We start from the raw sequence: 57,671 nt of genomic DNA, 5'->3' as shown, positions 1-57,671 counted from the left end.
GGGCATGAAGGAGTTGGTGTTATTGATAAAGTTGGAAGCAACATTAAGCACTTAGAAGCTGGCGATAGAGTGGGTATTCCTTGGCTCTATAGTGCATGTGGGCACTGTGAGTTTTGCCTAGATGGCAAAGAAACACTGTGTTTATCGCAGCATAATACTGGCTATTCTATTGATGGTAGCTATGCAGAATATTGTTTGGCTCACGGTGATTATGTTGTAAAAATACCTGAGGGATTAGGCTTTTCTGAAGCTGCTCCATTATTTTGTGCAGGTGTTACAACCTATAAAGCATTGAAAGTATCCGGTGCTAAACCTGGGCAGTGGGTTGCTATTGTTGGTGTAGGCGGGCTTGGTCATTTAGCAGTACAGTACGCTAAAGCAATGGGTTTTAATGTAATAGCTGTTGATACAGGTAAAGAAAAACTCGCGCTTGCTAAAGAGCTTGGCGCAGATATAACACTCGACTTTAAAGAAGTTGTTCCTAGCGAAGCTATTTTTGAACAAGTAGGTGGCGCGCATGGCGTTGTGTGTACTGCGGTATCTAAAGCTGGGTTTGAACAAGCTTATAAGAGTGTACGCCGTGGCGGTAAATGTGTATTAGTGGGATTACCTCCAGAGGATATGCCGCTTCCTATTTTTGATACTGTGCTTAATGGCGTGTCAGTAGTGGGCTCTATTGTTGGTACACGTAAAGATTTGCAAGAATGCTTGGAATTTGCAGCGCAAGGTAAAGTAAAAGCGATTATTGAAGAAAAACGCTTAGAGGACATTAACGAAATTTTTGATGATATGCTCAAAGGTGAAATTAACGGTCGCATAGTGGTTACTATTTAATTTAGATTAAGCATTTATAAAACACAAAAAAGCACGGCTTCTAAATTAGAATACCGTGCTTTTTAAGTATTTAACTAACCTGAGCTCTGGTTAAGAGATTTACCAACGTATTGAATTATAGTGATGTTTAAATTTATTTTCTCTAGCCAGAGATTTTCAGTGAAAACAAGGCGAATTTACGCGTCAATAGCTGGCCTATTGCAAGTAAATTCAACGTAGTGAGCGCTGAAAATAGCTGCTTGAGATAGATTTATTATCCAGAGTTCAGGTTAACTAGTTAAAGTGTATAACTAAAACTTAGTTTTGCATTACGCTCTTCCCCTGGCATACCACCTAAAAACATTGCTTTTGAGTAATATTTTTTGTTAAACAAATTATTTAAGTTTAACTGCATATGCCATTTATCCGTTGTATACGATACCGCTGTATCGTAAGTCGTGTAACTTGGTACGTAACCATCAGGAATCGAGAACGAACTTGAATTAGTACTTCTGTTATCTACAAATGTAATACCACCACTTATATTTACAGCTTCAGGTAAGTTAAACATATCCGCGTAGTAGGTTACCCATGTACTTGCTGTTACGTAAGGCACACCTTTTTGGCGTGTGTCGTAACTGCTGCTGTTAGGATTACTTTTGTCACGTGCATCTTGATAAATACCGTTTACGTTTACTTTCCATTTATCATTTAAGTAAGCGTTTAAATCAAGTTCAATACCTGTTGTTTCTTCTTTACCATCATAATAGCTTTCAGGTACATTTGAGCCTGATGTTAAAGCGTCATAAAGCGGATTTGCGTATTCTAAATTAGTACGAGAGCTTTCGAATATAACAACAGAAGCTAGTAGTTGATCATCAAACGCTTTAAATCTAAAACCTAAATCGTTACTCATTGATTCAGAATCTTCTCTGTCTGCTTCATTACCCGCAACTGAGCCTAATACACTATACGCTGTACGGCCTTTTGAATGATTTACAAATACAGATAAATCTTCAGATGGCTGGTACGTTGCACCCAGGTTATACGTTAAGCCTGAATCTGATGTACTCGCTTCAGGTGTAGGCTCTGCACGGCTTGAGCTATAGCGCTCATCTACACCAAAGTGCTCGTAAGTTTGCTCAATTCGGTTATATGCTACACCAATACGCGTTGTAAGCTCTTCAGTAAGATAACCAACATGTTGAATGCCTAAGCCCCATGCTTGTACTTTTTTATTGTAGTCGCTGGTTTTAAGTGGATCGAAGTCATCAAAGCTGCCAGATGGCCAATTTGGTTCTCTTATATCGTAAATATACGGCAATGAACCTTGGTACGTTACATCACCAGCATCGTTTGTGAGTACGTAATCTTGATCCCATATTGAGAATTGTTTAAAACGAATATCTCTATCTTCGTAGTTTGCGTTAACAAGCAATTCGTTATCTACGTCGCCTAACATAAAGTCATAACGTAAATCTAAAAAGTACTGCCATGATTTTTCATCTGCTTCTACTTGGCGGTATTCTTGGCGGCGTGCTGCATACGGGTAAAGTACACCGTCTTCAACTAACGGAGCACGTGGGTCATTATTTATAATTCCATCACGAGTAGAGTAAACGTAGTTATAAGCACCTGTTTGGCGTGCAAAACTTGATGTGTAGTTACGGTACTGTAGCTGCTGGTTTAAAAACAAATCGTCAGTAATGTAATAGTTATGCGTTAATTTAAAACGCAGTTCTTCACCTTCGTTAGCATCAGCCATTGGTGAAATAATACCATTTGTGCCAAAGCTATAAGGTGTTAATCCATCAGATGAAGATAGCGAATTAGCAAGTTGGTCGCGTTGTGCATCACTTAACTGTACGCCGCTTCCTGTCGGATCGTTTACTAAATCGGCACCGGTTACTTCACCCGCGCTTAAACCATTTGCAGTTTCTGCATTGTAAATACGAATAGGGTGACCAATAGAATCAACCGCTATTTCATCTTTTATATATGCTGCAGAAAGCATGATGTTTTGTCTGTCGTTTAGCACGTATTTAAGCGAGGTATAAATTTCGTCGCGATCTTCTTTTAAATCGCGAAAGCCGTCACTTGACGCTGTTTTAGCCATTACACGATAGGCCAAGTCATCTGTTATAGCGTTAGTGCTATCAAACGATAATGAATAGCTATCCCACTGGCCAAGCTCAGCCGATACTTTGTGTTTCTCTTCAAATTCTGGCTTTTTCTCTATTAGGTTAATTACGCCACCCGCACTACCAATGCCATATAAACCTGTTGCTGGGCCTTTTAAAACCTCAACAGATTCAACATTTGTAAGTGAACGAGTTGGGTTAAATGTATTACCCAGGCCTGCACCACCATACATACCATCGTAGGTGTAGTTTGCATCTAAACCACGAATTACTAAGTTATCACCAATACCGTAGTTATTACCTGCTTGTGTTAAACCACTTACGTTTCTAACTAAATCTTGTAGGCTATCTACACCTTGAGATTCAATAAGTTCACGGTCAATAATCACAACCGGTGCAGGTGTTTCCATTAAAGACATGTCTGATTTAGTAGCAAGACCTGAGCTCATCACCACGCGGTTTTGTTTTTCGTATACGCTGATGCGTTCAATATCAGCATCAACTTGTGTATTTTGGGCAAATGCCATATTTGCATTTAAACAAGCAAGAGTAATAAGAGAGTACTTAAACGTTTTCATAGAGTGATAACTATTCGCGTTATTGAATTTGCGCGAATGATAATGGTTATTGTTTTTAAAGTGAATAGAAAGTTCATTTTATTTGATTAAATAAAACTGTTCGAATAATTAATAAACAAAACCAAGCCTAATAAAGGTACGGTGTACATTTTATAGGATATTTGAGATGGGTGAGGGGTTTATTAAGGCTAAGTAAGCTCAGCCTTAATAGCGTGTATTTACAATTGGTTTTTATAAACAACACCTGCTTTCATTACGAAGGGTACTGACTCTAAGGTTTTAATGTTTTTAAGAGGGTTTGCTTTTACAGCAATTATATCAGCTGCAAATCCGGTTTTAATTTGTCCTAACTGAGTATCCATTTTTAATAACTTAGCGCTATTAATCGTGGATGCTTGAATTGCTTGTAGTTCTGTCATGCCAAATTCAACCATTCGGCTAAACTGTTTTGCATTATCTCCGTGCGGGTAAATTGCTGCATCGGTACCGAACACCATTTTAACGCCCGCTTTTACAGCACGGTTAAAGCTATCACGTTGCCTTTTTGATACTTGGCGTTCTTTATTTAGGTTTTCTTCGTCAACACCATTTTGCTCGCCATAAGTTAGCGTGTATTCGGTGTTATAAATATCCATAGAAAGCCAAGTTCCATGCTCTTTGGCAAGGGCTATGGCCTCGTCATCTAAAAAGCTGGCGTGCTCTACGCTATCAACACCTGCTTTAATGGCCGTTTTAATCCCACTTGTACCGTGTGCATGAGCTGCAACAGGTAAATCTCGCATATGGGCTTCATCAACGATGGCTTTCATTTCTTCAAAAGAATACTGCTGTGCACCTACTTTAGTCCCTTTTGAAAATACTCCACCTGTGGCGCAAAACTTAATAGCGTTTGCCCCGTATTTAATGTTTTCGCGTACTTTTATACGCGCAGCCCATGGACCGTCTGCGACGCCACTTGAAGTATATTTAAGCTCAGGAGGTAGGCGGTTGTTATCACAGTGCCCGCCGGTAATTCCGAGTGATGGCCCCGAAGCCCAAATACGAGGGCCAACTATGTCACCCGCATTTATGCCGTCACGCACCGCTATAACGCTGTAACCTTCTGCGCCAACATTACGAACTGTTGTAAATCCGGCTTCTAAGGTTCTTTTAGCAAAATGAGCCGCTTTAATTGCCATTCTAGGAACTGACTGGCCTAAACGTTCACTGCGTGGAACGGTCGGATCGCTTGTTAAATGCACATGCATATCCATTAAACCTGGCATAAGGGTTAAATCAAGTAGTTGAATATGTTCATCATCTTTAGTCAGCGTTGGTTTTTTATTTTGTTCAATGTTTGTAATTACGCCATCATCAATAGTAATCAAGGGCGATTTAATGAGTTTGCCATCTTCCACATTAACCATGGCTTTAGCCGATAGGTATGTAACGGCATGGGCATTAAAAGTAGTTAAACACAGTAAGGCAATAGAGGTGCTGAGTAGTTGTTTTTTCATTTTATTTTTCTTTTAAATCATATTTGAATTAATAGAAATGTAACAAGCTCAGATAAAAGTGCAAATTTAATACGATGAACGCAATCTATCGTAATTACTTTATTAAGTAAGGCTTAATGCGCATAATCAAAAAACGATATTAAAAAGGATTATCATGAAATCAATTAAATTAGCATTAGTTGCCAGTGGCGTTATGTTTGCTTTAAGTGGCTGTATGAATACTGAGCTTAGTACACACACTAATACCAGTGCGCAGTTAAACACCGTTAACGCATCGGCAGGTATTGTTTCAGAGCTTTCGGCAGAGCAACAGCTCGATGTACTTGTTGCACAGTATTACGATGAATCGCTTACATATAGCCCCATCAGCGCAACGTATAATGGTCGTAACGAGTTTAACGATCAATTTACGCCTGAGATTTCAAAAGAAAATAGAGCTAAAAAAGCGGCTTTTTATAAAAAATATCAACAGCGCTTAAACTTTATAGATAAAGCACAGTTAACAGGGCAGTCGCTTTTAAGTTTTGAAATATTAGAGCGTGACCTTGCACTTAAATTAGAAGGCATGCAGTTTCCTGATTATTTACTACCAATTAACCAAATGGCAGGTGCGCATAACACCTTTGCAGGTTTTGGTTCAGGTCAAAGTGCCCAGCCGTTTAATACCGTTGAAGATTACACGGCTTTTATCTCGCGTAGCGAAGGTTTTGTAAAGTGGCTAGCCAGTGTAGAGCGTTCAATGGCACAAGGCATTAAACTAGGTATTACGTTACCAAAACCACTAGCTGAAAAACTGCAGCCACAATTTGCAGCTCATGTAGTTAAAAATGCTGAAGACTCACTATTTTGGGGACCAATTAAAAAATTACCAGACTCGATTAGCGCACAGCAAAAGCAAAAAATTACAGCGCAGTATCGTCAATTGATTATGCAGCACTTAGTACCGGCTTATAAAAGCATGAGTGACTTTCTAGCTAATCAGTATATTGCAAATAGCCGAAAAAGCGTTGGTTACAGTGACCTACCAAACGGTAAAGCATGGTACGAATACCAAATTAAGAAAAACACGACGCTTAGCTTATCTGCAGATGAAATTCATGACATTGGTTTAAGTGAAGTGTCGCGTATTCTAAGCGAAATGAAAAAAGTAAAAGAAACCGTAGGCTTTAAAGGTGAGTTATCTGAATTTTTTGACCATTTACGTGATTCAGATGAATTTTACTACGACACGCCTGAGGAGTTAATTGCGGCATATGAAAACGTTAAGAAAAAAATAGACGCGCGTTTGCCTCTGCTTTTTAACATCGCACCCAAAGCACCTTACGTTGTAAAAGCGGTTGAAGCATACCGAGCGCAGTCGGCAGCAGGTGCATCATACGCATCTCCGGCGCCTGATGGCTCTCGCCCTGGTATTTTTTATATCAATGCTTATAACTTAAAAGCGCAGCCTAAATTTTTACTCGAAACTTTATCGATTCACGAAGCAGCCCCGGGCCATCACTTTCAAATAGCACTTCAGCAAGAAATAGAGGGCTTACCTGATTTTCGCAAATTTGGTGGTTACACTGTGTTTGCAGAAGGTTGGGCGCTTTACGCAGAAAGCTTAGGCAAAGAGCTAGGCTTATTTACCGACCCTTATATGTGGTACGGACGTTTATCAGACGAGCAATTACGCGCAATGCGTTTAGTGCTTGATACTGGTTTTCATGCAAAAGGGTGGACGCGTCAACAAGGTATAGACTACATGCTTGCAAATTCGTCTATGGCTAAAAGTGATGTAATTGCTGAAGTAGAGCGCTATATAGCATGGCCAGGCCAAGCGCTTTCTTACAAGTTAGGGCAATTTAAAATTCAAGAATTACGTGATTTTTCTAAAAAAGAACTCGGCAATAAATTTGATATTAAAGCGTTCCACACGCAAATATTAATTGATGGCGCATTGCCAATGCCAATCCTTGAGGAAAAAATTAAGCGTTGGGTTAAATCTCAAAGCTAATTTGTAGCGCAAAGCCTGTACTTTGAAAGGGTATTGGCTTTGCGCCATTTACAGCAATACGGTAGAATGCGCGCTCTTTAGGGGGCACGAGTAAACTATGTTTGATCAACAATTAGCAAATACACAATTTTGGCTTAAAAAAAGCTTAAGCGACATGAGTCAAAACGAATGGGAAGCCATTTGTGATGGATGCGGAAAATGTTGTTTAAATACGTTTATTGATAGCGAAGATGAAGACGAATTTACCGCCACCGATCAGTTACGCGAAGGTGAGCAATTAATATTTACTAATATTGTATGTCAGTATCTTGATAACAACACCTGTGGTTGTAGCGAGTACGAAAACCGCCAAACGCTAGTTCCTTCTTGTGTAAAACTCACAAAAGAAAACCTTAAAGACATCTTTTTTATGCCACAAAGCTGCAGCTACCGTCGTTTACATGAAGGTCGTGGTTTGGCTTCTTGGCACCCATTATTAAACAGTGGTGATAAAACAAAGATGCATGAGCTAGGTATTTCTGTAAAAGACAAAACAGTCAAAGATTGCGATGTAAAGCTAGACGACTTTGATTTGTACATTGCAGAGTGGCCAACAAAGGACGCTGAGTAATGAGTAAACAACAAGCGGTAATTGGGTTAATCAATCCTAAAAGCCCGACTAATGTTGGCGGTGTATTACGTGCAGCAGGTTGTTACGATGCCAAACAGGTGTTTTTTACAGGTAATCGTTACTTAAACGCTAAAAAGTTTCATACCGATACTAAGAACGCACTTGAGCGTATCCCTTTAACTGAAACCAATAGTTTAGAAGCGGTAAAACCAGAGGGCGCAACCGTTGTTGTTATTGAGCTTATTGAAGGTGCAACACCTTTACCTGAGTTTAAGCATCCTGAAAATGCGTTTTATGTTTTTGGCCCAGAAGATGGCTCTGTATCAAAAGACGTTTTAAAGTGGTGTGATGAAGTGGTATATATTCCAACTATTGGCTGCATGAACTTAGCGGCTACCTGTAATGTTGTTTTGTATGATCGCTTAGCTAAATTAGGCGGCGTTGAGAGTAGTGACGATACTATTATTAGCTCTCGTGATACAAACAATAAAATGAGGTGGCAAAAAAGCTGATTAGTTAAGGTTTATTTGTGCAAAAATGTTAGTTTTGGCTAAACTTAAAAACATTATAAATCATAAATAGATACTAAAATGCGCTGGTTTTATTTTATATTATTACTGACAAGTAGTAATTGTTTTGCTGAAACATCAGTTGAGTATTATCAAAATGGTACTCAACATGTTTTAACTGGACATTACCACAAATCAGGAGTGCTCTATGAAGCGAAAAACCCCAAACAAACACTCCATTTAGCCACACTCGATTGGCCTCCTTATATTGGTAATAATTTATGTAATAAAGGCTGGGTTTATCAATTTTCAATTGCTCTATTAAATAGTAAGGGCTACAGCGTATATATTGAATTTTTGCCTTGGGCAAGAGCTGTACGAAATGTAGAACTAGGCAAAGCTGATATATTAATGCCTGAATATTTTATAGAAGATACAGCCCCCTCCGATTATGTTAATGGTAAAAAACGTCGAGAATTACTCGGTTTATCTAATTCGTTTAAAGGTGGCGAAATTGCATTTTTAAAAAGGAAAGGTGATACAGACCGTTTCACTGGAAACTTAAAATCGCTTAAAGGGCAAAAGATTGGTGTTGTTCGTGGGTATCAAAATACGCCTGAGTTTGATGCTATGATGGACAATGCTGAGTTTGAAGTTATTACCTCTGTTGATGATTTACAGCTTGTTCAGCTTCTGGTTGCTAAACGTGTTGATTTGATTATAGGCGACCCTCAAGTTCTTAAATTCTCTGTAACTTATTCTTCTTTAACTAAACCTGAAAAACAATCTTTGCTTTCTTCCATTGAACAAGAAAGTATTCCTCTGCAATACAACCCTTTATATTTTGCTATTAGTAAACTTACACCTAAATGGCTTTTAGTCTTAGAGGACATAAATGAAGGGCTTTATCAGTTTCATAATAGTGGCGAGATAGACCGTATTATCAATACGACAAATACTCAATGCAAGCCATAAAATTGGAACGTTCCTTTGTTGCGCTGACTAATTTATATATAAACATGTAGAATCGTTTTCAACTTGTTAATGGAGTGAAAACGACGTGAGTGAAATAAATACAAATCAATCATTCGCGGTCAACGAACAGCCAAATAAAAATTATCTGTTTCCACTGACTGCAATGACGACCCTATTTTTTTTATGGGGTTTTATTACTGTTTTAAATGATGTACTAATACCACGATTAAAAGGCGTATTTGATTTAAGCTTTTTTGAAGCGATGCTAGTACAGTTCTGCTTTTTTGGTGCTTATTTTATTGTTTCTATCCCTGCGGGGATTTTAGTTAAGCAGTTTGGTTACAAAAAAGGGATTTTAACTGGTTTAATTGTGGCTTCAATTGGCTGTATGTTGTTTTATCCTGCTGTTGTAGTACATGAGTACTGGCTATTTTTGAGCGCTTTATTTGTACTTGCCGCTGGTGTAACGGTGCTTCAGGTTTCTGCCAATCCTTATGTTGCTGCTCTTGGGAGCGAAAAAACAGCTTCTTCTCGTTTAAATTTGGCACAAGCACTTAATGCGCTTGGTACTACCGTTGGGCCTTATGTAGGTGGTTTATTATTTTTTGGTACAGCAGGTAGTCTTGCTGCTTCTGCAGCAACTGCTGAGTCTGTAAAAGTGCCTTATTTAATGCTTGCTGGTGCCTTATTACTTATCGCTATTATATTTGCCTTTATAAAGCTTCCAGAAATTGAAGCCCATAAAGAGGAAAATAATGCTGCAGTAGAATCTCGTTCATTAACTCAAGCACCGCACTTAACTATGGGTGTACTTGCTATATTTTGTTATGTAGGTGGGGAGGTTGCCATTGGCAGCTTTTTAGTTAACTACTTTGGTGAGGCGCACATAGCAGGACTTGAAGAGCATACTGCGGCTGCACTTATTAGTTATTACTGGGGCGGGGCAATGGTAGGGCGTTTTATTGGCTCTGTATTATTACAAAAAATAGCGCCTTCTAAGGCGATCGCATTTAATGCATTTAGTATTATTGCGCTATTACTGATCACCATTTTTACTCAAGGTGACGTCGCTTTATATTCAGTATTGGCAATTGGTTTATTTAACTCAATTATGTTCCCGACTATATTTTCAGTTGCAATCGAGCGATTAGGATCATTGACCAGTAAGGGTTCTGGTTGGTTGTGCTTAGCTATTGTAGGTGGTGCACTTGTACCATTACTGCAAGGGTTTATAGCTGACACAGTAAATATACAGCAAAGCTTTTTTGTTCCAATGCTATGTTATGTATTTATTGCATGGTACGGATTAAATGTTGTTCGCTTAGCAAACAAGTGGAAATAACAGACTATACAAGAGTGACTGAATACGTATTCAGTCACTTATAAAGCTACATTTAATAGGAACGTTCCATAAGCAATTAATACGAGTCACAATTTATTTCAATATTAGTCAGTTACCCCCTACAGCCTTTTGTTTTTTAATCCTTTATCCTTATTTTTATCTAATAACCTAGTCGCAAGCCTTATTTATTAGGACATTTAGCTAAATTTTTGCTAAAACTGTATGGATAATAAAGATAAATAATAAAAAGGATGTATATGCTTAACTCGTTGAAATTTACTTCCAAAGTGACTATTGCAGCCTCTTTAATTTTGGTTTTGGTGCTAGGGTTATTTACTTTTAATAACTACATTGCGATGCGCAAGCAAACAGAGCAGCAGTTAAGCCTGGTATTACAACAAAATTCCGAATCTGTTTCACAAAATATAGCGAGTTGGTTAAATGCAAAGTTGGCGATTGTTATATCAATTGCTAAAACCCATAAAGCTAATGATTCTAAAGCACTCACCCTTTCACAATTAAATACTGCAGAGCTTGCCGGAAGCTTTAAAAATACGTATATCGGTAAATCCAGCGGCACGTTTATATTAAACGATCAATCAGTCGTTTTACCTGCTGATTTTGATGCGACCTCTCGCCCTTGGTACAAATTAGTCGAAAACAAATCAAATACCGCTTTTACAACTCCCTATATTGATGTAACAACTAACGAGCTTACAATTTCAGCGGTAGTACCCATGCTACAAAATGGCCAGTTTAGCGGCGTTGCAGGTGCCGATATTGATATGCAAACCGTGACTAAAATTATTAACGATATTGATTTTTTAGGTCTCGGTTATGGTTTTTTACTCGATAACAAAGGTCAAGTGTTAAGCCATCCTAATGCTAAGTTAAACTTAAAAAATACATCAGACATTTTTGGTACTAATACGCCCTTGCAAAGTGAGTTTACCCAATACGAGATAAACGGAGAGTCTAAGCTTATCTCGTTTACAAAAATCAGTGGTATTGAAAACGTAGATTGGTACCTAGGTGTTGTCATAGATAAAGATAAAGCGTATGTCAGCGTTTCTAACTTTGGCCAAACTGCGGCTGTTTTTATGGTGATAGGGATCATTACTATCATTATTATGATGCAGCTTTTATTACGCTATTTAATGCAGCCTATGAACCGTTTAAACGATGCCATTAAAGATATAGCACAAGGCGAAGGCGATTTAACAAGGCGCTTAACCGTTGAAAATGATGATGAGTTTGGCGACTTAAGCCATTCGTTTAATATTTTCATCGAAAAAATTCAGCATTCAATAGAGCAAGTAAAAGAGTCAACAGAGCAATTAGATACAGCTATTGAGAGCTTGGTATCACAAACACATTCATCGCTGTCTATGTATGATGATCAAAGTAAACGAACCGATAGTGTTGCAGCGGCTATTAACCAGTTTTCAGCTACATCAATGGATATTTCAAATAATGCAGAGAGTGCATCGCAGCTTGCTAAAAATGCAGATGAGCACTCAACACAAAACCAAGAAGCGTTAAGTCACAGTGTTACAACCATCCACCAGCTTTCAGCTAATATGGAGAAAGCTCAGCAAACTATAAACAGTTTAAATACGCACACAGCCAGTATTGGGCAAGTGCTTGAAGTTATTAAAGGTGTAAGCGAGCAAACTAATCTATTGGCACTAAATGCAGCAATAGAAGCCGCTAGAGCAGGAGAGGCAGGACGCGGTTTTGCCGTTGTAGCAGATGAAGTACGCCAATTAGCACACCGCACTCAACAATCAACGCAAGAAATTGAAGACACGGTGAGCCAGTTACAAAAAGGCTCAAACCTTGCTGTAGAGCTTATGAAAACAAGCCTTCAAGACAGTGAAAAAAGCGTACAACAAGCAGATGCCGTCGGCAATTTAATGAGCCATGTTATACAAGCTATTAAGCAAATTAACGATGCAAATCATTCTGTAGCCAGTGCAACCGATGAGCAAAACCAAGTTGTTAAGTTATTAGATACTGATATTCAAACAATTAGTGCGCTTTCTATACAAGGCAAGGCTAACTTAAATGACACGCTTAACGAATGTACCAAACTAAAACAGCAGTTTAGTGCCTTAGAAAATATGGTTCAAAAGTTTAAAGTATAAAATTAATGACTAAAAAAAATGTGAATAAACCAAATTGGCTCAGTCTAATAAATATCGACAGTGTTTATAGCTCAGACATGCAACGCAAAGCGTTTTCTTTATTTACCATGATTGGGATATCAATTGTGGTGATTGCTGTACTCGTGTTTTTGAATTATAAGGTTTACTCACCGATACTCACTGCTTCATTAATTATCGTTAACATTACAAATATAAGCTGTTCTATCTACTTTATAAAAACGGGTAATCTTCAAGTAGTGGCATTAATAAGTATGAGTATTGTATGCATGATGTTTGTTGCACTTGTTTATACCGGTGGTAAAGACAACACCGCGCTATATTGGCTAATGTTTTATCCTGTAGTGACGTTTGCATCTTTAGGGGTCAGGTTAGGTGCTTGGTTAGGTTTTACTTTACTGTTTTCTTGTATTGTTATTTTATACGGCCCTGATTTTGGTCAAGTTAGCTATGGCAATGTAGAAAAAACACGGTTTATAGCGTCCTTTTCTATGGTGTTTTTATTCTCATTTATTGGTGAGTATTTTAGGCATAAAAGCCACATGGCTATTGCCGATATTACGCTAGAGCAAAAACAAGATGCTTATACCGACCCCCTTACTGGCATAGCAAACAGACGTTTTATTACCTCTCATTTTTTAAAGCTTGCCCAAACACGCCCAGAGCAGTACTTACCTTTTTCAATTTTGTTAATTGATTTAGATAACTTCAAGTCTTTAAACGATACGCATGGTCACGATTTTGGTGATACGGTATTAATTGAATTTACCAAGCTCCTTGAATCTCAGTTTTTGGCAACTGCGTTAAAGGCCCGTTATGGCGGTGAGGAGTTTGTTGTTATTTTACCGCAGGTTACTGTTACTACAGCCACTGTAATAGCAAACAAATTTCGAGAGGCTGTTGCAGGGCACGTTATATTTACTGATGACAAGCAGCGTATTTCAATCACCTGTAGTATTGGTATTTCCCAAGTAAATAAAGTAACTGATTATGATGATTCGTTAAAACAAGCTGATGAAGCTCTTTATAGTGCAAAAGCTGCTGGTCGTAATAGTGTCGTCTCGAACCTAGGCCCTAGTTGAAGGATTAATATGTCTCAAAGTAAATTAATATATGTTCATGACCCAATGTGTAGCTGGTGTTGGGGTTACTCACCAACCTGGCTTAAGCTAAAATCAGAGCTTGCTGGTAAAGTAGCAATTGAATATAAAGTAGGTGGATTAGCACCTGATAGCCAAGACCCAATGCCGCAAAATATGAAAGAGATGCTTGAGGGTACTTGGCATAAAATTTCAGCGCAGTTAGGTACGCAATTTAATTATAACTTTTGGCGCGATTGCCAGCCAAGGCGTTCAACGTATCCCGCATGTAGAGCTGCACTTATAGCGCGCAAAGCAGATAAAGAAGCTCAAATGGTGGCTGCAATTCAAAATGCTTATTACCTAAATGCGCAAAACCCGTCAGATGAAAGTACATTAATTAGTTTGGCTGAAAAGATTGGCTTAGATAAAAATGAGTTTACCGCGCAGCTAACGTCAAGCGAGCTTAATGATGAATTTAAAGCTGAGTTATCCTTTGTTCGTACACTACCAATCCAAGGTTTTCCCTCACTAGTGCTTATTAAAGGTAATAAAGCATACCCAATTGAAATAAATTACACCGATTGGCATTATTCCCTTAATCAAATTAATTCAATTTTAAAATAACCCAGCCTGTTTATAGGGCATTTGGTTAACAAATGCTCTTATCATCTTAAAACCCCCCTCGTAAGTCTTAATTATTACCACTGTCATAAAAGCGACTTTTTTGCGCAACATCCTTGTCATGTTTCATCTATAAACTCCTGCTCATTGAAATTATTAAGTCATAAATTATTTATATAACAAAGTTTATGACCTAAAAAAACAAACTAGCAAATCCGCTAACTAACGAGTAAAGGTGTATGCGATGAAAGGCGTTAAACCATTAATCTTAGCTGGTATTGTGGCCGCAAGTGCAGCAGTACACGCAAACGATTTAGATAAGGTTATTGATAAAAGCAGTGAAATTAATAAATCAGCTGCGCAATCACAAACAAAAATAGACAAGATTGCAGATTCAATGCAAGGACGTTTACAGCAATTTAAAACCCTCAATAAAGAAATTGACGGTTTAGCTGTTTACAACGCTCAGCTAACTAAACAGTTAAATAATCAAGTAGAAGAGATGGAATCTTTAAACCTGTCTATGGATCAGGTTTCTATTATTGAACGTCAAATTACACCTTTAATGATGCGTATGATCACAGGCCTTGAGCAGTTTGTATCACTCGACGTGCCATTTCTACAAGACGAGCGAGCAAAACGTTTAGCCTCATTAAAAACTATGATGGATCGCGCTGATATCACCTCAAGCGAGAAATTTCGCCGTGTTCTAGAAGCTTATCAAGTGGAAGTTGATTACGGGCGTACCATTGAAGCATATACCGCTCTATTAGAAGTCAGTGGTAAAGAGCGAGAAGTAGACTTTTTACGCATTGGTCGTTTAGAGCTTATTTATTTAACGCGAGATGGCAAGCAAGCAGGTAGTTGGGATACAGACACAAAAACGTTTGTAGCGCTTCCTGACTCTACTATAAGCCAAATTAACAAAGGTCTTCGCATAGCGCGTAAGCAACTTGCCCCAGATATGTTAACTCTGCCAGTACACGCAGCAGAATAAGAGGTTAAAAATGAAATTGTTTACTCAAATGACAAAAACGGCTCTTTTTGCTGCAAGTCTTACATTAAGCCTAGGTTTTACAGGTAATAGTATCGCGGCAGAGTCAATGAATCTTGACTCGTTACTTAAATCAATTGAAGACGGGAAATCGGTTCAAAGCGCACAAAACAAACAACGAGAGCAAGAATTTACCTCGCGTCAAAACCAACAAGTGCAAATGCTAAAAGATACACAAGCAAAACGCAGTCAAATGCTTGGTGAGTCAGAGCGATTAGAAACACAGTTTGAAGAAAACGAAGTTAAGCTTGCTAATTTAACCGACACTTTATCAAAGCGTATGGGATCACTTAAAGAACTATATGGCGTTCTTCAGCAAGTTGCTGGTGATTCAAGCAATAAATTTGCAACATCGGTTGTATCGGCAGAAATTCCAGGGCGAAGTGCTTTTATGGACGATCTCGCTCAAAAAATGGGCTCAACATCAAAGCTTGCTTCAATCGACGATATTGAAAAAGTGTGGTACGAGCTGCAACGCGAAATGACCGAGCAAGGCAAAGTAAGTCGCTTTAATACTACGGTTATAGTCGAAGGTGGTAATAAAGCACAGCAAGAAGTTGTTCGCGTAGGTGCTTTTAACCTTATATCGGGCGGTAAATATTTAGAATACAACCCAGGTACGAATACACTAAGCGAACTAACTCGCCAACCAGTATCGCGCTACACATCAACAGCGGGCGATTTACAAGAAGCTAAAACAGGTGTTGTGCAGTTTGCACTTGACCCAACAGGTGGTTCAATTTTAGGTTTACTCGTTCAAGCCCCAGATACTGCAGAGCAAGTACATCAAGGTGGCGCTGTTGGTTACGTAATCTTAGGTGTAGGTTTACTTGCATTATTAATTGCAATTGAGCGTTTTGTATCGCTATTACTTGTTGGTGGGAAAATTCGCCGCCAGCTAAAAGACAGCGTAGCGAGAGATGACAATCCACTAGGTCGTGTTATGAAAGTTAAAGATGACTACCCAAATGTTGCCTACGACACGTTAGAGCTTAAATTAAGCGAAGCTATTTTACGCGAAATGCCAAAAATTACGCGTAACTTAACACTTATCAAAATTATATCGGTAGTTGCACCGCTATTAGGTTTACTTGGTACGGTAACCGGTATGATCAATACCTTCCAAGCAATTACACTATTTGGTACTGGCGACCCTAAACTAATGGCTGGTGGTATTTCTCAAGCACTAGTAACAACCGTATTAGGCTTAGTTGTTGCAATACCAACCGTATTTATTTACACGCTACTTAATACTCGCTCAAAAGGTTTACTGCTTATATTACAAGAGCAAAGCGCCGGTATTATTGCAGAGCGAAGTGAGAAAGGAGAATAAGCCATGGTGCTATTGATTGACTCAATCAATGCTATCCGTGATTTTCTCGACACTGGTGGCCAAGTTCTCTTGGTCATTGGGGTGTTAATCTTCGCGATGTGGTTATTGATACTCGAGCGATTTATTTATTTTTTTAATGGTTTTCGTGGTTATAAAAAAGACGCTAAAAGCACATGGAGTTCTCGCTGTGAGCGTAACAGCTGGAATGCAGAGCAAATTCGTCAAGCGATGATCTCGCGTGCAAGTATGCGCCTAAATACTAATTTACCGCTTATTAACGTAATGGTTGCGTTATGCCCGTTACTTGGCTTATTGGGCACAGTAACAGGAATGATTGAAGTATTTGATGTGATGGCAATTACAGGCACAGGCAGTGCGCGCTCAATGGCATCGGGTGTATCTAAAGCAACTATTCCAACAATGGCGGGTATGGTAGGTGCGTTATCGGGTGTATTTGCATCAACGTATTTACAACGCAAAGCTAAGCGAGAAGTAGAGCTACTACAAGACAGCATGGTTTTAGACCATTAAGCAAAATTTTGATAAGCGGCCCATTTAAAGCCGTTCATCCTAGGAGAATAAAAAATGAGAGCCCCTTTAGGTAATTTAATGCAAGAAGACGAAGCTGAAGAAATAAACATGACACCTATGTTAGATGTTGTATTTATCATGCTTATTTTCTTTATTGTTACAGCCTCGTTTGTAAAAGAATCGGGTATTGACGTAAACCGCCCTGAAGCAGCAACAGCTGTTAAAAAAGAACGTGCAAACATATTAGTGGCGATTTCTGACACGGGTGAAATTTGGATTAACAAACGTCAAATTGATATACGTGCAGTGCAAGCCAATATTGAGCGTTTAAAAGCTGAAAACCCGCAAGGTAGTGTTGTTATTCAAGCTGACAAAAAATCAACAACCGATACTTTAATAAAAGTAATGGATGCAGCACGCGCAGCAGGTGTGTTTGATGTGTCGATTGCGGCTCAAGAAGCATAAGGGCAGGCAATGCGTTATTTAGTAGCATTAGTAATAGCCGGTGTAGTGACCTTTATGTTGTTTTTAGGCATGCAGGCACTTATTACTGGTGGCGAAGGTGTAATGAGTGAACCCGCCAAGGGTAATGTTCTTGATTTTGTAAGGCTTAAAAAAGAAGAAAGCGTGCAAAAAAAAGAACGCAAACCACAAAAACCACCAACGCCTAAAGAGCCACCTCCGCCAATGGAATCGCCGCAAATGCAAAATAGCGACGCGACTGCGAACGCTAATAACTTCGACTTTGGCGCCAATGTGGATGCAGATGTAAATTTAGCCGGTGGTTTAGCGCTTGAAACAAGTGATGGTGAGTATTTACCTATTGTTAAAGTGGCGCCTGTTTATCCTCGTCGCGCATTATCACGTGGCATTGAAGGCTACGTTATTGTTGAATTTACAGTAACTAAGCAAGGTACGGTGCGAGACCCACAAGTGATTAAAGCAGAGCCTGAGTCTCTCTTTGATAGAGCGGCGATGGATGCAGCCCTTAAATTTAAATATAAACCGCGCGTAGTAAATGGTGAAGCCGTTGAAGTTGCGGGTGTTCAGAACAAAATATCTTTCCAAATTAGCGGTTAATTTAGTAATTAACCACGAGTAAACGGACAGAAATGCGAGGCGATTATGAAATTACTACCTATAGCTAAATTTTTAAAATTAACACTATTTTGTACTGCTGCGATCAGTACAAGTATTGTTGCACCAAGTGCCCTAAGCCTAATACCAGGGTTAAATGTAGCTACGGCATATGCAGAGCAAGAGCAAAAAACAAAACGTGTACCAGCGCTTCGCGAAAAGGTCTACAGCCAACTCGCACGTGCACAAAAACTCGCTGATGATGGCGATGTTAAAGCAGGCCTTGAAGCGCTTGATAGCATTCAAGAGCGAGCTTCGAGCATGAACTCGTACGAAATTGCGATGATGCATAATTTTTATGGGTTTATTTATTACAACGAAAACTATTTACCAAAAGCGATAGCTTCGTTTGAAAAGGTCGTAGCAGAGGAAGCCATTCCTGAGTCGCTTCGTTTAAGCACTACGTTTAGTTTGGCGCAATTAGCTATGGCTAATAGTGATTACACTAAAGTTATCGCATTTTTAGATGACTGGGACAGTATTAACACTAAGCCTAAAACAGAAGGCTATTACTTGTTAAGGGCTCAAACATACTATCAGTTAAAGGATTATAAAAAAGGGCTTGAGTACATATCTCAAGTAATTGCTTTAAGCGACAGCGAAGGCAAAATCCCTAAGGAAAACTGGTTAGTACTACAGCGTGCAATGTATTACTCACTTAATCAAACTGACAAAGTTGTTGAAGTACTTGAGCGCATGGTAAAGCTTTATAACAAGCCTGAGTATTGGGTACAGTTATCGGGTATGTATGGTGAAACAGGGCAAGAAAAGCAGCAGTTGGCGGTAATTGAAGCGGCTTATCAGCAAGGATTTTTAACCTCTAAGTCTGATTTACGTCAATTAGCGCAAGTGTATTTATATAACGGCTTAGCATTTAAAGCCGCAGACGTTATGAGCGATGCGATTGAAAAAGGGATTGCAGAGCAAAACGCTAAAAACTATGCCTTTGTAGCTGAGGCGATGATTCAAGCAAAAGAAGACGAAAAATCAATAAAATACTTTGTGAAAGCAGCCGATTTATCACCCAGTGGTAAGTATGATCAACGATTAGCTGAAGTATATGTTAATACTGAGCAATATGAAGAAGCGGCCGACGCAGCGCGTAAAGCACTTAATAAAGGCTCACTTGATTTTGAATCAAATGCATTTGTAGCCTTGGGTATGGCTCAGTACAACTTACAAAATTTTGATGCCTCAATTTTAGCGTTTGAACAAGCCGAAAAACATAAAAAATCACAGCGTTTAGCGCAGCAATGGATTAAATATGTAAAGCGCGAAAAAGTGCATGCAGAAACATTAAGAACGGCACTGCTTTAAGCTTTAGTAATAACGTTTAAATATAATTTCATAATCGCAAATCCAAACCACACTATTTTTAGTGTGGTTTTTTTATGTTTTTAATAAATTAACCACTTGAATTTTATGTAAATAACTTTGTCATCTTATGTTTATTAAAGTGTAACTGTAATGTCATATAGCTACCGTAAGGTAGGCGCTGCTGATAACTCAAGTGACCTTAAAGCATTACTTAATGTTTTAAGGTGACTTGAGTTTATTTAAAGCACTTAACAAAATAATTAAATACTTTAACGGAGTGAACAATGAAATTATCTGACTTATTTAAAGTTAGTTTGATTGCAACTGCAGTATCTTTAGCGGGTTGTGGTGGTGACTTAGTAGTATCTGAAGGCGACACAACAATAAATGAAGGCGACACAGTTACTAATGTTGTTGAAGGTGGCAGTGGTACAGTAGATGAAACATCATCGCGTGATGATTCTCAAAATGGAACTACGGGTTTCCCTGCTGATATCGACAATGCACTTGTTCAAGGCTTAGCAACGGATGTCTCAAGTGAATTTCCAGCAATAACAGATAAACCAGTGTATCGCTTAAGTGCTGATACAACATTGATTGCTGATGTTTCACTAACTAATGATGCACATTGGATTGTGAATGGTCGTACTGCTGTGGGTAATGACCGCGCAGATAGTACAACGCTTTATATTCAGCAAGGTACAACGATTATTGGTGAATCAGGTGATGACTTTTTAGTTGTGCGTCGTGGTTCCCAAATTGAATCAGTCGGCACTGCAAGCCAGCCAATTACGATGACATCAATTCAAGATGTTACGGGTAGCGAGACAGCAATTGGCCAATGGGGTGGTTTGGTATTACTTGGTAATGCACCTGCAAACTCATGTGGAGACCAACAAGGTGAAGCAACAGCTGATGAACTTGCTAATTGTGGCGTGTCAGCTGAAGGTGATGCAGGTCAGTTCGGTGGAAATATCAGTGATGATAATTCAGGTACTCTAAAATATGTACTTGTTAAGCAAGCAGGTAAAACGCTTGGTAATGGTGATGAGTTAAATGGTATTACGTTTGCCGGTGTAGGCTCTGCAACTACGGTTAATTATATCCAGGTTCATGAAAACCTTGATGATGGTATCGAGTTTTTTGGTGGTACGGTTAATGTAAGTAATGTAGTGCTGACTAACATTGGTGATGATTCACTTGATTGGTCTTTTGGTTGGACGGGTTCGGCTACTAATGTTTACATTCAACAAGCCGCTAACGTAGGCGATAACGCTATTGAAGCTGATAACTCTGAGTTTGATTCAAGCGCCACGCCATTAACACTGCCTACTATATCTAACGTTACAATCGTCGGTGCAGAAGGTAATAATGGTATTCGTCTACGCGCTGGTACTGCGGGCGCTCTTAAAAATGTATTTGTAACGGGTCCTGCTACTTACGAAAACTGTTTACGTGTAGGGTCTGATTCAGTTCCTCGCGCTGAAGATGGCACACTAACGATTGTAAACTCTATTGTGGCGTGTCAAACAACGGCAAATAATTTTGGTAGTGAAGTAATTAACGGTGGCGACGTACAATCTTGGTTTGAAGGACAAGATGGTAACCAAGTACTTACGCCTGCAGAGCTTATGCTTGCTGATGACGGTTACACGCCACTTGCTGGTTCACCGCTTATCGCAAATGGTCAAATTGGTGCTTTTGATGGATCAACTAACTGGATGGAAGGTTGGACTGTCGGTATTAATGGCGGCTTCCCTACTGATATTGATAACGCGCTTGCACAAGGCTTAGCATCAGATGTTTCTAGTGAATTTCCAGCAATTACAGATAAACCAGTATACCGTTTAACTGAAGATACAACGTTCACAGCAGATGTAACGCTTACTAACGATGCACATTGGATTTTAAATGGTCGTACTGCAGTTGGTAATGACCGTGCAGATGCAACTATATTATATGTTCAAGCGGGTACAACGCTAATTGGTGAAACAGGTGATGACTTTTTAGTTGTACGTCGTGGTTCACAAATTAATGCCAATGGTAATGCAACTGCGCCAATCACTATGACATCTATTCAAGATGTAACAGGCGCTGAAACAACGATTGGTCAATGGGGCGGCTTAGTATTATTAGGTAATGCACCCGCTAACTCGTGTGGCGATCAAACCGGTGAAACGACAGCTGAAGAATTAGCTAACTGTGGTGTATCAGCTGAGGGTGACGCTGGTCAGTTTGGTGGTGATATTATCGATGATAACTCAGGTGTTCTTCGTTATATTGTTGTTAAACATGCAGGTAAAACGCTGGGTAATGGCGATGAACTTAACGGTATCTCATTTGCAGGTGTTGGTTCACAAACGAAAGTTGAATACATTCAAATTCACCAAAACCTAGATGATGGTGTTGAGTTTTTTGGTGGCACAGTTAATGTTCGTAACATTGTACTAACTGATATTGGCGACGATGCATTCGATTGGTCATTTGGTTGGTCGGGTCGTGCACAAAATATCTATATTCAACAAAGTTCAGTTGAGGGTGATAACGCAATAGAAGCTGATAACTCAGAATTCGATTCAAATGCGACACCATTGACTAAACCACTAATTTCTAACGTAACAATTGTAGGTGCTGATGGTACTAACGGTGTTCGTTTACGTGCAGGGACAGCGGGCGTTCTACGAAATGTTGTTATAACGGGACCTGAAGGTTACTCAAACTGTTTACGTGTAGGCTCAGACTCTGCTGCTAATGCAGAATCGGGTGAGTTGTCTATCGAAAACTCAGCTGTTGCATGTAATGAAGATAATAACTTTGGTTCACAAGCAATTGGTAGTGGCAATGTGCAGTCTTGGTTTGAAGGTCAAACGGGTAACTTAACGCTTACAGCTTCAGCACTTAATTTAGCGACAGACGGCTTTACACCAAAATCGGGTTCACCTTTATTAGGTGCTGGTGGGGATTCATCTGAGCTTGACTCGTTCTTTACCAAAACAGATTACATCGGCGCATTCGATGGCGATAATAATTGGATGGATGGTTGGACAGTTGCTATTACACCAAGCTTTCCTGACGATATTGCTAATGCATTAGCACAAGGACTTGCAACAGATGTTTCTGCTAGCTTCCCTACAATTACAGACAAACCTGTATATCAATTAACCTCTGATGTTGTATTTACATCTGATGTAACACTGACTAACGATGCGCATTGGATTTTAAAAGGACGTACAGCCGTTGGTAATGACCGCGCTGACAACACTACACTTTATGTTCAGTTTGGTACAACGTTAATTGGTGAGTCGGGTGATGACTTCTTAGTTGTTCGCCGTGGTTCTAAAATTGAAGCGGTAGGCAGTGTAAATCAACCAATTACTATGACGTCAATCCAGGATATGACGGGCGGCGAAACTACGATTGGTCAATGGGGCGGTTTAGTATTATTGGGTAATGCACCTGCTAACTCATGTGGCGACCAACAAGGTGAAGCAACAGCAGAAGAACTTGCCAGTTGTGGTGTATCTGCAGAAGGCGATGCAGGCCAGTTCGGTGGTAATGACCCTGAAGATAATTCAGGTACGCTAAAGTATGTTGCAGTTAAGCAAGCGGGTAAAACGCTCGGTAATGGCGATGAACTTAACGGTATTACACTTGCGGGTGTTGGTCGTCAGACTGAACTAGATTACATTCACGTTCATGAAAATCTAGACGATGGTGTTGAATTTTTTGGTGGTACTGCAAATATTAGTCACCTTGTTTTAACAAGCATAGGCGATGATTCACTTGATTGGTCGTTCGGTTGGACGGGTAAAGCGCAATATGTACTGATTAAACAATCAGACTCTGAGGGCGACAATGCAATTGAAGCTGATAACTCTGAGTTTGATTCAAGTGCAACGCCACTAACAATGCCAACTATCTCTAATGTAACAATTATTGGTAATGTGGGTGTAAATGGTATCCGCTTACGTGCAGGTACTGCGGGTATGCTTAAAAACGTAGTGGTTACAGGTGGTGCAGACTATTCAAACTGTTTACGAGTAGGCTCTGATTCAGCGCCGCGAGCAGAGGACGGTACATTAACTGTTACTCACTCAATCGTTGCGTGTGAAACCGCTAACAACTTTGGTACGCAAGCAATTGGTACAGGGAATGTTGAATCTTGGTTCTTAGGACAAACAGGCAATTCAGTTCAAGTAGCCGCTGACCTTGGGCTTGCAGATAATGGCTATATGCCAACTGCTGAGTCGTTATTACTTGGTAATGGCTTTGATTCATCAAGCTTAGATAGTTACTTTGATTCTGTAGATTACATTGGTGCGATGGATGCACAAACAGACTGGACAGCAGGTTGGGTAAAAGTAGGCCTTTAACCCACACCACATTATAGCCGAGCGAAAGCTCGGCTAATGTCTTGTTTTGTTTCGGAGTATAAAAATGAAATCTTTTAAACCCTCTACACTTGCTTTATCAAAATTAAACTACGCTGTAATGGCTGCGTTACTTGGTTTATCAGTAAATACAGCCACGGCTGCTGAGCAGCAAGTAGAAGAGCAAGAAATAGAAGAAGTTGTTGCTGTAGGGCAACGATTAAAGGGCAGTGCGGGTGCTGTACTGCAAGAACGTCAAAACCAAGCGTTTGTTGCTGATATTATGGGTGCAGACCAAATATCACGTACTGGTGATGGCGATGCCGCCTCTGCACTTCGTCGTGTTACTGGTTTAACGTTAGTCGATGGCAAATTTATTTATGTGCGTGGTTTAGGTGAACGCTATTCTAGTACTCAGCTAAATAGCATGTATGTACCAAGTCCTGATCCTACTCGCTCAGTGGTTCCTTTGGATTTATTTCCATCTGAAATTATTGAAAGCTTGAGTGTACAAAAGTCATTTTCACCGGATATGCCAGCGCATTTTGGTGGAGGTAATGTAAATATTCGCACTAAATCAATTCCTTCTGACTTTTTATTAAAAGTACAAGTGGGTACATCGTACAATACTTCTAATAGCGATACCGGTTACTTTTACAGTGGCGGTGATGATGACTGGATGGGTCGAGATGATGGTTCGCGAGCATTATCGGATGTGTTTACTACTGCGCTTACCAGTGATGCTGGTCTTGAGGGCAATATAAACACTACGTTAGCTGAGCGTAAAAACCTGATTCAATCGCTTGATTGGGATGTAGGTATTTCAGAAAAGGATGTTGACCCTGCTATGAACTTCTCTATTGCCTTAGGTGATAGATTTGAAAGTGAGGTCGGTACTTTTGGTGTGCTTGCAGCCGTATCTTACGATAACGAGTGGGAAGTAGTTCAAGAGCAAAGCGGCTCAAGCCTTGGTAGCTTAGGCTGTGAAGACAAATGTTTTGCCCAGTATTACGATGGTACATCGACTGAGCAAAATGTACGTTGGAGCGGCACATTAAATTTAGGATATGAGTTAAGCTCAAACCATAAGTTTGAGCTTACTAATATTGCACTTCATGACATGAGTGACCGCGTACGTAACCGCGATTACTTTGATGCAAATGAAACCGAAGAAGGTGTCACCGAATTACGCCGAGTAGATATTACGTACGAAGAGCGCGAAATGTTTTCGACTCAGCTTAAGGGGACGCACAACTTTCCAGAGCTAAATAATTTATTTTTTGATTGGTATGGCGGTTTAAGTCGAGCAAACCGTAATGCACCAGGTGGTTTAGATGTTGTTTATCAGCAAAACTTAGTTGATGGCGTGCTTGAATCTGAACAACTGCAAGATGTAGCTGCAACAAATATCACCCGTGAGTATCAAGTATTACACGACGATGTTGAAACATTTGGTTGGAATATGGGTATGCCTTTTTATGGTGACGGCTATGAGCTTGAGTTAAAAATAGGCGGCGATTTTTCAGAGAAAAAACGTGATGCAAGTAATGTGAAGTTTGGCATTACGCACCGTGGTATAAGCGATGAGTACTCGTTCGGCTCTAACGTAAGCGATATTTTTGCTGATGAAAACACGGCGAATGACGCTTTTTATGCAAGTGTAACCGGCTCAGGTATTTTTGATGACGGCACCACTGATGGTGATAAGTACAGTGCAGCGCATAAATTAGATGCTTATTATTTTATGGCGGATTACTTCTATCAAAACACTTGGCGTTTTACTGGTGGCGTTCGATGGGAAGATTTTTCTCAAGTATCAGTCGGTTATGAAGCGCATACTAATTTCTTTGAAAATACGTTACAAGAAATCCAAGATGTAGCTATTAATGAAGATAACTTTTTTCCTTCTTTAGCTGTTACGTACATCATGGATGAAGAAATGCAATTTCGCTTAAATTTAAGTGAAACAACCATTCGCCCTGATCTACGTGATGTAAGCTCTTCTTTCTTTGTTGACCCGTTAACTGAGTTTCTGGTGAGAGGATCACCTAGTTTACAAAGTTCTAATTTAAAAAATGTAGATTTTAGGTTTGAATGGTATATGCCATCAGGTAATAACCTTTCTGTTGCATTGTTTTATAAAGACATTGAAAACCCAATTGAAATGGTTGAGCTTGCGGGCGTAGGTGGTGCATCTCCACAGTTATTAACAGCAAATGCTCAGTCGGGTAAATTGTCGGGTATTGAAGTTGATTTTTTAACTGACTTTGGCTTTATAAATAAAGATTGGTCTTCAGCATTCTTGTCAGGCAACGTTACGCTATCTGACTCAAGTGTTAATTTGGGGATTAATGATTCAGACGGTGTTGACTCACTGTTTGAAACACAGCTTAAAGAAGCCCTTGAGGCCGATACAGTATCGAATATTGTAACTAACAATGAGCGTCGTTTAGTTGGTCATTCTGAGTGGGTTGCAAACTTACAAATGGGCTATGACTCGGATGATGGATTTCATTCTACTTCACTAATTTATAATGTGTTTGGCCCTCGTATAATTGTACCTGGTACACGTGGTAATGAAGATGCCGAAGAAAAGTCGTTTCACTCAGTTGATTTAGTTTATTCTTACTTCCCTAACTTTAACTCTAAAGTTAATTTTAAGGTTAAGAATATGCTTGGCCAAGAAAAAGAAATTGAACAAGAAGGTCTTACCCTTTGGGGACAAGACACCGGCACTGAGTTTAGTTTAAGTTATAGCTATGAGTTTTAAGCTTTATTTAAAATAAAACTCAAGGAATGAAATAATAAACTTCACTATCTATTAGCTCTGTATTTTAATACAGAGCTTTTTTGTGTTTATGCTCAGTATGAAAAATATTTAAGTTCTGTTTTATTCGCTAGTTTTAGCCGTCTACGAGTGTTAGTTTAGCGTTAATGAAAATTAAATCTCACGCAATGAATTTAATTTTTAATGTATTAAGGCATCTTTTATGAATCAAACAGTGGAACAAACAATGAAAAAAGTAGGATTAGTCGGTTGGCGTGGCATGGTTGGCTCTGTGTTATTAGAACGTATGCAGCAGCAAAGTGATTTTGCCCATATCGACACCACCTTTTTCACCACCTCACAAGCGGGTCAACTAGGCCCAGATATAGCAGGCGACGCAAAACCATTACTAGATGCAAGTGACATTAGCGAACTTGCTAAAATGGATATTATTGTTACTTGCCAAGGCGGCGATTACACCAATGCGGTATATCCAAAACTTCGAGAGTTGGGTTGGGATGGTTACTGGATTGATGCAGCTTCAGCACTGCGTATGAGTGAGGACAGCATTATAGTGCTGGATCCCGTAAACAAAGATGTTATTGAACAAGGCTTAGCGCAAGGCGTTAAAACCTTTGTGGGCGGTAACTGTACTGTATCGCTGATGCTACTTGCATTAGGTGGTTTATTTGAGCAAGACCTAATTGAGTGGGTAAGCCCAATGACTTACCAAGCGGCTTCGGGCGCTGGTGCACGAAATATGAAAGAGCTTATTGCACAAATGGGCGCTATTCATGCAAGTGTTGCAGATAAACTAGATAACCCAAGCTCTGCTATTTTAGAAATTGATAAAATAGTAAGCGAAACAATGGCGTCAAATGACTTACCACAAGACCAGTTTGGTGTGCCATTAGCGGGCAGTTTAATCCCGTGGATTGACGTACCTATGCCAAGCGGTCAGTCTAAAGAAGAATGGAAAGCACAGGTTGAAGCGAACAAAATTTTAGGTTCTTCTAAGCAACCAGTGCCAATTGATGGTTTATGTGTACGTATTGGCGCTATGCGTTGTCACTCACAAGCGATGACCATTAAATTACGTGAAGATATTAGCGTAGAAAAAATTGAAGAAATTTTAGCGTCTCATAACGAGTGGGTTAAGATTATTCCTAACGAGCGTGAAATTAGCGCAACAGACTTAACACCCGTTAAAGTAACAGGCACTTTAAGCATTCCTGTTGGCCGTATTCGTAAATTAGCGATGGGGCCAAAATACATCAGCGCATTTACAGTAGGCGATCAGCTTTTGTGGGGAGCGGCAGAGCCACTTCGTCGTATGCTACGCATAATTGTTAATGGTGAGTAATACCAATTCGCAATAATACTTAATCAATTTGAGGGGTTAAATCTGACGCTAACTACGTTAAATATTTCTGATATAGAACAACTAAATAACGAAATTTTTGCCTTGTTATCGACACGATTTTCTCCTCTCAAAATAGATCACTTAATTAAGCGAATTGGTATAATATATAATCAGTATTAACAAAAGGGGTTGGCAATTTGCCAGCCCTTTTTAGTTTAATGGCTTATAAAACCGCTTAAGAGGCTTAAACAATACTTTTTTATGAATGTTCACTGTTGTTTATTATTGAACTTAAGTAAACTGTTTACATTGTGCAACAGCCTATTCAAGTAACATTAATGACCTCTCACATAAATAACTTTGCCAATAAGCGATTAGCATTTGTTAGCTCCTATTTTAGTTCTGCAATTGCTATAAACACGGTTGTTTCTTGTTTTCTTATTTTTAGCAGTATTAACCACAGCGCCTCGCAAGAAAAACTTTACTGGCTTTTTACATTATCATTTATTTCATTACTTCGAATAGCCAGCCATGTATTTGTTAACAACACCCATGCTTTTAAATATCATCTGTATTTTATAGGTTTATTATTAACGGCTTTAACATGGGCTGCTTTCCCCATTTTATTTTATGAAAATATGCAAATGCAGGAGAAGTTTGTATCACTCGTTGTTTTTAGCTCCCTTGCTGGTGGCGGTGTAAATGTTTTAGCTTCTGATATTCGTTCCTCCTTGTCGTATATAACCTGTTTACTGGTTCCTTTTAGTATCTTATTACTTTTACAGCCTATTGAAGATGAGAATGTACTAGGTATTTTAGGGCTCGTTTTATGGTTTATTTTGTGTTTTGTTACTGCTGTACGTTCTGCCAAAGATGTAAAGTCATCAATTAATAATGAACTTAAGTTAGATCAATTTATTGAAAACTTAGAAAACGAAGTGCAACTTCGTACCGAACAAATAATCCTTTTAGAGCAAAAAGACAATTTAACTAAATTGTTTAATAGAGGGAGCTTTGTTTCTAATGTCGAACTTGATTTAGCCAATCAAAATGATGATATTAAAGCCGTTTTATTTTTAGATATGGATGACTTTAAAATCATCAACGATAAATACGGTCACGATTTTGGTGACTTTGTGCTGGCCCAAACAGGTAAACGATTAGTTGAAACGCAAACTCAAGGCGATTTTATTGCTTGTCGTTGGGGAGGGGATGAGTTTATTTTTTATTCTCGTAGTAACACCGAAGACGAACTTTTTGACTGTGTTTTTAGATTAGTTAAAACTTTAACGAAAACAGTAAGCATGGATAGCTATCAAGTAAACCCTTCTTTTAAAGTTGGGCTGTATTTTACGCGTGAAAATTTTAACCTTGAAGACGCGATTAAATATGCTGATGTTGCTATGTATGAAGGTAAGAAAAGCCGTAATGAAATATCGGTATTTGACGAGCGAATGCATGAATCGCTTAAAAGAGAAGAAGTACTTCGTAGCTCAATTAAAGAGTGCGTAGAAAAAGGTGACTTTCATCTGTGTTATCAACCTATTGTTGATATAAGTACAAATGAAATAACCACGTTTGAAGTACTACTTCGTTGGCAGTTTAATGATGAATTTATTCCCCCTTCAGAATTTATAGATATTGCAGAGCGATATGGAAAAATTAATATATTAGGTGAATTTGTACTAGAGCAAGCCATTGCGAGTTTAAGTAAGTTAAACGCTGTGAATAGTAAGATTGGATTGTCGATTAATGTGTCGGTGTTGCAACTAGAAAACCATAATTTTTTAGATTTTTTAGTTGCTCTTCTAAATAGATATGCTGTTAAACCATACAATGTGCATTTAGAAATAACAGAAACAGTGATGATTAAAAATTTACCGTATTTGTCAAAAGTGATTACGGCCATAAAAAATACCGGTGTGCGTATCTCTATTGATGATTTTGGTACTGGGTTTTCTTCTATATCGGTTTTAAAAGAGCTGTCAGTTGATTACATTAAAATAGACAAATCTTATATTGATAATATTTGTGAGTGCTCAAAAGATAAAAGTATTGTATCTGCGGTAACTAACATGTCGCATATGATTGGTTGCCAAGTAATAGCGGAGGGCGTAGAAAATACAGCTCAGTTAACGTTATTACAAAGCTTACAAATTGATAAGTATCAAGGTTTTATATTCAGTAAACCAGTTAGATTTGATCAAGCATTTTCACTTATAAATTAAAGGGATACACTCGCTTTATATTCAATTAAGCATTGCTGTATAAATTACATTTTACAGCAATGTCTTATTTTAAATACTGGATTTACATCATTTTTTCAGAAAAACTTAAAATCTATATTGCATTTTACTACCTTAGAATATTTCCCTACTCGTACTTTTGAATCTTCATATTCATCGTTCACTCTTAAAGTGGTATAACCTTTGCTTTTAATAAGTAGATTAGCCTGTTTAGCTACAATGAGGCTACCAACGATGTATTTTAAATGCGATCTACGTAGTGTTATTACAATTTTGCGTAATTCTTACATGTTTAAAATGCTCATTTGAAAGTATTAGGTAAAGGAAATTACAATGAGCTCGGTTTCTAATGTATTTCAAAGCAAATGGTTTAACTCATTAGCGGTTATTTTATTAGTCATTATTATTGCCAGAATAGCCGCACCTTATGCGCTTCAGCAGTACGTAAATTATCAGCTAAAACATACGCAAGGTGTTACGGGGCATGTTGGTGATGTAGATTTGTTTTTATATCGCGGTGCCTACGCGATTGACGACGTTGAAATTTACGCTGTTGATGCAACTTCAGCTCCTAAGCCTTTGCTGAGTATTCAAACTCTCGATTTTTCACTCGCGTGGTCAGCCCTTTTAAAGGGTAATTTAGTAACAAATATGGCATTCACGCGTCCTAAAATAGTTATTTATGATAAAGACCCCAATGCCTCTGAGCAAAATAAACAAGTAAAAGACGAAACTACTTGGGTAGGGCTCGCCAATAATTTAGTACTGTTCTCTATTGATACCTTAACAATTGAGCAAGGCAAATTAACTTTAGTTAACTCAACGAATAGTGGTGAAAAACCCACTTTTATATCAAATATCAACGCTCGAATTGAAAATATAACCAACGCGCAAAACCTATCAAAAACACTAGTGACTACTCTAAGCGTAGAAGGTGCATTAATGGGGGAGGCCGGATTAAAGCTTGATGGCAAATTAGATCCCTTTAGCAAACAAGCCAATTTTGATTTTAACGCAGAGGTACAGCGTTTCTCTGTTAAAAATTTAGACACTGTATTTAAGGTATACACGCCTTTTGATATTGAAGCGGGTGGCATTGATGGCGCTATGGAACTTGTAGCTAAAGACAATAACTTAAATGGTTATGTAAAAGCGGGCGTTCAAAACTTGAGTGTGTTCTCGTGGCGCGAAGATATAGAAAAAGATGACGACGGCATATGTACGGCCATATTTGAAGGCAGTGTTGATTTACTGGGCTCTATACTCGAAAACGATGAGTCAAAACTTGTTGCTGCACGTATTCCTATAGAGGGACAACTAGATAATACGGATGTTTCGACTTTTCAAGCTGTGATTTCGGTATTAGAAAACGCATTTTTTGATGCGTTTAAAATGAAAGTAGATAACGTTATTTCTTTTGAAGATACGGATGAAAAACCTGATAACGAGGAAAATTAAAGCTCTTTGGTAATTCTATTTCAATTAGATCTTTAAATTGCACCCACTTTTTAAACTTTAAGTGGGTGCTTTAGTACTCTTATCAGATTAGTTTTTGCGGTTACTCAATAGCTCTTTAAGCTCAGCAATTTGGGATTGTAGTTCGTTTACTTGCCCTTGCGTTGCAGGTAATGAGCTGTCGTCTGCGAGCTCTTCTCGCGCTTTGCGGTGCTCCTCACTCATAACTTCTAAAATGGCACCTACCATCATATTTAAAAATACAAATGCGGTTAAAAATATAAACGTAAGGTAATAAATCCAGCTTAGTTCGTACACCGCCATTGTTTCGTACATTATGTCGGTCCAATCTTCAAACGTCGCCACCCTAAACAAGGTAAGCATTGAGATTGATACGTCTTGCCAAAGTACGGGGTTTATTTCAGCAAACATCATGCTGCCCATTGCAGCGTATATATAAAAAATAACAAACATTAATAGGGCTATATAACCCATTTGTGGAATGGCTTTAAGTAATGAGTTAACTAATAAGCGCAGCTCAGGGATCATCGATACCAATCGCAGTACTCTAAATATGCGAAGTAGACGAGCAATTAACATAGTAGAGCCAGCAGCAGGATATAAACTGCCCAATACTATGATGGTGTCGAATATATTCCATCCTTTAGAAAAAAAGTGTTTTATGCCTTTACTTGCAATAAAGCGGATTACTAGTTCAATTAAAAAGAATGCGGTAATGCCAACGTCCATCCAATTTAGAGCAAGCTCTACGGTAGGATGTAGTGAGTAAGTGTGCGCACCGACTGTCAGGGCAGAAACAATAATTACAGCTATAACAAATGATTGAAATATCTTGCTTTTGTCTATACGCTGAAACAACTTTTGTAACTGCGACATCATAGAAATAGATCCTTTGGAGATTAAGATTTTATGGCGCTAATATACAATAATATTGTAATAATTTAACGCTTTTTCGATATAGAAAGTGTAAGGAAATTTAATGTTTATCAATAAACTAAAAAGTAGCGCATTACTTATTGTTGGATTATGTGTTTTAGCTGGTTGTAGCTCTGACGCGCGTTTTCATGAAGTTCAATCGGCGCGCCTTGATGAATGTAACTATAAAGCCGACAAAGAATATTACGAATGCCTAGATAAACAAGACTCTAACTACGAAGAGTTTAAAAAACAGCAACAAGCAGAAACTAAATAAGTAACCTTTATATTTATGACTAAAACTCAAAAGCAGCGCGATAAGCACATTCGACTAGCACTTACTAATGCATGCGAGGCAATAAAAGAAAGCGTAATTGGTTTTGATTATCTAACGCATACCATCGATTTAAATAACGAGGCCAATACGTTAAAAGTACAGTGCTATTTTAACGATGATATAGCCCTTGAAAGTGCAAAACCGCAACTTAACGAATTAACAGCTATTATACTTAACGAGTTAGCAGTTATTAAGTTGAACGCAAAACCAGCACATATTTCATTTTCCGCCAATTAACAGAGCTTTTGTTGGTTTGATAGCACATGGACGTTATAATTAGATAAATTATTTTTAGGGTTTAAATTATGGCTGTTCCTACGCGTTCGCAAATTTCACCAGGTACCACAGTAAATATTGTATTAAAAGAAGATCAACGCAGCGGCACATTAACTGAGGGTGTTGTTGAGCGCCTTTTAACAAAATCACCAAATCACCCACACGGCATTAAAGTACGTTTAGAAGATGGTCAAGTTGGCCGAGTAAAAGAGATTTTATAATGGCAGCGTTAACAGAACAGGCTTTTTGGGAATTAGTAACAACGCCTGATTTAGGGCTCGATCCGCAAAGTGTGAGCGATAGCCTAAAAACTAAACTTAATGATTTAAGCGATCAACACCTTATTGATTTTGATAAGCATTTTGGCATACATATGCGTAAGTGTTTTACCTGGGATTTGTTTGGTGCCGCCTTTGTGATGGCTGGATGTAACGACGATTACGGCTTTAGCGAATTTAGATGTTGGTTAATTTCGCGCGGTAAAACAGTATTCGAAAACGCCTTAGAAAATGCTGATTCTATAGCGCAGTGTACACCTGTTTATTACTTAAACGAGCAGCCTTATCCGTACATTGATGAGTATGACTTAATAGCCGGTTTATTATTTGAAGAACGTAACGAAGACGAATTGCCGTTTATCCCATCTGGCAGTGATGAACCCAAAGGTAAACGTTTTAAAGACAAACCTAAGTTTTTAAAGCAAAGCTACCCTTTATTATTTGCAAAGTACTGGCAATAAAATAAATACCAATTCGTATAACTAGTTAAACAATCTAATGAGTTCAATTTACCCTTACAATTAAGCGCATTGGTATAAATCGTTTTGTTGTTTAAGTACGTATTGAGTAAAGTGCTTAACAACAAAATAGTTTGTAATGAGTATCTAGGGCATGTTTACCTTTGGTGGTTGAATTTGTTCAATCCAAGAAGGATTTAATCGCGGCGCGAGATTTGTAACCTAGTGGGCTCGACAACTGCTCCTGCATTATTCTAATGGCTTACATCCATGTAAGAATAATAAAAACCGAGCAAAGCTTCCGCGTCCTACTCACGCGCTCGCTCCTGTAATACGACTTCTCTCCTTTTATAGTAAATCTCTGTTATAGTTGTTAAAAGTTATAAAAGCTAAGTGATTAGGCATTTTGCTATTATTTAACACGCTGACTCACGAGGATACACCCACGAAATGAAATATTTAACACTCGCTTTATTAACTGTCGCTTTTACAAGTGCAAATGCTTTTTCTGAGCCGAGTAATAAAACACGATTTATACCGTTTTTAAAGTCAAAACTGGGGGCATACGAAGTTGTGTCGACCAATTCAGGGTTATGCGTTAATAGCGATTTGAGTTTGACAGACGAAAGTGATTTAAGTGCAGGTTTTAAACTTGGAGAACAAATTGTATTTGGATCGCTCCACAATGGTACTCGCACTATTAAAAAACCAAACTTTTGTTTTATAACCAGTACGCTTAAATATAAAAGTGATGGCCTTGAAAACGGTTTAAGAATGAGCCGTTGTGAAAACCCTGCAAACGAAAAAACAATCAGTCAAAGTATCAAATTCTTAGCTGATAACACACTAAAATACACATTAAGCGAACCTAGTGTAGAGTGCACATTTAAAAAAGCAGACGAGAGCAAATAAAGCATCTAGTAAGTAGTAAATCATTCGCAGTATATTTTAGGGATATCGCGCCAACGCGTAGTGTACTGCGGCGATAAAAAATCACGGTTCATGTGCCATCGGTCATTTAATTTACTGCTTGCAAGGCTGAGCATCCCTTTTCCGTATCGATTGTTAATTGTATCTAGGCATTGCATAAGCTTTGGATTATCGGGGCTCTTATTAAATAAGTCATTTTGCTGAAACTGTTCTGATATTAGCTCTACCGCGCCCACACCACACTTATAAAATCGGATCCCCGGTTGGTAAATATTATTAAATACCTCAGATACAGCATTAGCCATCACGCAGGTGTCGTTAGTGGGTGAGGGGAACTTATACACAAACGACTTTTTATAATATCTGTTTTCGTGCGCACCACTAGCTGCAAAAATATAAAGCTGGTGAGTGAGCGAACGTTGCGCTCTTAGTTTATTAGCCACTGTGGTTACATGGTTAATTAGTGCTGTTTTAAGGGCTGTTGGCTCGCATATGCGCTCTCCAAAACTACGGGTCGAATAAATCTCTCGCTTGTCTTGTCGTACATCATCCCAGTTTAAACATGTTATCCCGTTAAGTTCGCTTACTGTACGTTCAACAACCACACTAAATGCACGGCGCATTGCTTTAGGGTTTTGCTGAGCAAGGTCCCAAGCGGTGTGTATATTCATTATTTTAAGCTTTTTAGCTAGTCGCCGGCCTATTCCCCAGACATCTTCGCAGCTCATTCTTTGTAAAATAGCTTGGCGAGTTTGCTCGCTATTTATTACTGCAACACCATTAAAGCCACTGAGCTTTTTAGCAGCGTGGTTAGCGGCTTTTGCTAAAGTAGGGGTCGGGCCAAAACCTACACCTACAGGAAGCTTTGTTTCGCGCCATACTGTGCGCCTTATTGTATGGCCGTATTCATGCCAGTCTTTAATTAATGATGTGTAGCCATTAAAGTGCAAAAACGATTCATCAATACTGTATATGTGTTGTGTATCGCAAAAGCGGCCAATAATATTCATCATTTTGTCGCTTAAATCAGCATAAAGCTCGTAATTGCTAGAGCGAATAACAACGTTGTTTTGCTCAAGCAAATGCTTAACTTTAAAGTACGGGCCAAATTTAGGAATATTTAAGCGCCGAGCAATAGGGCAAATAGCGCATACACAGCCATCGTTATTGGTAAGTACAACCACGGGTTTGGAGCGAATAGCAGGGTCGAATACTTTTTCGGCACTGGCATAAAACGACACAGCATCAACTAAGGCATACATTTTAGTAACTCTGGGCTTTGCCTGTGCATTCTTATTGATAGCGTTACTACGCCTTCTAGCTGAAATTCGTCTGCAGAGGTTAGTTGTACAGGCTTATGTAAAGAAGAAGCTGAAAGCAGCCGTGCATTGGTTTTATCAAGTAGTTTGCATACAAAAAGACCATTTAAGTTAGCAACAATAACGTCACCATTTTCTGCAGGCTCTGCACGGTCGATTACTAATAAGTCCCCTTCAAAAATTCCGACTTCTTGCATAGAGTTACCCGATGCAATACCAATAAACGTAGCATCTGGATGCTTTATTAAAAGCTCATCAAGGGTTACACCTAGCTCGGTGTACTGCGCTGCGGGGGATTCAAAACCACACACGCCTGCTTCTATATAAATGGGAATGACAAACATAACACAACCTAAAACGCATGCACTGTATAAGTGTACAGTATATGCGTTTTGTGTAAGTTATGCCAAGAATGTATGGCTGATCAATCCATGTTTTTGATCATTTGTTGTGCGGTATCTAAAAAGTCTTTGATTTGTTGAGGGTTTAAGTTTTTACACATTTGATTATTTATTTTCTGCTCTGAGGCTAACAACTTATCAAAAAGAACTTTACCTTGCTCTGTGAGCGATAAAATAAAGCAGCGCTTATCGTGCTCACTTGCCTGTTTACTTATTAAATTTAAGCCAATAAGATCTTTAATTAAACGTGCTATTTGCGCTTTGTCGCGCTGCGTTTTAGTAACAATATCGTTAGCCGTACAGTTATTTACGTTCGCGATAATATGTATGCAGCGTACGTGCATAGCATTAATACCAAGTTCGCCTGCGTTAATTGCTTCACGAATTGTTACACGGTAATTTTGCATTAATTCAAACAGCGTATTTGATAAAGGTGTATTCATAGAACTCTCAATATAGTTGACAAAGTCAATTAACTTGTTGTAGTTGATTTTATCAACCAATGGGGCGTTGTGCAATACCTGCTTTTTATAGCAGGTTGGTATTAAAGTCTAAGTTTTGTAAAACGAGGTAATACATGAGTAAACAAGTTCGCAAAGCCAACGTATTAAGTACACAGCAAATCACACCCCACCTACAGCGTATTGTTGTAGGCTCTGATGATTTTAACGACTTAACCTCACAGTACATTGGTAACTATGTAAAAGTACTATTTCCAAAAAATGGTGAAGTAGATTTTAACTTAAAAACAGCGTGTATGCGATCTTACACAATAAGGCATGTAGATGCACAAACAGGCGCGCTAACGCTTGATTTTGTTATAAATATGCACCAAGGTCCGGCAACTGACTGGGCTAAAACTGCAAAAGTAGGCGACGAGCTAGGCATTGCAGGCCCAGGCCCTAAAAAGCTAGATAATTATGAGCATTCGCATTATGTATTACTAGGCGATTTAACATCGGTAAATGCAATAAAAGGGTATGCGCAGCAATTACCTTTAACTTCAAAAATTGATGCTTTTGTACATGCGCCCACTGAGCAAGACATTATTGATTTAGAAACAAGCCGCGATATTAATTGGCTTGTTACCGACAACGCTGACGAAGCGCTACTTAGCGCACTTCAAAATTTGCACATTACAGCAGAGCTTCCCATTGTATTTATGGCATTGGAGGCTGGGCTTGTACGTAGGGCAAAAACACTGCTAACAGAGCAATTTAATATACCGCGCAGTAATATTGTTTCCTCAGGATATTGGAAAAAAGGCGTGGATTCAGAAGGCTATAAAAAGCAGCGCCAACGTGATGCACAGCTTGCCTGAATACCTTAGAGCAAAATAACATATACCTATTTTGCTTTAATACCTCTGCCTAACTTGAATTGACCTAATAGCAGACCCATTTAAGTGTTTTATGCTAATGATGTAATCCATTATTAGCATGCATTTTTAGGAGCTGCTATTTTGTTAAATTCCATTCCTTTTTCGTTATTAGAACTTGCCCCCATGATCAAAGGGGACAGCGTTACTAACACTCTTCATAAAAGTACTAAATACGCACAACGCGCAGATGAGCTTGGCTTTAACCGCTTTTGGCTTGCTGAGCATCATAATATGCCAGGTATAATTTGTGCGGCCACTTCAATTTTGGTTGGTCACATTGCAGGCAATACTAAAAAGATACGGGTTGGATCGGGCGGTATTATGCTGCCAAACCACTCACCTTTAGTTGTTGCTGAACAATTTGGTACGTTAGAGAGCTTATATCCAGGGCGAATAGATTTAGGGCTAGGGCGTGCACCAGGTAGCGATCCTGTAACAAGTCGTGCACTAAACAACGATATGAGCCGCGCAGAAAACTTTCCAGGTGAAGTAACTGAGCTGCAAACATTGTTAGGTCCTTACAATGGTACGCATCCTATACGTGCTATACCGGGCGAGAACACAAACGTTCCTATTTGGCTATTAGGCTCGAGTTTATTTAGCGCGCAGTTAGCGGCGCAAAAAGGGTTACCGTATGTATTTGCAGGGCATTTTGCACCGCGTTTTGTGCACGAGGCAATAGCGCTGTATAAGCGTGAATTTAAAGCATCAAGCGTACTTGATAAGCCATACGTCATGCTTGCACTGCCTTTAGTAGCAGCAGACACCGACGATGAAGCGCAATACTTGTCGACTACTTCTAAACAACGTGTGCTCGAACTCATACGTGGTAACGAGCTGTGGCTAAAACCACCTGTTGAAAGCATGGATGGGTTGTGGAGCGAACAAGAACGCGCTCATGTAGAGAACTTTTTAAGTCTAAGCGTAGTAGGCGGACATGTAAGTATTAAACACAAGTTAGAGATGATAGCGAAACAACTAGAAGTAGATGAGTTTATATTTACCAATGATGTGTTTGATAGTGAAAAACGCCACCGTGCACTCGAAATTTTAATGGAAATAAAGCATTAGCTCAAAAACTATTAATTTAGATAGTGTAGTTAAGCAAGCGTACACCTTGCCTCTGTTAATGTTGCAGGCATCAATTAAAGAACATTCATTTATACATTGAATTAATTTATGTGATGTCTGCAAAGTTTAAAATCAGTCTTTTTTTAAATAACTAGCTTATAGTAAGTGGATTTAGTAACTATATAGCGTTCTATTTTATCAATCGAACTGATTTAAATAATCAATTTTAAGATATCACTTTTATTTTTTATAATGTATGTATTAAGCCAAACATCATTAAATAAAGGTAGGTTCACCGTGAAGTCTCTAAATAGCGCAACAGCTAATTCAGTTAACAAAACAGCGCAACCAAAAGTTGCACTGATTGCTGAAGGTGGCGGGCAGCGAGGGATCTTCACAGCTGGCGTACTTGATGCGTGGTTAGAGCAAGAATATGACCCATTCGATTTATTCATTGGCACCTCTGCAGGTTCGCAAAACTTAACTAGCTACTTAGCGCGTCAAAAAGGCTATGCCAAACGCCTAATTAGAGGGCTTTCGCGTAACAAACGTTTTTTTCAGCTTGGTCGCGGATTAGTGGGTAAACACATAGTTGATTTAGATTGGTACTTTGACAAAACCACCGAGGTAAAAAGAGCCATAGATTTTAAAACAGCTAAAACGAGTTTAGGCGCGCGTGAGCTACTTATAACAGCCACTAATGCACGAGACAGAAAAGCATATTACCTATCACCTACAGGTGAGAGTGGTCAATGGCGTGATTTGTTAAAGGCTTCTAGCGCACTCCCGTTTTTATACAAACAAGGTGTAAAGTTAACACCTTGGTTAAACGCAGAAGCAGCTAACGAAATACACCTTGCTGAAGAGCAAGTACAGAGCGATTTTTATCTAGACGGCGGTTTAGCCGCTCCATTACCAGTGCGTGAAGCTTACAACCGAGGCGCTCGTAAAATTGTTGTAATAAGAACGGTTGACGCTAATTTTCAAGCGCAATCTGCGTGGGTTCAAAAGCTAAAATCGCTTGCAACTGTATCAGGTTACTGCCCAAAAACTTTAGACTATTTATTACAGCACGAGCAGGCCTATTTGGATGAACTTGAGTTTATTGCAAACCCACCAAGTGATGTGGAAATAATACAAATCTTTGCAGACGAAAAGCTGCATAGCAAATTATTAGGTAGTTCAAATAACGATTTACGTTTTGATCATAAATTAGGCTTAGATGCTGGTCGCTCATACTTAGCAATGCAAAACTTACAGGTTAACAGTAATAACTATTACAGTGCACCTACACAATACAGCTATAACTAATTAAAAATAATTTAAAAATAGCGCATAACTTTATGCGCTATTTTTTTGCCATTCTTAATCCTCGTTACGCCTCATATAAACCTTACTGCATCAAAATAAAAACTATTGCATCTTGCACGCATACGCAAAACAAAACACTGAATATTAAAAAGATATTATTGATTTTTTAACTAATCAATATAAAGTGTAAGTGTGATTTATTATTCACATTTATAGAAATAAAATTCAGCACTAAATGTGCTTACTTACAAATTATTAAACATCAATACACACTTCACTATGGGGTAAAGCCAAACTTAAACACTATTATGTTTAATGCATAATGAGCTGCCGGATTTTTTAAGTTAAGTAGCGCCACATGCAGAGTTTAAAGTCGGTGCTAACATAAAGTAAAAGTATAAAATAAAAAGGGATTAGTAATGTTCGATACCGTCGTCAAAAGTGTAAACAACCTTTTATGGGGAGAAGGTCAGGTACTTATTTATATACTTTTGTTTACAGGTATATGGCTTTCGGTACGACTAAAAGCAATTCAAATACTTAAATTTAAACATATGTTTAGCCTTTTAAAAGGCAGCAGCAAATGTAAAAAAGACGACATTTCATCATTCCAAGCATTGTGTACAGGGCTTTGCGCACGAGTAGGTACTGGTAATTTAGCCGGTGTGGCAGTGGCAATTTCACTTGGCGGCAGCGGCGCTATATTTTGGATGTGGGTAATAGCCATATTGGGTATGGCTACAGGCTTTGCCGAAAGCGTACTTGGGCAAGTATATAAAGTGCGCGATAGTGGCGGCGAATTTAGAGGCGGCCCTGCGTATTATATTCAACAAGGTCTGGGTAGCCGGGCGTTTGCAATTGTGTTTGCCGCGTGTTTGTTTTTAGGTTACGGCTTTACGTTTAGCGCAATGCAAACGAACACAATTACCGACGCGCTTAACTACGCGTTTGAAGTTCCTACATTTTATTCTGGCCTAGTTATTACCGTACTAGCAGGCTCAATTATACTCGGTGGCTTTAAGGCAATTGCCCGATTTGCAGAGCGTGTTGTGCCAATAATGGGCATTGTGTTTGTACTTGCCGCCGTTATTATTACGATTATAAATTTCACGCAAGTACCCGCCATGCTTAAAGATATATTTTTATCGGCGTTTGGTTTACAAGAAGCCGGAGCGGGTGCAATGGGCGCTGCCATTAAAAACGGTATTCAACGTGGTTTATATTCTAATGAAGCCGGTGCAGGTAGTGTTCCGCATGCTTCAGCAAGTGCCAGCCCAATTCCTAATCACCCAGTAACGCAAGGTTACATACAAATGCTAGGCGTATTTTTCGATACAATAGTACTGTGTAGCTGTACCGCTGTGATCATTTTATTAGCCGATATAGACATAAGCGGTGAAATGGAAGGCATTCGTTTAACACAAAGCGCGATGACCGCTCATTTAGCACAAGGTGGTGTTTATTTTGTCGCAGCTGCTATTACCTTATTTGCTTTTACATCGGTGGTGGCAAACTACGCCTATGCAGAGAGTAACTTGCACTTATTTAAGCTCGATAACAAAGTAGGGCGCGGCATTTACACTTTGCTTTATTTATCAATGATGTTGTGGGGCGCGTCGGCCACATTAAAAGAAGTCTGGGATTTAGCCGATATTGCCTTAGGGTTAATGACAGTGGTTAACGTTATCGCTATTATACTGTTAACGCCGACTATTTTGTCTGTTACGAGCGATTACCACGCACAAAGAGACAAAGGTTTAGAGCCCGAATTTAAAGTAAAAGATGTAAAAGTACAGGGCAAATGCGAAGACGGCGTTTGGGATTAATTCACGTACTTTAAGCACACTTAACTATAAAAAGCGGTTTTATGGCAACATAAAGCCGCTTTTCATTTTGCATAAATATTCACTTTCAGTGTTGTAAAATAACTGAAGCAACCAAAATAAAAGGCACAATTTTTTAGATGATCGAGATTCACGCAGGGAAAACAGCGGCTAAAATTATTAACGAACAGGGCTTTAAACCTGAACTTTTCACCTCTTTTTTAGGTGCAAGTGGCGGTCCTAAATGGTTTACATTATTTGGCTTAGATAAATATATTTTTGGTGAATTTTTTAAAAACCGTACCCAACCACTTAATTTAATTGGATCATCTGCTGGCGCTTTTCGCTCTGCGTGTTTTGCACAAAACGATCCTGTTGCTGCGATTGAGCGCTTAGCAAAATCGTATTCGCAAACTCGATATTCAAGTAATAAACCAACACCTAGTGAAATAACAATAAAAGCGCGCGCATTACTTGAAGATGTTTTTGGCGATAACGGCGTAACCGAAATTATAAATAACCCAACATTTAAAGCGCACTTTATAGTAGCAAAATCGAATGGCTTTATTGCCAGCGAAAATAAATTAATACAGTTAATGGGTTTATCAAAAAGTTATATGTTAAACCGCGTTAACCGAAAATTATTAGGATCACAGTATGAGCGCTTTATATTTGGCCCAGCAACAAGTGACTTATCAATTACCGACAGCTACAATTTTAAAACGCAAAACATAGCGCTTACTCAAAATAATTTGAAAGATGCGTTACTTGCATCGGGTTCAATACCACTTGTTATGCAAGGCATAAAAAATATTGCAGGCTCACCTGTTGGCATGTATCGCGATGGTGGAATTATTGATTACCACTTTGATTTAAAAATTAATAATCCAGGACTCATTTTGTATCCGCATTTCAATTCAGAGCCAAAAGCAGGGTGGTTTGATAAAAACCTAAAGCGTAAAGTATCGCCACTTAATTACGACAACGTGGTAATGCTAGCCCCATCCAAAAATTTTGTAGCAAGCTTGCCGTACGGAAAAATTCCAGACAGAAACGATTTTACCGATCTTGATGCAGACACGCGTATTAAATATTGGAATATAGTTTTTAGTGAAACAGAAAGGCTAGCTGAAGCGTTTGATAAAAAGTTAAAAATGTTATTAATTTTTAAAAATAAAATATAGTTTTATTAGTTGCTATAAGAAGTCAGTTAACATAATTAATTTTAATCGTGTTAACAGACTTCTTCTATAACATTTAACCCAAGCTTTTAAAGTCGTAAGAATAGATGTAAATGGTTATTTAGATATCTCTTCAATGTACTCCTGAAGTTTATTTTCAGCATTATCCTTACCAAATAGAATTTGGCAGACTTCATGTAAACCAGGATCTGAAAGAATATCTTCTTTTCTTACAACCAGTGAAATTTTAGAACGTCGACGTAAAAAATCACTGAGTTTAGTTATCATTTCCCGCTCAGCAGCGTGTTCAATTTCCACACGTAAGTACTCCGAATTCTTAATAAGGAGTTCGCCTTTTTCAGGTGCTTCACGAATTTTTTCTAGCATGTTAATCGCATTTCTGCCGTAACGTCTCCAAAACCGCTTACTAAGTACCTCTGTAGATGTTTTAGGTGTTAAACCATCCAAATTCATTAATTTTGCACGATGCATGAACTCATTTTTAACGGTGTCGTCAGGTTCACCGTACCATTTGTAATCTTCATAAGGTAACTTAATACCTAATCCAGTGACTAAATCAGCCACTTCATCGCCTACATTAATACAATCTGTTAGTTTTCCGCCAAAGATAGAAAGATATTTTTGATCACTATTTGTATCTATAGCGTGCTTGCGCGATAATTGCACCCAGTCAGCCTTACCATTACCGTCTTTTTTAATTGCTAATGGTCTAACTCCACAGCGCTCGGCTATAATATCACTTTTTGTAATTGGCTTTTCTAACTCTAATAATTTGTTAGCATTATCAAGCACAAAGTTTCGATCCTCATCAGTCACTTGTGATTGCGGACTATGAACTTGTGTATCGGTTGTACCAATACACGTTTTTGGGCCCATGGGGATCACAAAAAACAACCGACCATCATCTGCAAAAAACGTCAGTACTTTGTTACTGTTAGTTACCTTATCAACAATAAGGTGAATACCTTTTGAAAATACATGGTGATGTGCTGTGGTTTGACTATTTGTATTGTTAATAGGATCAACAAATGGGCCTGCTGCGTTAATAATAACTTTAGAGCGGATAGTAAACTTCTCTTTAGACATCTCGTCTACTGCATTTGTAGTCCAAATATCATTAGAGCGAGTAGAGCCCTGCGAACTTACGTAGTTAGCGGCAATACACCCATGGCTCATACTAGAGCGAATAAAATTGAAAACAAAACGAGCATCGTTATCCAATAAAAAGCTGTCTGAATATTCAAATCCAGCCTCTACATTTTTTGTGTTAATGACTGGCTCTGATGATTTTATTTTTTTTGCATTGAGGTATCTAGGAGATTTAGTAAAAAAACGTCCCATAAACCAATAGAGAATAGTACCTAAATAAACAAAGAATGCCGGAAATCTAAAGCCTTTTTGGATACTTGTAAAAAAGCGAATTTCTTTAACAGTAGAAGGATAGCTACGCATTAAATGGTTTCTACTTTTACAAAGTTTATTAACCAAATTATATTCATGACTTTCTAAATATTTTATGCCACCCCAAGCTAAATTTGATGAGTTTGAACTAGTGAAACCGGCAAAATCACCTTTGTCTATCAAGGCAACTCTAGCGCCCTTAGCGGCTAAAGCGGCAGCAGATACAGCACCGTTAATACCCCCTCCAATAATCAAAACATCATAAATATCTTGGGGAAGTTTTTTAATATTGTTGTCTCTAAGTTGACTCATTTGTTGAATTACCTATTTTAATATCAAGCTATTTAGACCAGCTCAATTAAATTTAAAGTATTAATGTCCTAAACGGTATTTATCGTGCTATCAAAACTTATACTAGGCATGCAGGTAAGTAAGTATACGAGTAATAATAAAAATACTTTCGATATTTTTATTATTTAACTCAAGATTTGTTACCCAACATTTAAGTACTTGACACAAGTAAGCCTTCAAACGAAATCAAAAATTAATTGATCTGATTAACAAGGATGACCAAGCTACTGCAGATAACTATTGTATTTTAAGACTCTGAATAGCTATAACAGTACGAAGTTATTATTTACTTCGGTTTTCTTTTTATTAAAAATAACATTTAATAACGAACATTTGCAAACATTAAAGTACATAAATGAAAATTAGTCTAGCTATATCAAACCCACCGTAAAGCAATAAAAAACTTAGGAGTTTAATTTTTTCCGCTATAGTTTTTTGACACCCCATTAAATCAATAGTTACTACGGCGTTTTGATATCCGATAAATCAAGCAAGGCTGGGCCAGTTGGAGGTATATTGTTAGCTATCTTTATTTTTCTTGATACAACAGCTATTGCCGGCTGAAAAGCGCTTGTTATATCGATTGTATGTCTCTTTGGTTTCTTATTATTAAAGCCACAAATAGTTTTACCATCTATGGCTATAACGCCAACGTTTGTTGCTATATGTGCAGCCTGTGTCCAACGTATAAAATTTTGTTGTAATATCTATCCTATTAAAAGCATGATCATTTTATCTTCTTAAATAACTCTCTACGTTAAAAATTATTAATAGCTGACAGAATAGGGGCAGGAGGGGGAGCAATACAGGAAAATGCAGAGAGCAATTGGAGATAACAACTCTATGTCATAATTTTTCTTTGTTATCGCGCTATTTCCTCAGCGCTATAATAGATCACTAATTTAATACAATAGGTATGACTTTTCAGATGATATAGGTGAATAGTACCATCTATAGTGTTGTGAACTGGAAGACTACTTTCAAATGAGACATATTTTTCAAGCAAATCAATCTCATTATTAGCAACGTATTCAATGTTTTTCATCCATCTTCGGTGCAGATCACACCTACAACGAGAATGAATAAGATAGCATGAAGCTTATATTCGACTTTAGATTGCAGTTGTTCGTCGGATATTATTGAAAAATGTTCATCAAAAATTAATTGTATGGGACTTCTATTTATAAGAAACCTATTCGATCATGCTGTAGCTAAAATGGAAAGCTCATGATTTCCCCATGATGAGGGAAAATCTATTTAACTGTTATGTTAAGCTTTTACCGAGCGATATGCAGTTCGACATCGTGCTCATTGAGTAAAGTAAGTATACTTTCGGGTGGCTGAGCATCGGTAATAAAGTTATCTGCCTGTGAGATATTACCTAATTTTACCATCGCATACCGACCGAATTTAGAGTGATCTGCAGCAAGTAAAACTTTACGTGAATTTTCAATGATTGCCTGGGCTACGCGCACTTCACGATAGTCAAAATCAAGTAACGCACCATTTTCTTCTATGCCACTAATACCTATAATGCCAAAATCCATACGAAATTGTTTAATAAAATCCTCTGTGGTCTCACCAATAATCCCGCCATCTCTGTGCCTAACTTCTCCACCTGCGATAAGTACAGAAAAATCTTTCTTAACACCTAATATAGCCGCAACATTAAGATTATTAGTTACAACTTTCAAATTTTCATGACCAAGAAGTGCTTTCGCGATTGTTTCTGTTGTAGTGCCTATGTTTATAAATAAGGAAGAGCCATTAGGTATCATACTAACTACATGCTGTGCTATTTTTTGTTTAGCTTCTAAGTCCATGATTTTTCTAGTTTGATATGCTGTATTCTGAATGCTTGAAATGGCACTAGCGCCGCCATGATGACGTCTCAATTTATTTAAATTAGCAAGATAAGCCAGATCTCGTCTTATTGTTTGTGGTGTAACTTCATAATGACTTACTAGTACTTCAATAGAAATTGAATCTCTTTCTTTTAATAATTTTAGTATGGATTCGTGTCTTTGGTCTTGAGTCATTTTTTTCGCATTTTAAATTTAGTTAATAGTAAATTATAGGTTAAGAGCTAACAAATGAAAATCACATATAAATAATTATATATTAAAGTTGTATTTTTGTTGTATGTAGCAATTAATCCATGTAATAGTACAAAAACGAAAATAACCGAAAGTAAAAGTGAAAAAATAATGAATAACTATATCCTTTCAATTGATCAAGGTACGACAAGTTCTAGAAGTGTGCTATTTGATTTAAATGGTAATATTGCATACCTAGAACAACAAGAATTTGACCAGCACTTTCCAAAAGATGGTTATGTAGAACATAAACCAGAAGATATTTGGGCTTCTGTACAGCAAACAATGACAGCTGTAATGAAACACCTAGACCCTCAACACGATAAGGTTATTGCCATTGGTATTACTAACCAACGTGAAACGACAATAGTATGGGATAAAATTACTGGTGAGCCCGTTTATAACGCGATTGTATGGCAAGATAGACGTACGTCAGAGTTATGTAATGATTTAAGGGCCGCAGAAAAAGAAGAGTTAATTAGAAAAAAAACCGGCCTTTTAATAGACCCATATTTTTCTGCAACTAAAATAAATTGGATTTTAGAAAATTGTCCCGATGCTAGAGAAAAAGCAGAAAAAGGCGATTTAATCTTCGGTACTGTCGACACTTATTTATTGTGGAAATTGACAGGCGGAAAAGAGCACCGCACAGACGCAACGAATGCTTCGCGAACTATGCTCTTTAATATTCATACCCAAGAATGGGACGTGGAATTACTTGAACTTCTGAATGTGCCAATAGAGATGTTACCAGAAGTAATGGATTCATCAGATGATTTTGGTGTAACAGATGAACGCTATTTAGGTTACGAAGTACCTATTCTTGCAATGGCAGGAGACCAACAGGCAGCGTTATTTGGGCAAACTTGTTTTCAACCAGGAATGGCTAAAAGTACCTATGGTACAGGATGCTTTATGATGGTTAACACTGGCGATAAAGTACTTGAATCTGAAAATAGACTTCTCAGTACAGTAGCTTATAGATTAAATGGGAAACCAACTTATGCGCTAGAGGGGAGTATTTTTATTGCAGGTGCTGCAATTCAATGGCTTAGAGACGGTCTACAATTAATCCAAAAAGCTGAAGAAACAGAGTCACTTGCATGCAATACCTCACTAGATCACGGTATATATATGGTACCCGCTTTTACAGGATTAGGTGCTCCTTATTGGGATTCTAATGCGCGAGGTGCAATTTTTGGCTTAACCCGAGATACGGGTATAAAAGAGATCGTAACAGCTGGATTACAATCAGTTTGTTTTCAAACTAAAGACCTTCAAAAGTCAATGGAAGCTGATGGCGTAAGACCACAGGTACTAAGAGTTGATGGCGGTATGGTAATAAATGGCTGGCTTATGCAATTTTTGTCTGATGTTTTAGGAGCCGAAGTTGACCGTTCGACCATAAGTGAAACTACTGCTTTGGGTGTAGCTTACTTAGCAGGTTTAAAAGCGGGTGTATTCCCATCACTTGAATCATTAGCGACTAACTGGAATTGCGATAAACGATTTGTTCCTAACATGACTAAATCAAAACGTGATGAATTATATGCCGGATGGTGTAATGCGGTAAAAAAAGTACAAAGCGAATAATAAGCCGCTTAACTATAAAACCATAGCAACATATCTATTAAGGTTTATTAGTGGAGACTATTTTTATGATACCACTACATACTCCAAGCGTAAAAATAAATAAGTTGATACTTATCTTATGGTAATTTTCAGCTGTAAAAAAGTTTCAAAATATTCATGGTTTATACTTATGCAATAGATATCATTATTGAGGGTGGTTTTATGTTTATAATTAATAAGGAATATTAAAATGTCACCTTTCTTAGCTGAAATACTAGGAACTGCACTGCTTATTTTAATTGGGGGCGGGGTTGTAGCCAATGACATACTAAAGAAAACACTAGGCCATGGCGGCGGTTGGATGACGATTACCACTGCTTGGGGACTTGGTGTTTTTATCGGCGTGGTTGTTGCCGGTCCCTATAGTGGAGCACACCTTAACCCTGCAGTAACAATAGGCTTAGCCGTAGCTGGATCATTTCCATGGTCCGAAGTTCCAAGTTATATTTTAGCGGAATTTATTGGCGCGATGGTTGGCGCTTCGTTAGTTTATGCAGTTTATAAAGATCATTTCGATGCCACTGACGATCCCACCTTAAAACGAGCTGTTTTCTGTACATCTCCAGCTATACCAAATACGTTTAGAAATATACTTAGTGAAATAATAGGGACCTTCGTTTTATTAATTTGTGTTTTTTACTTCTCTTCAGCTGAAATTGACGATGGCTCTGGCGTAAAAATAGGCTTAGGTTCAATAGGCGCTATACCTGTTGCTTTTGTTGTTTGGGGTATTGGACTTTCTCTGGGTGGGACTACTGGATATGCAATAAATCCAGCTCGAGATTTAGGCCCGCGAATTGTACATTCTTTATTACCAATAAAAGGTAAAATTGATAGTAACTGGGGTTACTCATGGATCCCGGTAGTTGGTCCAATAATAGGGAGTGTTTTAGCAGCTTTATTATATATATTAGTTAAATAATTGAAATATAGTTATTTAATTTTACTAAAAAATGATTATACACAGACTACTTTTCTGAACACACAAAAGAAAAATATAATTTATATAAGCAATATAGTTAAATAAAAAAGGGCGTGTAGCCCTTTTTTATTTAAAGCTAAGGCTATTACCAATACAAAAATATAAATAAAAAAGTATAAAAAATTTATATATCGCGACGGCGGAATTATCGATTACCACTTTGACTTAAAAATTAATAACCCAGGACTTATTTTATATCCGCATTTTAATAGTGAGCCAAAAGCAGGGTGGTTCGATAAAAATTTAAAACGTAAAGTATCACCACTTAATTACGATAATGTGGTAATGATCACTCCATCAAAAGAATTTATAGTAAGCTTACCTTACGGAAAAATCCCAGACAGAAACGACTTTACCGATCTTGATGCAGATACACGCATTAAATATTGGAATACCGTTTTTAGTGAGACTGAAAAGTTGGCTGAGGCGTTTGATGAAAAATTAAATAATGAAAGTTTCGATTCAAAGCCATATTAGTAATTTAATAGCTGACTATTGTAAAGTTAATATAATAGTTAGAGGCATAATAAATCTATAAATAGATATATTTATAGATAAAAAGGTAATCATATAATAAAGTTACGGTAATATTAAAAGTGAAAACAATTCATGGACTTGAAACATAAAAAATTATTTTATATATGAATCAAAAATAGGGAATAAGATGGAATCAACACATAAGATTACTAGTATAGAAAAATTTAATAAAATTAGATTAGAGTTTATATTTAAGAATAGTAAAAATAAAATTTTTAACTTTAGAAAAAAAAATCATCTAGTACAAGGTGAACCTTTTGAGTACGGCTTCAAAATAACAAACATAGGAGATGAGTTGTTCTCTGGAGCTCTTCTAAGCAAATTTAAAATTACTCTTTGTTCAATGAACATGGTTGTAAGCTCAAATAAAAAGCCCAATATTAAACAGCTAAATCCTAATGAAAGTACAGAGATCTATTTTGACGTAGTTACAATGGCTATCTCTGGTCCAATATGGATAGAAGCTGAGTTTGAAGCAAAGGATAAAGAAGTAACCATTTATACATATCAATATGATGTAAATCATAAAAATGATGAGAAATATGACGTTCCTAATAAGTGGGCAATGAATGATTTTGTCCAAGGAAGACTTGAATTATTACAAACAAATACTAATATACAGATTTTAATTTTAACAATAATCACTGTTCTTGAAGCTATTTTTGGGCTTGAGAATATTATAAAAAAAACATTTAGTATTCTAGGTTGTATTTTTAAAGGCATATCAGATTTTTTCTTATATCTATCATGATGTAGGGCTTCACCTACAAAGGCTTAACTTTCTGTCCTTTCAGATATTTCACCAATAATAAGAAGTAATTGATCCTGTAAATCAAGTAAATATAAATCTTGGGTTTTATGGTTTTTACTTAAGAGTTTTGTACATAGATTGGATTTTCTAGCAGACCATTTCTAGCGTTGTACTAACTGAACATGAACATCAGAGGGTTTTACCTTTCCCCAAAGGTAGACATTGTTTGTGTAATAGCTATTGCCCATAAATTCATAAACTTTATGTTGAGAAAACGCCCCGCCAAAATATTTAAATGGCGGGGCGTTTGTGGTTTTTCGTGTGCAAAATAGCGTAAGCGCACACGAATTGCAGCAAAAGCCTTTTTAAGCGTAGCGGCTGCAACCCGTAACATAATGTGATTTATGGGGAGTGCAAATAACCATACTAATAGTAAGGTTACGTAATAATTAAAATCAATTATTACGTACCACTGGAGACTTGATGATAGGAACCTATGAAGCTTTGCTTCATGAAAGGCCACACACAGAATTAATATAAAGACCATTAGATAAATGGCCGCATCCAATAACCCAGTCCCGCTTAGAAAAATATCCTAGCGCAACGCGCCCTTTGATAAACTTCTCTTTTTTTAATCTAGTTAATTTAACAAGGAGGGACCCGCATAGCGGGAGGAGCTTTGTTAAATTAACTGTGCTCAAAAAAAACCCCGTAACTGTATTACGGGGTATAACTCCTATCTAAACCTATGCTCTCAGCTTCAATTTAACATTTTACTATTTCTTTTTAGCTAATTTTAGATAGTCACTTTCGCTTATTGATTCTAAACCTTTGTTAATTAGTATTCTTAGAATTTCCGTATCCTTCAAAGACTTTTGAGTCGCAACCACTGCTTTTACATGTTCCTTTTCCACTTTTCGCCATGTTACGTCGTCTATATGTTTTGTAGGCATTACACGTTCCTGTTTCTAAAGTTATCATTAATTATAAACTGATAAACTTATAAATGTTGACAATTAGATTCTAAGAAACTAATCTACGCTCATTAAATAAATTCTTAGAAACTTAGAAATGAAAATATATTTCGAAAATAACAAGCAAGCGGGGGTTCAAGTCACTTACGATTTGAATGGTGCTCGCGTGTATGATTATTTTGATAATATGTTTCAATTCCGCGCTTGGGTTTCACATGAGCATGATTGCAGAACAGTAGAAATTACTGATTCAAATTATCGCCAGTTAGTAGCTGATGGGGTGATTTGATGCATTACAAATATTCAGACACTGCTCAAAACCTTATTGACAATCGCATTAAGCGTTTTAAAAAGCATGAATCAAATCAAACAATAATAGACCATTTGTCTTTTAGTTTTCCTCTTGCTGATTTACGCCATTGTAAACGCGCTGGTTCTATTGGCTCTACCGTAGATACTCAAACGCTTTTCCCAGTAGTACCAAATATTAAAGAAGAATTTAACACCGAGGGTTTAACACCTGAACAACTTCTTAAAAGCTTAGAAACTCAAAAGCAACGTATTAATGAAAGAATGTCTGATTTTTATATCAATACATTGCGTGTATTTAGCCGCTATGTTTTAGGTTTTGAGCTATCAGTACCAAGAGATAAAGGGTTTCACGGGTATCATAATTCTATGAACTTAGTTACAAGTGAAGGCACTCAAATTGGTTTTGTCGGTATTGGTGGTCAGCGCGATACGGTTTACTTTCAAATTTCTGGCGAAGGTTGCAAACACTTATGGTCACACACCACCCCATTTATTTTACATCACTGGCTATCTAAGGTTTTAAGCATTAGCTCACTTTCGCGCATTGATATTGCTCGCGATTGTTTTGATAACGTTTTTAACTGTAAGGCCGCTGAACTAAATTTCTTTCAAAAAGCATTTGCTCGTAAAAAAGGCGGTCCAAACCCAACTATGTCACCTCGCCATTCATTCACTATTGATGGCAAGTTTGATGTTGAAATGACTACAGTTGGTAAACGTACAAGTCCTGTTTACTGGCGCATATATGACAAAAAATTAGAGCAGGGCATAGATGATGAATCATTAGTTTGGTATCGCAACGAGGTCGAATTAAAAAAATGGTCTATTGATTGTTTGCTAGACCCTGATTCTACTTTTGCGGGTATTTGTGATTTTTCACAGCAAATGATTAATACCGATGGTGTTCAAACATCCAGTTCAGCAAAAGTATCAAAAGCCGGTACTGATTTAGCAAGCCGTGTTAAATGGGTTAGGCGTATGTGCGGAAAAGCTTTAGCTGACATTTTAGAAATTACTGAAGGGGATATGCAAACTGTTTTAGGTTTGTTAGTTCCTGACAAATACGTAACTGGAAAGTCTTTAGACGTTCCCAATATTTATAAACATATTTTAACTGAACAATTAAGGAGTCATTAAAATGGCTATTGTTATCGCGGGTATTTCAATTACTAGCTTTCCTGAGTCAAAGAACCCAGACGTTGAGCGAGCAATTATCGAAGTTCTTTATCCTTTGGATAATGTTGATTCACCAAAATATAAACGTAAGGCCGCTGGTAAAACTACTAGTACACCTTTCGGTAAAGAGCCAATAGCAATAAATACTGCTTATGCTCATGTGTTAATTGATAATCAAGCGTTTGTTTCTGATAAAGCTTACGACCTTAAATTTTCATTTAACGACCAAACTTTTGATAACGAAGTGGTTGAACTTATTCCAGTTGACCATGAAGTTAAAAAGCATTTTAAAGAATCGCTGGGCGGTTAATCATGCAATGTATTTATTTGAATGCCGACGGCACTATATTGCCAACAACACAAACTTTGGAAGAGTGCACCGGTTACGTACTTGTTCCAAGTTCTGATGCTGATGCATATATCAAAAGCATTCAAATAACGGCTCTCGATATTGGGGAGTCATTCACTTGGGGCTTTGGCCTTATTATATTTTTCGGGTTTCTATCTTACAAAGTTAAGGTTGCTCGAATGGTTATTAGTAAACTTTAGGAATAATAAAATGACTGATATTTTTGCTGCTGTAGATATGGCTGGTGTTGCAACTTTCGTTGGCGCTACTGGTGTTTTAATCGTTGGTGTAGCTCTTGCTTATAAAGGCATTTCACTAGCAAAACGCGCTGTTTCAAAAGCGTAAAAAAGGATCTAATTATGGGCGGCCTTATTGTCGCCCTTATCTACACCATTTGCGGTTTGATAGGGGCAATAGCTGGTTTTATAGTTTGTAAAAATTTCGGTTGGGGATAACAGCCAGTGAAATATTTAATTTTAATAATTGCGCTTATAAGCGCTTTTTTTGTTTCTGCTGATGATTCAATTTACGATATTTATGATTTGAATTCTTTGCTTTCACCAGAAACAGACCCTAAAACTCAATGTTCTTATCAAAGTAAATCTTACAACGTTAAAATCGCTGAGGATGCAAGTTCTTGCGTCTCATGGGCTGCTGAAATCTACAAAAGCGATTATTCAAAGTGTGGTTTTGAGCTTGGCAATATACAACAACAAGACTCTTCTATTATTCAGCAAGTTGTTTTTTGGAAAACTGCTGACGGTGCTGGCAGTTGTATTTATAAACAACAAAGCTCAATTACAGTTAATTTACTTCCAATAGCAGGCGAACCAAGTTGTCCTCCTGAAAATGCTCCACTACATGAACATATGATTACTTATCCTCAAGGTTCAGACACTAAATTTTGTGCAAAGTTAAAGGATGAAATAGACCCTGATTGTCCAGAACCTACCAGTTCTGACCCTTATGTTTTTGGTGTTGGTAATTCTTCTGGTTCAGTTTGCTATCCTTCTGATGATGGTCGCCAATGTGAAATAAAAACAGATGAAAATGGGGGCTATTATTTACCAGTTTCTTTTGCTTCTTCAGAGCCTGTTGCATGTGTTCCAGACCCTGAAGAACCTGAAGAACCTGAAGAACCTGAAGAACCTGAAGAACCTGAAAACCCTGATGACCCGGATAAAACTCCTGACCCAGATGAACCTTCAGACCCTAAAGAGGGTGATGATTCAGATAAAAATAACGATTTAGATGCTTTAAATCAGGTAAATGATAATTTAAAAATTATTAACGATAGCATTAATCGTGAAGAAGAATCCCATAGAGAAAGGTTAGACCGAATAGCTAAAGAGATTCAGGGTTCAAATGAATTACTTTCATCTGTTAAAGAAAATACATTAAATACATATAAAGGAACATTAAAAACAGAGGAAGTAATCAGAGACCAAATAAAAGAAGTCGTTAAGGTTAAAGAAGAAGTTGAAGGCGTAAAAACTGCAACTGAAGGCGTAAAAACTGCAACTGAAGGCGTTAAAACTTCAACGGAACGTGTTAGGACTGAAGTTGTAAAAAGTAATGACCTACAAGCTGAAATTTTAGATGAATTAAAGAAACAAAATGATACTACTGTTGAATCTACTTTTGACCCTACTAAATCACAAAGTTTTTACGAGTCAGAATATGAAGAAGGTTTTGAAGGTGTTTGGAATGAAAAAAGTCTTGAATTTGAACAAACAGAAACTTTTAAGTTTTTAGACCAATTTAAGTTTAACTCTGGAGGCCAACCACCAAACACACAAATTTGTTTTAACCTTGGTTCAAGTATGAATTTTGGTTGTGCTGATTTGCCTACTCCTAGTACGCAACTCTTAGCAATATTAAAGATTTTCATTTTAATCACTGCGGCTTTCTTATGTCGTGCTTTAATTTTTGGAGGTTAATATGTTGGATTGGTTTGCTAATACATGGAACGAATTAAAGACTTTTCTTTACAGTTTGGTTCTCACTGTTCAGGACATAATGAAAGATATAGGCATTTTCTTTTTTGAAAGTTTTATGGATATTTCGTTACTTGCAATAGACGGTCTAGATAGTTTTTTTGCAGGTTTAGACGTAGCAAGTCATATAAACGGACTACCTTCAGGGGTCACCTATTACGCATCGGCCCTTGGATTATCTCAAGCCATGGGGATGATAATTATAGCTATAACAATAAGAATGCTATTACAGCTAATTCCATTTGTTAGATTAGGGAGCTAAAAAATGATACACGGCATTTCAGGAAAAACTGGCGGCGGCAAAAGTTATGAAGCGGTAGTAAGGCACATAATCCCTACGGTTACTGAGCATAAACGAAAAGTTGTAACGAATTTACCTTTAAATGTCGATCACTTCTGTTCAGTTTACGGTGAATATTGCCGTGAACTGATAGAAGTAGTTGATGGTGAATTTCATAATTATGGTGGTGAAAGACCATTTTCTAAGAAAGAACATTATTTACAGTATCAGGACTGGAAGAATGAGGACGGCAATAGAGTCTATTTTTTTATAGATGAATGCCATTTAGCATTGGGCGCTGGTAATTGTAATAAAGAGGTGAAAGAGTTTTACAGTATGCACCGTCACTACGGTTTTGACATAATGCTAATTACTCAAGAGTTCAGAAAAGTTGAAAGGGATATTCGCGAATTAGTTGGTAATCATTACAGAGCTATAAAAAAGTCTTTTGCTGGTCAAGATGATAAGTATGTACTCAAGGTTCATGATGGGCATTCAAAAACAAATACAACTGTTGTTGCTACTCATGAAAGGGAATATGAGAAAAAATATTTTAAATTTTATCAGTCTCATACTAAGAGTGACCAATCTATTAAAGAGGCTGCACCATCTGATGTAAAAAAATGGTACGACAACTGGTTTATTAAAGGTTCTATAGTTTTTTTCGTTGTAGCTGGTTTTTTACTTTTTTTAGGATTTCAAAAGCAATCTGATAAAGCAAAAGCTAAAGAACTGACGAACGCGTCACCAGTTGAAGCGCAATTTTCAAATTCACCTAATGGCCATAATGCTAACCAACTTCAAAATCAGTTGCCGCCTGAACTTTTAGCTCAACAAGAAAAGGCTAAAAGAATTATTGAGGAACAAGAAGCGCAAGAATTGGCAAATAAGAAAAAGCACCCGTTTAGCAAGGTAGCTTTACATATTTCAGGCTGGGCTGAGTATACAGATAGAAAAAAGATAGTTAAAAATTATTATCTGGCTGCTTCACAAAATGGGCAATACATTTTTGATTTATCTTTAAGGGATCTTATTCTCGCTGGGTATACCGTAATTGTTAAATCTTCATGTGTAATAGAAATTGCTTATAATAGCTATCATGATTTCATTACATGTGATTCTCCAAAAGTAGGTGTTTTTGATGAGGCGCCTGGTCGAGATGAAATAACTGAGTGATAATTAACTTCTTTTATTAACAACCCATAAATT

Annotated in this window: 50 protein-coding genes and 1 pseudogene (1 of these 51 running past the window's edge); 42 read left to right on the top strand and 9 right to left on the bottom strand. The window is 37.8% G+C overall.

Going from position 1 to position 57,671, the window contains the following annotated elements; all coding sequences use genetic code 11:
- Nucleotides 1–834, top strand: partial view of an alcohol dehydrogenase AdhP gene (adhP, locus tag L659_RS0114840; protein ID WP_024591055.1) — the 3' portion only. 177 nt of this gene lie to the left of the window's left edge; only the last 834 of its 1,011 coding nucleotides appear in the window; its start codon lies beyond the left edge, outside the window; the stop codon is at nt 832–834.
- Between the two features lie 277 nt (nt 835–1,111).
- On the opposite strand, the gene L659_RS0114835 is transcribed toward adhP, so the two are convergent.
- Together L659_RS0114835 and L659_RS0114830 are read right to left on the bottom strand one after the other, a co-directional pair.
- A complete protein-coding gene (locus L659_RS0114835) occupies nt 1,112–3,532 on the bottom strand; it encodes a TonB-dependent receptor (protein WP_024591054.1) in 2,421 nt (806 codons plus the stop codon).
- A gap of 218 nt (nt 3,533–3,750) precedes the next feature.
- The gene (locus tag L659_RS0114830) at nt 3,751–5,028 is read right to left on the bottom strand and encodes a Xaa-Pro dipeptidase (protein WP_024591053.1); all 1,278 of its coding nucleotides are present in this window, start codon (nt 5,026–5,028) and stop codon (nt 3,751–3,753) included.
- A 154-nt stretch (nt 5,029–5,182) separates the two neighbouring features.
- On the opposite strand from L659_RS0114830, the gene L659_RS0114825 reads away from it, so the two are divergent.
- From L659_RS0114825 to L659_RS0114725, 19 genes are all read left to right on the top strand, one after another.
- Nucleotides 5,183–7,024: a DUF885 domain-containing protein gene (locus tag L659_RS0114825; RefSeq protein WP_024591052.1), complete on the top strand. Its 1,842-nt coding sequence runs from the start codon at nt 5,183–5,185 to the stop codon at nt 7,022–7,024.
- A 97-nt stretch (nt 7,025–7,121) separates the two neighbouring features.
- Entirely contained in the window at nt 7,122–7,634 is a 513-nt protein-coding gene (locus tag L659_RS0114815) for a YcgN family cysteine cluster protein (RefSeq protein WP_024591051.1), read from the top strand.
- A complete protein-coding gene (locus L659_RS0114810) occupies nt 7,634–8,146 on the top strand; it encodes an RNA methyltransferase (protein ID WP_024591050.1) in 513 nt (170 codons plus the stop codon). The genes L659_RS0114815 and L659_RS0114810 overlap by 1 nt, the downstream gene beginning before the upstream one ends.
- Nucleotides 8,147–8,224: 78 nt before the next feature.
- A complete protein-coding gene (locus L659_RS0114805; protein ID WP_024591049.1) occupies nt 8,225–9,118 on the top strand; it encodes a substrate-binding periplasmic protein in 894 nt (297 codons plus the stop codon).
- An 85-nt stretch (nt 9,119–9,203) separates the two neighbouring features.
- Entirely contained in the window at nt 9,204–10,460 is a 1,257-nt protein-coding gene (locus tag L659_RS0114800; RefSeq protein WP_007583255.1) for a sugar MFS transporter, read from the top strand.
- A gap of 257 nt (nt 10,461–10,717) precedes the next feature.
- A complete protein-coding gene (locus L659_RS0114795) occupies nt 10,718–12,607 on the top strand; it encodes a methyl-accepting chemotaxis protein (protein ID WP_024591048.1) in 1,890 nt (629 codons plus the stop codon).
- A gap of 5 nt (nt 12,608–12,612) precedes the next feature.
- A complete protein-coding gene (locus L659_RS0114790; RefSeq protein ID WP_024591047.1) occupies nt 12,613–13,707 on the top strand; it encodes a GGDEF domain-containing protein in 1,095 nt (364 codons plus the stop codon).
- 9 nt (nt 13,708–13,716) lie between these two features.
- Nucleotides 13,717–14,331 (top strand): DsbA family protein, encoded by a 615-nt coding sequence (locus tag L659_RS0114785; RefSeq protein ID WP_024591046.1) that lies wholly within the window; start codon nt 13,717–13,719, stop codon nt 14,329–14,331.
- A 241-nt stretch (nt 14,332–14,572) separates the two neighbouring features.
- Complete coding sequence (locus L659_RS0114775) at nt 14,573–15,325, top strand: DUF3450 domain-containing protein (protein WP_024591045.1); 753 nt, start codon at nt 14,573–14,575, stop codon at nt 15,323–15,325.
- Nucleotides 15,326–15,335: 10 nt separating this feature from the next.
- On the top strand, nt 15,336–16,715 hold the full coding sequence (locus L659_RS0114770; RefSeq protein WP_024591044.1) for a MotA/TolQ/ExbB proton channel family protein: 1,380 nt from the start codon (nt 15,336–15,338) through the stop codon (nt 16,713–16,715).
- Nucleotides 16,716–16,718: 3 nt separating this feature from the next.
- A complete protein-coding gene (locus L659_RS0114765) occupies nt 16,719–17,246 on the top strand; it encodes a MotA/TolQ/ExbB proton channel family protein (protein ID WP_024591043.1) in 528 nt (175 codons plus the stop codon).
- A gap of 54 nt (nt 17,247–17,300) precedes the next feature.
- Nucleotides 17,301–17,711 (top strand): ExbD/TolR family protein, encoded by a 411-nt coding sequence (locus L659_RS0114760; protein ID WP_024591042.1) that lies wholly within the window; start codon nt 17,301–17,303, stop codon nt 17,709–17,711.
- A gap of 9 nt (nt 17,712–17,720) precedes the next feature.
- On the top strand, nt 17,721–18,326 hold the full coding sequence (locus L659_RS0114755) for an energy transducer TonB (RefSeq protein ID WP_024591041.1): 606 nt from the start codon (nt 17,721–17,723) through the stop codon (nt 18,324–18,326).
- 45 nt (nt 18,327–18,371) lie between these two features.
- Nucleotides 18,372–19,700: a tetratricopeptide repeat protein gene (locus L659_RS0114750; RefSeq protein WP_024591040.1), complete on the top strand. Its 1,329-nt coding sequence runs from the start codon at nt 18,372–18,374 to the stop codon at nt 19,698–19,700.
- Nucleotides 19,701–19,984: 284 nt separating this feature from the next.
- Nucleotides 19,985–24,073, top strand: a complete 4,089-nt coding sequence (locus L659_RS0114745) for a hypothetical protein (RefSeq protein WP_024591039.1) — start codon at nt 19,985–19,987, stop codon at nt 24,071–24,073.
- Between the two features lie 64 nt (nt 24,074–24,137).
- Nucleotides 24,138–26,840, top strand: coding sequence for a TonB-dependent receptor domain-containing protein (locus L659_RS0114740; RefSeq protein ID WP_024591038.1), 2,703 nt, complete (start codon nt 24,138–24,140; stop codon nt 26,838–26,840).
- A 220-nt stretch (nt 26,841–27,060) separates the two neighbouring features.
- Nucleotides 27,061–28,200: an aspartate-semialdehyde dehydrogenase gene (gene asd / locus L659_RS0114735; protein ID WP_024591037.1), complete on the top strand. Its 1,140-nt coding sequence runs from the start codon at nt 27,061–27,063 to the stop codon at nt 28,198–28,200.
- A 338-nt stretch (nt 28,201–28,538) separates the two neighbouring features.
- On the top strand, nt 28,539–30,428 hold the full coding sequence (locus tag L659_RS0114730; RefSeq protein WP_231388446.1) for a putative bifunctional diguanylate cyclase/phosphodiesterase: 1,890 nt from the start codon (nt 28,539–28,541) through the stop codon (nt 30,426–30,428).
- Between the two features lie 351 nt (nt 30,429–30,779).
- Nucleotides 30,780–31,904: a DUF748 domain-containing protein gene (locus tag L659_RS0114725; protein WP_024591035.1), complete on the top strand. Its 1,125-nt coding sequence runs from the start codon at nt 30,780–30,782 to the stop codon at nt 31,902–31,904.
- 87 nt (nt 31,905–31,991) lie between these two features.
- Here the strand turns inward: L659_RS0114725 and L659_RS0114720 are convergent, their stop codons facing one another.
- On the bottom strand, nt 31,992–32,801 hold the full coding sequence (locus tag L659_RS0114720) for an ion transporter (protein ID WP_007583228.1): 810 nt from the start codon (nt 32,799–32,801) through the stop codon (nt 31,992–31,994).
- A 100-nt stretch (nt 32,802–32,901) separates the two neighbouring features.
- On the opposite strand from L659_RS0114720, the gene L659_RS0114715 reads away from it, so the two are divergent.
- From L659_RS0114715 to L659_RS0114695, 5 genes are all read left to right on the top strand, one after another.
- Complete coding sequence (locus tag L659_RS0114715) at nt 32,902–33,114, top strand: hypothetical protein (protein ID WP_007583226.1); 213 nt, start codon at nt 32,902–32,904, stop codon at nt 33,112–33,114.
- 15 nt (nt 33,115–33,129) lie between these two features.
- Nucleotides 33,130–33,411, top strand: a complete 282-nt coding sequence (locus L659_RS0114710; protein ID WP_024591034.1) for a hypothetical protein — start codon at nt 33,130–33,132, stop codon at nt 33,409–33,411.
- Nucleotides 33,412–33,479: 68 nt separating this feature from the next.
- Complete coding sequence (locus L659_RS0114705) at nt 33,480–33,671, top strand: YwbE family protein (protein ID WP_007583223.1); 192 nt, start codon at nt 33,480–33,482, stop codon at nt 33,669–33,671.
- Complete coding sequence (locus L659_RS0114700; protein WP_024591033.1) at nt 33,671–34,189, top strand: DUF4240 domain-containing protein; 519 nt, start codon at nt 33,671–33,673, stop codon at nt 34,187–34,189. Before L659_RS0114705 ends, L659_RS0114700 begins: the two co-directional genes overlap by 1 nt.
- A gap of 447 nt (nt 34,190–34,636) precedes the next feature.
- Nucleotides 34,637–35,098 (top strand): hypothetical protein, encoded by a 462-nt coding sequence (locus tag L659_RS0114695; RefSeq protein WP_010552920.1) that lies wholly within the window; start codon nt 34,637–34,639, stop codon nt 35,096–35,098.
- Nucleotides 35,099–35,118: 20 nt separating this feature from the next.
- Here L659_RS0114695 and L659_RS0114690 read toward each other — a convergent pair whose 3' ends face one another.
- The 3 genes from L659_RS0114690 to L659_RS0114680 form a co-directional block, all read right to left on the bottom strand.
- Nucleotides 35,119–36,378: a Y-family DNA polymerase gene (locus L659_RS0114690; protein ID WP_024591032.1), complete on the bottom strand. Its 1,260-nt coding sequence runs from the start codon at nt 36,376–36,378 to the stop codon at nt 35,119–35,121.
- On the bottom strand, nt 36,366–36,779 hold the full coding sequence (locus L659_RS0114685; protein WP_010552918.1) for a S24 family peptidase: 414 nt from the start codon (nt 36,777–36,779) through the stop codon (nt 36,366–36,368). Before L659_RS0114685 ends, L659_RS0114690 begins: the two co-directional genes overlap by 13 nt.
- A gap of 80 nt (nt 36,780–36,859) precedes the next feature.
- On the bottom strand, nt 36,860–37,279 hold the full coding sequence (locus L659_RS0114680) for a MarR family winged helix-turn-helix transcriptional regulator (RefSeq protein WP_024591031.1): 420 nt from the start codon (nt 37,277–37,279) through the stop codon (nt 36,860–36,862).
- Between the two features lie 134 nt (nt 37,280–37,413).
- Between L659_RS0114680 and L659_RS0114675 the strand changes: the two genes are divergently transcribed.
- The 5 genes from L659_RS0114675 to L659_RS0114655 all read left to right on the top strand — a co-directional run bounded on the left by L659_RS0114675 (nt 37,414) and on the right by L659_RS0114655 (nt 43,606).
- Nucleotides 37,414–38,157, top strand: coding sequence for a siderophore-interacting protein (locus L659_RS0114675; RefSeq protein ID WP_024591030.1), 744 nt, complete (start codon nt 37,414–37,416; stop codon nt 38,155–38,157).
- Nucleotides 38,158–38,298: 141 nt separating this feature from the next.
- A complete protein-coding gene (locus L659_RS0114670) occupies nt 38,299–39,288 on the top strand; it encodes an LLM class flavin-dependent oxidoreductase (RefSeq protein WP_024591029.1) in 990 nt (329 codons plus the stop codon).
- Between the two features lie 297 nt (nt 39,289–39,585).
- Nucleotides 39,586–40,599: a patatin-like phospholipase family protein gene (locus tag L659_RS0114665; RefSeq protein ID WP_024591028.1), complete on the top strand. Its 1,014-nt coding sequence runs from the start codon at nt 39,586–39,588 to the stop codon at nt 40,597–40,599.
- 419 nt (nt 40,600–41,018) lie between these two features.
- Nucleotides 41,019–42,425: an alanine/glycine:cation symporter family protein gene (locus L659_RS0114660; protein ID WP_024591027.1), complete on the top strand. Its 1,407-nt coding sequence runs from the start codon at nt 41,019–41,021 to the stop codon at nt 42,423–42,425.
- A gap of 137 nt (nt 42,426–42,562) precedes the next feature.
- On the top strand, nt 42,563–43,606 hold the full coding sequence (locus tag L659_RS0114655) for a patatin-like phospholipase family protein (protein ID WP_024591026.1): 1,044 nt from the start codon (nt 42,563–42,565) through the stop codon (nt 43,604–43,606).
- A 114-nt stretch (nt 43,607–43,720) separates the two neighbouring features.
- Here L659_RS0114655 and L659_RS0114650 read toward each other — a convergent pair whose 3' ends face one another.
- The gene (locus tag L659_RS0114650; protein WP_024591025.1) at nt 43,721–45,337 is read right to left on the bottom strand and encodes a glycerol-3-phosphate dehydrogenase/oxidase; all 1,617 of its coding nucleotides are present in this window, start codon (nt 45,335–45,337) and stop codon (nt 43,721–43,723) included.
- A 1,316-nt stretch (nt 45,338–46,653) separates the two neighbouring features.
- Nucleotides 46,654–47,415 carry a DeoR/GlpR family transcriptional regulator gene (locus L659_RS0114645; protein WP_024591024.1) on the bottom strand — a complete coding sequence of 254 codons (762 nt, stop codon included), beginning with the start codon at nt 47,413–47,415 and terminating at the stop codon, nt 46,654–46,656.
- A 168-nt stretch (nt 47,416–47,583) separates the two neighbouring features.
- Between L659_RS0114645 and glpK the strand changes: the two genes are divergently transcribed.
- From glpK to L659_RS0114625, 4 genes and pseudogenes are all read left to right on the top strand, one after another.
- Nucleotides 47,584–49,065, top strand: a complete 1,482-nt coding sequence (gene glpK / locus L659_RS0114640) for a glycerol kinase GlpK (protein ID WP_024591023.1) — start codon at nt 47,584–47,586, stop codon at nt 49,063–49,065.
- A 229-nt stretch (nt 49,066–49,294) separates the two neighbouring features.
- Nucleotides 49,295–50,026: an MIP/aquaporin family protein gene (locus L659_RS0114635; protein WP_024591022.1), complete on the top strand. Its 732-nt coding sequence runs from the start codon at nt 49,295–49,297 to the stop codon at nt 50,024–50,026.
- A 186-nt stretch (nt 50,027–50,212) separates the two neighbouring features.
- Nucleotides 50,213–50,563, top strand: a pseudogene (locus L659_RS1000000123495) (patatin-like phospholipase family protein); the annotation flags it as partial.
- 187 nt (nt 50,564–50,750) lie between these two features.
- Complete coding sequence (locus L659_RS0114625; protein ID WP_024591020.1) at nt 50,751–51,374, top strand: hypothetical protein; 624 nt, start codon at nt 50,751–50,753, stop codon at nt 51,372–51,374.
- 776 nt (nt 51,375–52,150) lie between these two features.
- Here the strand turns inward: L659_RS0114625 and L659_RS1000000123800 are convergent.
- Nucleotides 52,151–52,327, bottom strand: a complete 177-nt coding sequence (locus L659_RS1000000123800; RefSeq protein WP_024590805.1) for a hypothetical protein — start codon at nt 52,325–52,327, stop codon at nt 52,151–52,153.
- A gap of 118 nt (nt 52,328–52,445) precedes the next feature.
- Here L659_RS1000000123800 and L659_RS0114610 point away from each other — a divergent pair, with 118 nt between their 5' ends.
- From L659_RS0114610 to L659_RS0114575, 8 genes are all read left to right on the top strand, one after another.
- Nucleotides 52,446–52,637: a hypothetical protein gene (locus tag L659_RS0114610; protein ID WP_024590804.1), complete on the top strand. Its 192-nt coding sequence runs from the start codon at nt 52,446–52,448 to the stop codon at nt 52,635–52,637.
- Complete coding sequence (locus tag L659_RS0114605) at nt 52,637–53,797, top strand: replication initiation factor domain-containing protein (protein WP_024590803.1); 1,161 nt, start codon at nt 52,637–52,639, stop codon at nt 53,795–53,797. Before L659_RS0114610 ends, L659_RS0114605 begins: the two co-directional genes overlap by 1 nt.
- A 1-nt stretch (nt 53,798) precedes the next feature.
- The gene (locus L659_RS0114600; RefSeq protein WP_024590802.1) at nt 53,799–54,146 is read left to right on the top strand and encodes a DUF1293 family protein; all 348 of its coding nucleotides are present in this window, start codon (nt 53,799–53,801) and stop codon (nt 54,144–54,146) included.
- 2 nt (nt 54,147–54,148) lie between these two features.
- Nucleotides 54,149–54,385, top strand: a complete 237-nt coding sequence (locus L659_RS0114595) for a hypothetical protein (RefSeq protein WP_024590801.1) — start codon at nt 54,149–54,151, stop codon at nt 54,383–54,385.
- A 10-nt stretch (nt 54,386–54,395) separates the two neighbouring features.
- Nucleotides 54,396–54,530, top strand: coding sequence for a membrane protein (locus tag L659_RS1000000124055; protein WP_024590800.1), 135 nt, complete (start codon nt 54,396–54,398; stop codon nt 54,528–54,530).
- Between the two features lie 116 nt (nt 54,531–54,646).
- A complete protein-coding gene (locus tag L659_RS0114585) occupies nt 54,647–56,125 on the top strand; it encodes a hypothetical protein (protein WP_024590799.1) in 1,479 nt (492 codons plus the stop codon).
- Nucleotide 56,126: 1 nt separating this feature from the next.
- Nucleotides 56,127–56,444 carry a DUF2523 family protein gene (locus tag L659_RS0114580; protein WP_032827041.1) on the top strand — a complete coding sequence of 106 codons (318 nt, stop codon included), beginning with the start codon at nt 56,127–56,129 and terminating at the stop codon, nt 56,442–56,444.
- A 3-nt stretch (nt 56,445–56,447) separates the two neighbouring features.
- Complete coding sequence (locus L659_RS0114575) at nt 56,448–57,638, top strand: zonular occludens toxin domain-containing protein (protein ID WP_024590797.1); 1,191 nt, start codon at nt 56,448–56,450, stop codon at nt 57,636–57,638.
- Nucleotides 57,639–57,671: the final 33 nt, after the last annotated feature.

This window comes from Pseudoalteromonas sp. S8-8 (genome assembly GCF_000497875.1).
Lineage (GTDB): Bacteria > Pseudomonadota > Gammaproteobacteria > Enterobacterales > Alteromonadaceae > Pseudoalteromonas > Pseudoalteromonas arctica.
The sequence above is the reverse complement of the archived record's forward strand: the minus strand, read 5'-3'. Positions and strand labels throughout refer to the sequence as shown.

Bases quoted from the DNA above. Each gene is read 5' to 3' on its own strand.
- L659_RS0114835 (WP_024591054.1), bottom strand. From the start codon at position 3,532: ATGAAAACGTTTAAGTACTCTCTTATTACTCTTGCTTGTTTAAATGCA.
- L659_RS0114830 (WP_024591053.1), bottom strand. From the start codon at position 5,028: ATGAAAAAACAACTACTCAGCACCTCTATTGCCTTACTGTGTTTAACT.
- L659_RS0114825 (WP_024591052.1), top strand. From the start codon at position 5,183: ATGAAATCAATTAAATTAGCATTAGTTGCCAGTGGCGTTATGTTTGCT.
- L659_RS0114815 (WP_024591051.1), top strand. From the start codon at position 7,122: ATGTTTGATCAACAATTAGCAAATACACAATTTTGGCTTAAAAAAAGC.
- L659_RS0114810 (WP_024591050.1), top strand. From the start codon at position 7,634: ATGAGTAAACAACAAGCGGTAATTGGGTTAATCAATCCTAAAAGCCCG.
- L659_RS0114805 (WP_024591049.1), top strand. From the start codon at position 8,225: ATGCGCTGGTTTTATTTTATATTATTACTGACAAGTAGTAATTGTTTT.
- L659_RS0114795 (WP_024591048.1), top strand. From the start codon at position 10,718: ATGCTTAACTCGTTGAAATTTACTTCCAAAGTGACTATTGCAGCCTCT.
- L659_RS0114790 (WP_024591047.1), top strand. From the start codon at position 12,613: ATGACTAAAAAAAATGTGAATAAACCAAATTGGCTCAGTCTAATAAAT.
- L659_RS0114785 (WP_024591046.1), top strand. From the start codon at position 13,717: ATGTCTCAAAGTAAATTAATATATGTTCATGACCCAATGTGTAGCTGG.
- L659_RS0114775 (WP_024591045.1), top strand. From the start codon at position 14,573: ATGAAAGGCGTTAAACCATTAATCTTAGCTGGTATTGTGGCCGCAAGT.
- L659_RS0114770 (WP_024591044.1), top strand. From the start codon at position 15,336: ATGAAATTGTTTACTCAAATGACAAAAACGGCTCTTTTTGCTGCAAGT.
- L659_RS0114765 (WP_024591043.1), top strand. From the start codon at position 16,719: ATGGTGCTATTGATTGACTCAATCAATGCTATCCGTGATTTTCTCGAC.
- L659_RS0114760 (WP_024591042.1), top strand. From the start codon at position 17,301: ATGAGAGCCCCTTTAGGTAATTTAATGCAAGAAGACGAAGCTGAAGAA.
- L659_RS0114755 (WP_024591041.1), top strand. From the start codon at position 17,721: ATGCGTTATTTAGTAGCATTAGTAATAGCCGGTGTAGTGACCTTTATG.
- L659_RS0114750 (WP_024591040.1), top strand. From the start codon at position 18,372: ATGAAATTACTACCTATAGCTAAATTTTTAAAATTAACACTATTTTGT.
- L659_RS0114745 (WP_024591039.1), top strand. From the start codon at position 19,985: ATGAAATTATCTGACTTATTTAAAGTTAGTTTGATTGCAACTGCAGTA.
- L659_RS0114740 (WP_024591038.1), top strand. From the start codon at position 24,138: ATGAAATCTTTTAAACCCTCTACACTTGCTTTATCAAAATTAAACTAC.
- asd (WP_024591037.1), top strand. From the start codon at position 27,061: ATGAATCAAACAGTGGAACAAACAATGAAAAAAGTAGGATTAGTCGGT.
- L659_RS0114730 (WP_231388446.1), top strand. From the start codon at position 28,539: ATGACCTCTCACATAAATAACTTTGCCAATAAGCGATTAGCATTTGTT.
- L659_RS0114725 (WP_024591035.1), top strand. From the start codon at position 30,780: ATGAGCTCGGTTTCTAATGTATTTCAAAGCAAATGGTTTAACTCATTA.
- L659_RS0114720 (WP_007583228.1), bottom strand. From the start codon at position 32,801: ATGATGTCGCAGTTACAAAAGTTGTTTCAGCGTATAGACAAAAGCAAG.
- L659_RS0114715 (WP_007583226.1), top strand. From the start codon at position 32,902: ATGTTTATCAATAAACTAAAAAGTAGCGCATTACTTATTGTTGGATTA.
- L659_RS0114710 (WP_024591034.1), top strand. From the start codon at position 33,130: ATGACTAAAACTCAAAAGCAGCGCGATAAGCACATTCGACTAGCACTT.
- L659_RS0114705 (WP_007583223.1), top strand. From the start codon at position 33,480: ATGGCTGTTCCTACGCGTTCGCAAATTTCACCAGGTACCACAGTAAAT.
- L659_RS0114700 (WP_024591033.1), top strand. From the start codon at position 33,671: ATGGCAGCGTTAACAGAACAGGCTTTTTGGGAATTAGTAACAACGCCT.
- L659_RS0114695 (WP_010552920.1), top strand. From the start codon at position 34,637: ATGAAATATTTAACACTCGCTTTATTAACTGTCGCTTTTACAAGTGCA.
- L659_RS0114690 (WP_024591032.1), bottom strand. From the start codon at position 36,378: ATGTATGCCTTAGTTGATGCTGTGTCGTTTTATGCCAGTGCCGAAAAA.
- L659_RS0114685 (WP_010552918.1), bottom strand. From the start codon at position 36,779: ATGTTTGTCATTCCCATTTATATAGAAGCAGGCGTGTGTGGTTTTGAA.
- L659_RS0114680 (WP_024591031.1), bottom strand. From the start codon at position 37,279: ATGAATACACCTTTATCAAATACGCTGTTTGAATTAATGCAAAATTAC.
- L659_RS0114675 (WP_024591030.1), top strand. From the start codon at position 37,414: ATGAGTAAACAAGTTCGCAAAGCCAACGTATTAAGTACACAGCAAATC.
- L659_RS0114660 (WP_024591027.1), top strand. From the start codon at position 41,019: ATGTTCGATACCGTCGTCAAAAGTGTAAACAACCTTTTATGGGGAGAA.
- L659_RS0114655 (WP_024591026.1), top strand. From the start codon at position 42,563: ATGATCGAGATTCACGCAGGGAAAACAGCGGCTAAAATTATTAACGAA.
- L659_RS0114650 (WP_024591025.1), bottom strand. From the start codon at position 45,337: ATGAGTCAACTTAGAGACAACAATATTAAAAAACTTCCCCAAGATATT.
- L659_RS0114645 (WP_024591024.1), bottom strand. From the start codon at position 47,415: ATGACTCAAGACCAAAGACACGAATCCATACTAAAATTATTAAAAGAA.
- glpK (WP_024591023.1), top strand. From the start codon at position 47,584: ATGAATAACTATATCCTTTCAATTGATCAAGGTACGACAAGTTCTAGA.
- L659_RS0114635 (WP_024591022.1), top strand. From the start codon at position 49,295: ATGTCACCTTTCTTAGCTGAAATACTAGGAACTGCACTGCTTATTTTA.
- L659_RS0114625 (WP_024591020.1), top strand. From the start codon at position 50,751: ATGGAATCAACACATAAGATTACTAGTATAGAAAAATTTAATAAAATT.
- L659_RS1000000123800 (WP_024590805.1), bottom strand. From the start codon at position 52,327: ATGCCTACAAAACATATAGACGACGTAACATGGCGAAAAGTGGAAAAG.
- L659_RS0114610 (WP_024590804.1), top strand. From the start codon at position 52,446: ATGAAAATATATTTCGAAAATAACAAGCAAGCGGGGGTTCAAGTCACT.
- L659_RS0114605 (WP_024590803.1), top strand. From the start codon at position 52,637: ATGCATTACAAATATTCAGACACTGCTCAAAACCTTATTGACAATCGC.
- L659_RS0114600 (WP_024590802.1), top strand. From the start codon at position 53,799: ATGGCTATTGTTATCGCGGGTATTTCAATTACTAGCTTTCCTGAGTCA.
- L659_RS0114595 (WP_024590801.1), top strand. From the start codon at position 54,149: ATGCAATGTATTTATTTGAATGCCGACGGCACTATATTGCCAACAACA.
- L659_RS1000000124055 (WP_024590800.1), top strand. From the start codon at position 54,396: ATGACTGATATTTTTGCTGCTGTAGATATGGCTGGTGTTGCAACTTTC.
- L659_RS0114580 (WP_032827041.1), top strand. From the start codon at position 56,127: ATGTTGGATTGGTTTGCTAATACATGGAACGAATTAAAGACTTTTCTT.
- L659_RS0114575 (WP_024590797.1), top strand. From the start codon at position 56,448: ATGATACACGGCATTTCAGGAAAAACTGGCGGCGGCAAAAGTTATGAA.